50 protein-coding genes (2 of these 50 only partly in view) are annotated in these 57,671 nt (G+C 69.2%); 19 read left to right on the top strand and 31 right to left on the bottom strand.

What is annotated here, in order from left to right; all coding sequences use genetic code 11:
* A protein-coding gene (locus AB8M46_RS26165; RefSeq protein ID WP_394361940.1) for an SLC13 family permease crosses the window boundary here: on the top strand, positions 1 to 806 show its 3' portion. The gene continues 508 nt to the left of window position 1, outside the view; 806 of the gene's 1,314 nt are visible here — the last part of the coding sequence; its start codon lies beyond the left edge, outside the window; the stop codon is at positions 804 to 806.
* 305 nt (positions 807 to 1,111) lie between these two features.
* Here AB8M46_RS26165 and AB8M46_RS26160 read toward each other — a convergent pair whose 3' ends face one another.
* Positions 1,112 to 1,849: a GntR family transcriptional regulator gene (locus AB8M46_RS26160; protein WP_378429499.1), complete on the bottom strand. Its 738-nt coding sequence runs from the start codon at positions 1,847 to 1,849 to the stop codon at positions 1,112 to 1,114.
* Positions 1,850 to 1,961: 112 nt separating this feature from the next.
* Here AB8M46_RS26160 and AB8M46_RS26155 point away from each other — a divergent pair, with 112 nt between their 5' ends.
* From AB8M46_RS26155 to AB8M46_RS26145, 3 genes are read left to right on the top strand one after another with little or no spacing between them, the layout of a single operon-like run.
* On the top strand, positions 1,962 to 2,315 hold the full coding sequence (locus AB8M46_RS26155; protein ID WP_037336671.1) for a RidA family protein: 354 nt from the start codon (positions 1,962 to 1,964) through the stop codon (positions 2,313 to 2,315).
* Complete coding sequence (locus AB8M46_RS26150) at positions 2,308 to 2,952, top strand: transcriptional regulator (protein ID WP_037336669.1); 645 nt, start codon at positions 2,308 to 2,310, stop codon at positions 2,950 to 2,952. Before AB8M46_RS26155 ends, AB8M46_RS26150 begins: the two co-directional genes overlap by 8 nt.
* Positions 2,949 to 3,908, top strand: a complete 960-nt coding sequence (locus tag AB8M46_RS26145) for a pyridoxal-phosphate dependent enzyme (RefSeq protein ID WP_378429498.1) — start codon at positions 2,949 to 2,951, stop codon at positions 3,906 to 3,908. The genes AB8M46_RS26150 and AB8M46_RS26145 overlap by 4 nt, the downstream gene beginning before the upstream one ends.
* 92 nt (positions 3,909 to 4,000) lie before the next feature.
* Here AB8M46_RS26145 and AB8M46_RS26140 read toward each other — a convergent pair whose 3' ends face one another.
* From AB8M46_RS26140 to AB8M46_RS26090, 11 genes are all read right to left on the bottom strand, one after another.
* Positions 4,001 to 4,978, bottom strand: coding sequence for an alpha/beta hydrolase family protein (locus tag AB8M46_RS26140; protein WP_038514788.1), 978 nt, complete (start codon positions 4,976 to 4,978; stop codon positions 4,001 to 4,003).
* 13 nt (positions 4,979 to 4,991) lie between these two features.
* Positions 4,992 to 6,557, bottom strand: coding sequence for an acyl-CoA carboxylase subunit beta (locus AB8M46_RS26135; protein WP_394361939.1), 1,566 nt, complete (start codon positions 6,555 to 6,557; stop codon positions 4,992 to 4,994).
* Positions 6,554 to 12,973, bottom strand: coding sequence for an SDR family NAD(P)-dependent oxidoreductase (locus tag AB8M46_RS26130; protein WP_394361938.1), 6,420 nt, complete (start codon positions 12,971 to 12,973; stop codon positions 6,554 to 6,556). The genes AB8M46_RS26135 and AB8M46_RS26130 overlap by 4 nt, the downstream gene beginning before the upstream one ends.
* Positions 12,970 to 14,727 carry a fatty acyl-AMP ligase gene (locus AB8M46_RS26125; protein ID WP_394361937.1) on the bottom strand — a complete coding sequence of 586 codons (1,758 nt, stop codon included), beginning with the start codon at positions 14,725 to 14,727 and terminating at the stop codon, positions 12,970 to 12,972. The genes AB8M46_RS26130 and AB8M46_RS26125 overlap by 4 nt, the downstream gene beginning before the upstream one ends.
* A gap of 169 nt (positions 14,728 to 14,896) precedes the next feature.
* Positions 14,897 to 16,273: an MFS transporter gene (locus AB8M46_RS26120; protein WP_394361936.1), complete on the bottom strand. Its 1,377-nt coding sequence runs from the start codon at positions 16,271 to 16,273 to the stop codon at positions 14,897 to 14,899.
* A gap of 271 nt (positions 16,274 to 16,544) precedes the next feature.
* Entirely contained in the window at positions 16,545 to 17,462 is a 918-nt protein-coding gene (locus AB8M46_RS26115) for a helix-turn-helix transcriptional regulator (RefSeq protein WP_037336653.1), read from the bottom strand.
* 203 nt (positions 17,463 to 17,665) lie between these two features.
* On the bottom strand, positions 17,666 to 19,438 hold the full coding sequence (locus tag AB8M46_RS26110) for an alpha/beta hydrolase (RefSeq protein ID WP_394361935.1): 1,773 nt from the start codon (positions 19,436 to 19,438) through the stop codon (positions 17,666 to 17,668).
* A 157-nt stretch (positions 19,439 to 19,595) separates the two neighbouring features.
* A complete protein-coding gene (locus AB8M46_RS26105; RefSeq protein WP_394361934.1) occupies positions 19,596 to 20,396 on the bottom strand; it encodes a siderophore-interacting protein in 801 nt (266 codons plus the stop codon).
* A gap of 144 nt (positions 20,397 to 20,540) precedes the next feature.
* Positions 20,541 to 20,996 carry a flavodoxin family protein gene (locus AB8M46_RS26100; RefSeq protein ID WP_394361933.1) on the bottom strand — a complete coding sequence of 152 codons (456 nt, stop codon included), beginning with the start codon at positions 20,994 to 20,996 and terminating at the stop codon, positions 20,541 to 20,543.
* Positions 20,997 to 21,058: 62 nt separating this feature from the next.
* Positions 21,059 to 21,961 carry a serine hydrolase gene (locus AB8M46_RS26095; RefSeq protein WP_394361932.1) on the bottom strand — a complete coding sequence of 301 codons (903 nt, stop codon included), beginning with the start codon at positions 21,959 to 21,961 and terminating at the stop codon, positions 21,059 to 21,061.
* Entirely contained in the window at positions 21,958 to 22,839 is an 882-nt protein-coding gene (locus AB8M46_RS26090) for a LysR family transcriptional regulator (protein ID WP_037336644.1), read from the bottom strand. Before AB8M46_RS26090 ends, AB8M46_RS26095 begins: the two co-directional genes overlap by 4 nt.
* A gap of 75 nt (positions 22,840 to 22,914) precedes the next feature.
* On the opposite strand from AB8M46_RS26090, the gene bla reads away from it, so the two are divergent.
* The gene (gene bla, locus AB8M46_RS26085) at positions 22,915 to 23,808 is read left to right on the top strand and encodes a class A beta-lactamase (protein ID WP_394361931.1); all 894 of its coding nucleotides are present in this window, start codon (positions 22,915 to 22,917) and stop codon (positions 23,806 to 23,808) included.
* 53 nt (positions 23,809 to 23,861) lie between these two features.
* Here the strand turns inward: bla and AB8M46_RS26080 are convergent, their stop codons facing one another.
* The 3 genes from AB8M46_RS26080 to AB8M46_RS26070 all read right to left on the bottom strand — a co-directional run bounded on the left by AB8M46_RS26080 (position 23,862) and on the right by AB8M46_RS26070 (position 27,141).
* Positions 23,862 to 25,736, bottom strand: coding sequence for a Calx-beta domain-containing protein (locus AB8M46_RS26080; RefSeq protein ID WP_394361930.1), 1,875 nt, complete (start codon positions 25,734 to 25,736; stop codon positions 23,862 to 23,864).
* Between the two features lie 349 nt (positions 25,737 to 26,085).
* Positions 26,086 to 26,628 (bottom strand): hypothetical protein, encoded by a 543-nt coding sequence (locus AB8M46_RS26075; RefSeq protein ID WP_378426540.1) that lies wholly within the window; start codon positions 26,626 to 26,628, stop codon positions 26,086 to 26,088.
* A gap of 102 nt (positions 26,629 to 26,730) precedes the next feature.
* Positions 26,731 to 27,141 carry a MarR family winged helix-turn-helix transcriptional regulator gene (locus AB8M46_RS26070; RefSeq protein WP_394362149.1) on the bottom strand — a complete coding sequence of 137 codons (411 nt, stop codon included), beginning with the start codon at positions 27,139 to 27,141 and terminating at the stop codon, positions 26,731 to 26,733.
* 107 nt (positions 27,142 to 27,248) lie between these two features.
* Between AB8M46_RS26070 and AB8M46_RS26065 the strand changes: the two genes are divergently transcribed.
* From AB8M46_RS26065 to AB8M46_RS26055, 3 genes are all read left to right on the top strand, one after another.
* The gene (locus tag AB8M46_RS26065) at positions 27,249 to 27,617 is read left to right on the top strand and encodes a Rid family hydrolase (RefSeq protein WP_394362148.1); all 369 of its coding nucleotides are present in this window, start codon (positions 27,249 to 27,251) and stop codon (positions 27,615 to 27,617) included.
* 75 nt (positions 27,618 to 27,692) lie between these two features.
* The gene (locus AB8M46_RS26060) at positions 27,693 to 28,088 is read left to right on the top strand and encodes an ATP-binding protein (protein WP_037336637.1); all 396 of its coding nucleotides are present in this window, start codon (positions 27,693 to 27,695) and stop codon (positions 28,086 to 28,088) included.
* 12 nt (positions 28,089 to 28,100) lie between these two features.
* Positions 28,101 to 29,009: an LD-carboxypeptidase gene (locus tag AB8M46_RS26055; RefSeq protein WP_394361929.1), complete on the top strand. Its 909-nt coding sequence runs from the start codon at positions 28,101 to 28,103 to the stop codon at positions 29,007 to 29,009.
* 1 nt (position 29,010) lies between these two features.
* Here AB8M46_RS26055 and AB8M46_RS26050 read toward each other — a convergent pair whose 3' ends face one another.
* From AB8M46_RS26050 to AB8M46_RS26040, 3 genes are all read right to left on the bottom strand, one after another.
* Positions 29,011 to 29,934, bottom strand: coding sequence for an alpha/beta hydrolase family protein (locus AB8M46_RS26050; protein WP_394361928.1), 924 nt, complete (start codon positions 29,932 to 29,934; stop codon positions 29,011 to 29,013).
* A 66-nt stretch (positions 29,935 to 30,000) separates the two neighbouring features.
* Complete coding sequence (locus AB8M46_RS26045; RefSeq protein WP_394361927.1) at positions 30,001 to 30,732, bottom strand: aminoglycoside adenylyltransferase domain-containing protein; 732 nt, start codon at positions 30,730 to 30,732, stop codon at positions 30,001 to 30,003.
* A 17-nt stretch (positions 30,733 to 30,749) separates the two neighbouring features.
* On the bottom strand, positions 30,750 to 31,652 hold the full coding sequence (locus AB8M46_RS26040) for an NmrA family NAD(P)-binding protein (protein ID WP_394361926.1): 903 nt from the start codon (positions 31,650 to 31,652) through the stop codon (positions 30,750 to 30,752).
* A 97-nt stretch (positions 31,653 to 31,749) separates the two neighbouring features.
* On the opposite strand from AB8M46_RS26040, the gene AB8M46_RS26035 reads away from it, so the two are divergent.
* Entirely contained in the window at positions 31,750 to 32,304 is a 555-nt protein-coding gene (locus tag AB8M46_RS26035) for a TetR/AcrR family transcriptional regulator (protein WP_378426526.1), read from the top strand.
* 48 nt (positions 32,305 to 32,352) lie between these two features.
* Here the strand turns inward: AB8M46_RS26035 and AB8M46_RS26030 are convergent, their stop codons facing one another.
* A complete protein-coding gene (locus tag AB8M46_RS26030) occupies positions 32,353 to 36,048 on the bottom strand; it encodes a CARDB domain-containing protein (RefSeq protein WP_394361925.1) in 3,696 nt (1,231 codons plus the stop codon).
* Between the two features lie 256 nt (positions 36,049 to 36,304).
* Between AB8M46_RS26030 and AB8M46_RS26025 the strand changes: the two genes are divergently transcribed.
* The 4 genes from AB8M46_RS26025 (at position 36,305) to AB8M46_RS26010 (ending at position 39,167) form a co-directional block, all read left to right on the top strand.
* On the top strand, positions 36,305 to 36,661 hold the full coding sequence (locus AB8M46_RS26025; protein ID WP_038514842.1) for a hypothetical protein: 357 nt from the start codon (positions 36,305 to 36,307) through the stop codon (positions 36,659 to 36,661).
* 537 nt (positions 36,662 to 37,198) lie between these two features.
* Positions 37,199 to 37,852 carry a trypsin-like serine protease gene (locus AB8M46_RS26020; protein WP_037336626.1) on the top strand — a complete coding sequence of 218 codons (654 nt, stop codon included), beginning with the start codon at positions 37,199 to 37,201 and terminating at the stop codon, positions 37,850 to 37,852.
* Positions 37,853 to 37,914: 62 nt separating this feature from the next.
* Positions 37,915 to 38,910, top strand: coding sequence for a LuxR C-terminal-related transcriptional regulator (locus tag AB8M46_RS26015; protein ID WP_378422574.1), 996 nt, complete (start codon positions 37,915 to 37,917; stop codon positions 38,908 to 38,910).
* Between the two features lie 125 nt (positions 38,911 to 39,035).
* Positions 39,036 to 39,167: a hypothetical protein gene (locus AB8M46_RS26010; protein ID WP_255355316.1), complete on the top strand. Its 132-nt coding sequence runs from the start codon at positions 39,036 to 39,038 to the stop codon at positions 39,165 to 39,167.
* Here the strand turns inward: AB8M46_RS26010 and AB8M46_RS26005 are convergent.
* The 3 genes from AB8M46_RS26005 to AB8M46_RS25995 form a co-directional block, all read right to left on the bottom strand.
* Positions 39,157 to 39,372, bottom strand: coding sequence for a hypothetical protein (locus AB8M46_RS26005; protein WP_394361924.1), 216 nt, complete (start codon positions 39,370 to 39,372; stop codon positions 39,157 to 39,159). The genes AB8M46_RS26010 and AB8M46_RS26005 overlap by 11 nt on opposite strands.
* A gap of 56 nt (positions 39,373 to 39,428) precedes the next feature.
* The gene (locus AB8M46_RS26000) at positions 39,429 to 40,181 is read right to left on the bottom strand and encodes a S1 family peptidase (RefSeq protein WP_394361923.1); all 753 of its coding nucleotides are present in this window, start codon (positions 40,179 to 40,181) and stop codon (positions 39,429 to 39,431) included.
* Positions 40,182 to 40,256: 75 nt separating this feature from the next.
* Positions 40,257 to 41,231, bottom strand: coding sequence for a LysR family transcriptional regulator (locus AB8M46_RS25995; RefSeq protein WP_394361922.1), 975 nt, complete (start codon positions 41,229 to 41,231; stop codon positions 40,257 to 40,259).
* Positions 41,232 to 41,327: 96 nt separating this feature from the next.
* Here AB8M46_RS25995 and AB8M46_RS25990 point away from each other — a divergent pair, with 96 nt between their 5' ends.
* Entirely contained in the window at positions 41,328 to 42,290 is a 963-nt protein-coding gene (locus tag AB8M46_RS25990; protein ID WP_038514857.1) for a M64 family metallopeptidase, read from the top strand.
* A gap of 7 nt (positions 42,291 to 42,297) precedes the next feature.
* Here AB8M46_RS25990 and AB8M46_RS25985 read toward each other — a convergent pair whose 3' ends face one another.
* The 4 genes from AB8M46_RS25985 to AB8M46_RS25970 form a co-directional block, all read right to left on the bottom strand.
* Positions 42,298 to 42,756 (bottom strand): SRPBCC family protein, encoded by a 459-nt coding sequence (locus tag AB8M46_RS25985; protein ID WP_037336616.1) that lies wholly within the window; start codon positions 42,754 to 42,756, stop codon positions 42,298 to 42,300.
* Between the two features lie 59 nt (positions 42,757 to 42,815).
* Positions 42,816 to 43,706 carry a helix-turn-helix domain-containing protein gene (locus AB8M46_RS25980; RefSeq protein WP_394361921.1) on the bottom strand — a complete coding sequence of 297 codons (891 nt, stop codon included), beginning with the start codon at positions 43,704 to 43,706 and terminating at the stop codon, positions 42,816 to 42,818.
* A gap of 10 nt (positions 43,707 to 43,716) precedes the next feature.
* The gene (locus tag AB8M46_RS25975) at positions 43,717 to 44,772 is read right to left on the bottom strand and encodes an LLM class flavin-dependent oxidoreductase (protein ID WP_037336611.1); all 1,056 of its coding nucleotides are present in this window, start codon (positions 44,770 to 44,772) and stop codon (positions 43,717 to 43,719) included.
* A 61-nt stretch (positions 44,773 to 44,833) separates the two neighbouring features.
* On the bottom strand, positions 44,834 to 45,445 hold the full coding sequence (locus tag AB8M46_RS25970) for a precorrin-3B C(17)-methyltransferase (RefSeq protein ID WP_378422586.1): 612 nt from the start codon (positions 45,443 to 45,445) through the stop codon (positions 44,834 to 44,836).
* 199 nt (positions 45,446 to 45,644) lie between these two features.
* Here AB8M46_RS25970 and AB8M46_RS25965 point away from each other — a divergent pair, with 199 nt between their 5' ends.
* The gene (locus AB8M46_RS25965) at positions 45,645 to 48,323 is read left to right on the top strand and encodes a beta-N-acetylglucosaminidase domain-containing protein (protein ID WP_394361920.1); all 2,679 of its coding nucleotides are present in this window, start codon (positions 45,645 to 45,647) and stop codon (positions 48,321 to 48,323) included.
* On the opposite strand, the gene AB8M46_RS25960 is transcribed toward AB8M46_RS25965, so the two are convergent.
* From AB8M46_RS25960 to AB8M46_RS25950, 3 genes are all read right to left on the bottom strand, one after another.
* Positions 48,304 to 49,188 (bottom strand): hypothetical protein, encoded by an 885-nt coding sequence (locus tag AB8M46_RS25960; RefSeq protein WP_394361919.1) that lies wholly within the window; start codon positions 49,186 to 49,188, stop codon positions 48,304 to 48,306. The two genes, AB8M46_RS25965 and AB8M46_RS25960, sit on opposite strands and share 20 nt — an antisense overlap.
* A gap of 13 nt (positions 49,189 to 49,201) precedes the next feature.
* Positions 49,202 to 50,497: a choice-of-anchor B family protein gene (locus AB8M46_RS25955; protein ID WP_037336605.1), complete on the bottom strand. Its 1,296-nt coding sequence runs from the start codon at positions 50,495 to 50,497 to the stop codon at positions 49,202 to 49,204.
* Between the two features lie 312 nt (positions 50,498 to 50,809).
* Positions 50,810 to 52,063, bottom strand: coding sequence for a DUF222 domain-containing protein (locus tag AB8M46_RS25950; RefSeq protein WP_394361918.1), 1,254 nt, complete (start codon positions 52,061 to 52,063; stop codon positions 50,810 to 50,812).
* A 378-nt stretch (positions 52,064 to 52,441) separates the two neighbouring features.
* Here AB8M46_RS25950 and AB8M46_RS25945 point away from each other — a divergent pair, with 378 nt between their 5' ends.
* Entirely contained in the window at positions 52,442 to 53,059 is a 618-nt protein-coding gene (locus AB8M46_RS25945) for a hypothetical protein (protein ID WP_394361917.1), read from the top strand.
* A 48-nt stretch (positions 53,060 to 53,107) separates the two neighbouring features.
* Here the strand turns inward: AB8M46_RS25945 and AB8M46_RS25940 are convergent, their stop codons facing one another.
* The gene (locus AB8M46_RS25940) at positions 53,108 to 53,707 is read right to left on the bottom strand and encodes a TetR/AcrR family transcriptional regulator (RefSeq protein ID WP_038514893.1); all 600 of its coding nucleotides are present in this window, start codon (positions 53,705 to 53,707) and stop codon (positions 53,108 to 53,110) included.
* A gap of 119 nt (positions 53,708 to 53,826) precedes the next feature.
* On the opposite strand from AB8M46_RS25940, the gene AB8M46_RS25935 reads away from it, so the two are divergent.
* From AB8M46_RS25935 to AB8M46_RS25925, 3 genes are read left to right on the top strand one after another with little or no spacing between them, the layout of a single operon-like run.
* Positions 53,827 to 54,660, top strand: a complete 834-nt coding sequence (locus AB8M46_RS25935; protein WP_394361916.1) for an SDR family NAD(P)-dependent oxidoreductase — start codon at positions 53,827 to 53,829, stop codon at positions 54,658 to 54,660.
* A gap of 26 nt (positions 54,661 to 54,686) precedes the next feature.
* Positions 54,687 to 55,814, top strand: coding sequence for a DUF5938 domain-containing protein (locus tag AB8M46_RS25930; protein WP_394361915.1), 1,128 nt, complete (start codon positions 54,687 to 54,689; stop codon positions 55,812 to 55,814).
* Positions 55,815 to 55,830: 16 nt separating this feature from the next.
* The gene (locus AB8M46_RS25925; RefSeq protein WP_394361914.1) at positions 55,831 to 57,360 is read left to right on the top strand and encodes an AMP-binding protein; all 1,530 of its coding nucleotides are present in this window, start codon (positions 55,831 to 55,833) and stop codon (positions 57,358 to 57,360) included.
* Here AB8M46_RS25925 and AB8M46_RS25920 read toward each other — a convergent pair.
* A protein-coding gene (locus AB8M46_RS25920) for an Lrp/AsnC family transcriptional regulator (protein ID WP_394361913.1) crosses the window boundary here: on the bottom strand, positions 57,357 to 57,671 show its 3' end. The gene runs 591 nt beyond the window's last position; only the last 315 of its 906 coding nucleotides appear in the window; its start codon lies off the right edge, out of view; its stop codon occupies positions 57,357 to 57,359. The genes AB8M46_RS25925 and AB8M46_RS25920 overlap by 4 nt on opposite strands.

Raw genomic sequence — 57,671 nt, 5'->3', positions numbered from 1 at the left:
CGAGTGATCCGGGGCTGCTGTTCGCGTCGTCGTTCGTCTTCAACCTGGTGCTGAGTGTCGTGGTGTTCTTCCTCTTCGGCGGCCGCGAACTGATCCGCCGGTCGTCGGCCAAGCCCAAGATCGCCGCGCTCGCGCACAGCGGTTCCTCGGGGGTGACGACGTTGACCGGCACACCTTCCAGCGGTGGCACCGAGGAGCCCGAGGAACGCCTTCCGCTCACGCGCGACCATGTGTTCACGCTGATCGGACTGGCGGCGCTGGCAGTGGGCACGCTGGTGTTCAAACTCGACGTCGGCTTCACCGCGCTGACCGTGGCGACCGTGCTGTCACTGGTCTCGCCGGGATCGGCCAAGGCGGCCGTCGGCGAAGTGGCGTGGCCGACGGTGCTGTTGATCTGCGGGATCGTCACCTTCGTCTCACTGATGGAGCGGGTCGGCACGATCGACTGGCTCGGCACCCTGGTGACGCGGATCGGTTCGCCGCTGCTGGCCGCGATCCTGATCTGCGCGATCGGTGCGGTGGTCTCGGCGTTCGCGTCGACGACCGGGATCCTCGGCGCGCTCATCCCGCTCGCGGTTCCGTTCCTGCTGGCGGGCGAGGTCGGCGCGGTCGGCATGATCATCGCGCTGGCGATCTCGTCCTCGGTCGTCGATTCGTCGCCGTTCTCCACCAGCGGCGCGCTGGTCGTGGCCAACGCGCCCAGCGGGCAGAACGACAAAGTGTTCCGGGGCTTGATGATCTGGGGATTCAGCATGTGCGCGATCGCGCCGATCGCGACCTGGCTGTTGTTCATCCTGCCCAGCTGAGGCTCAAACATAGCGTGATCGAACCCCTGCCACGCGGGATTCCGGAATGACTCGCCGGGATCACCCGGCGACATGTGTCCACAATGGACACGTTGCGCGAACTATCCGCCCGATTGATGTCATGATGTCCGGTTCCCGCAGGGGTCGTGAGTGGTAAAGAGGGTTAGAACGACCATTGCCACTCACGACCCGCGGGCAATACTGCGCAAAGTGCCCAAATCAGACGTTGCGATCTCAACAAGTGTCCTTTTTGGACAGTTCGAGGGGTACACCAGGTATCACTCACGACCAACCCGCGCCCTCGGCTACCGGCTCCGGCGCTCCTCCAGCCAGCGTTCCGAGTCGGGGGTGCCGCCGTCGAGCTGATCCACCACCGCGTCGAGGAAGCTGCCGTGACCGTGATCGGCCAGCGCCCGCAACACCGCTTCGGGATCTCCACCCTCGATGATCGTGAGCAGCTCGCGGTGCCGTTCGACGTTCTGCATCAACGATTCGCCGTCACGGCGGGCGCTGCGATTGAGGGCCATGCACAGCTGCATCTGCAGGGAAAGCGCGCGATAGGCCTCGGTGACCCGCTCGTGCCCGGCCAGCGCGACGATCGACTGGTGGAAGTCGTACTTCCGTTGCGTGAAAACACCTTCGTCGCCGTCGCGGCCCGCCTGCTCGAACGCCGCGAGGGCGTCGCGGCACGCTTGCAACCGCTCAGGCGAGCGGACGGGGATCCCGATCCGGACGGCGAAGGCTTCGAGTTCTTCGCGCAGGGTGACGATTTCGTAGACGTCGTGGCGGGTCAGCGGGCGGACGATGACACCACGCCGCGGATGGGGCACGACGAGTCCCTCGAACGCCAAGACCTGTAACGCTTCGCGCAGCGGCGGGCGGGACACCCCGAGCCGCTCGGTGAGTTTGGCCTCGACCAAACGCGTGCCGGGCGGGAGTTCGCCGGAAAGTATCATCGCGCGCAGCGCCCGGGTGGCCAGGTCGGCCATGCTCGGCGGCGCGACGATCCGGCCGTCCTCGTCCTGCACGGAACTCATGGTCATACGGACCCCTCCCTGTCTGTATACGGTATATCAATCACCGTCTTCGCGCGTGAGCGGTAGGTCACTTCATATTCGGTTGGACAATCCGTCCAGCACTTATACAGTCGGTCTCGTGACCAACGAGCATCCGTATCCGCCCGCCTTCCGCAGCGGCGACCTGGTTTCCGTGTCCGGACGGCTCGGCGTGACCGAGACCGGGGCGCTGGTGTCCGGCGGATTCGACACCGAATGCCCGCAGGCCTTCGCCAACCTCGACGCCGCGCTGCGTTCGGTGGGCGCGACCCGCGCGGACGTGGTGAAGGTCGTCGTCTACCTGACCGACATCGCCGACCGCGACGGCCTCAACCGGGTCTACGAGGAGTTCTTCTCCGAGCCCAGGCCGGCCCGTACCTGTGTCGGGGTCGCGTCCCTGCCGTACGGCGGCGTCGTCGAAGTCGAGGCCCTGGCCCGAGTACGCGATGTCTGAGCAGGACGCGATCCTCGACGCGCTCGCCCCGGTCGCCGACGGCATCGCGGCGACGCTCGGCTCGTTCTGCGAGGTCGTGGTGCACGACTTCCGCCGTCCGGAACAGTCGGTGGTCGCGATCGCCGGCTCGGTCACCGACCGCACCGTCGGCGGATCGATGAGCGAGATCGGCATGGGCCTGCTCGCCCGCGGCGACGACGCCGAAGACCAGCTGAACTACGTCACACGGACGGCGTCCGGGAAGCTCGTGAAGTCTTCGACCATGCTGCTGCGCGACAGCGGCGGCTCGGTGTTCGGGGCATTGTGCGTGAACCTCGACGTCACCGCGCTGGGGCAGCTGCGGACCCTCGTCGGCGAACTCGCCGATGTCGGCACCGCCGCCGAAACGCCGACCACCACCTTCGGCGACGACGTCGACGCGGTGGTCGACGCGATCGTCGACGAGCACCAACTCCGGCTGAACAAACCGTGGACCGCGCTCAGCCGCGAAGAACGTCTCGATCTGTTCCGCAGCCTGCACGCGCGTGGCGTCTTCGCCGTGCGGCGGGCCGTTCCCCAGGTCGCGGCGCGGATCGGGATCTCCCGCGCCTCCGCCTACAACTATCTCGCCGAAATCCGTGAACAAGGAGCATCATGACCGCCCCCGTGACCATCGACGACATCCGCGACGCGGCCGCCCGCCTGGCCGGGGTCGCGCACCGGACCCCGGTCGTGCGTTCCCGCACCCTCGACGAGCTCGTCGGCGCCGAGGTCTTCATCAAATGCGAGAACCTTCAGCGCGTCGGAGCCTTCAAGTTTCGCGGCGCGTACAACGCCGCCTCGCGGCTCTCGCCGGAACAGCTGGCCAAGGGTATCGCCGCGTACTCCTCGGGCAACCACGCTCAGGCCGTCGCCCTGGCCGCGCGCGAACTCGGGAGCAGCGCGGTCATCCTGATCCCGGAGGACACCCCGCAGTCCAAAAAGGACGCCACCGCGGGTTACGGCGCCGAGATCGTCACCTACGACCGGTACACCGGCGACCGCGTCGCCATCGGAGAGGCGCTGGCGGCCGACCGCGGTCTCGCGCTCATCCCGCCCTACGAGCACCCGCACGTGATCGCGGGACAGGGCACCGCGGCGCTGGAACTGCTGGAGGACACCGATTCCCTGGACACGCTCGTCGTCCCGGTCGGCGGTGGCGGCCTGATCGCGGGCAGCTCGACCGCCGCGAAGGCCGTGCGGCCCGGTATCCGGGTGGTCGGCGTCGAACCCGCCGCGGGTGACGACACCAAACGCTCGCTGGAGGCGGGGGAACGCGTGTCGATCCCGGTGCCGCGGACCATCGCCGACGGCCAGGCCGCTTCCGTCCCCGGCGAACTGACGTTCTCGATCAACCGGCGGCTCGTGGACGACATCGCGCTGGTCACCGACGAGCAGGTCCGGGACGCGATGCGGTTCGCGTTCGAACGGCTGAAGCTCGTCATCGAACCGAGCGGGGCGACCGGGCTCGCCGCGCTGCTCAGCGGCCGGATTCCCGCCTCGGGCCGGGTCGGGGTGATCATCAGCGGCGGGAACGTCAGCCCGGAACGCTTCGCCGAACTGATCGCCGGCTGACCTCTCCGCATTTAGTCCTCTGAATGCGGCCGTCCGTGGAGGCCTCCTTGAGGGACCCTGGGTCCCTCAAGGAGGCCTTCACGGACTTGCGCTCACAGGCCGAGCCCGCCCGCCAGCACCGGCCAGGAGTTCCGCAGCGCCCGCTGCCAGTAGGGCCAGCTGTGCGTACCGTCGCCGTAGTAGTCGACGGTCGCCGGAATCCCCTTGGCCTTCAACCGATCCGTGAAGGTCACCGACGAAGCCAGCGCCTGGGGTTCGAAGATATCGGACTGGCCCGGCGGGTCGAGCGGGCCGGTCTTGCCGTTCCCGCACGAGATGTAGAGCGCCGTGCCGCGCAAGCCGTCGATGTTGTCGTACGGGTTGTTCGCCGTCCAGATCGGCCGCATCCCCCAGCTGTCGCCCCAGAGCTCCAGGTAGTTGAAGATCCCCGCGCGGGCCAGGATCCCCTGGATGAACAGCGGCGCGCCCTGGTTGAGCGTGTTCGGCACCCCGCTGTAGGACGCCGCCGCGGTGAACATCCCCTTGTGCTTGTACGAATACGCGAGCGCGCCGTACCCGCCGATCGACAGTCCGGCGACCGCACGGCGGGTGCCCGCCCGGTAACCGCGTTCGACGATCTGCCGCACTTCCAGCGTGTGGAAGGTGTCCCAGTCGGGAGTGCTCCTGAGCCCGAAGTTCCACCACTTCGTGTACATACCGGCCGGGCCGCCCGTCGGCATGACGACGAGGGCGTCCTTGTCCGCGGTGAACGCCTTGACGTCGGTGAACTGGTCCCACGAGCGGTAGTCGACCGGTTCGCAGCAGCCGTGCAGCAGGTACAGCGTCGGCCACGTCCGCGTGGGCTGCGCGGCCCAGCCGGTCGGCACCAGCAGGCGGACCATGCCGGTGGTGCCGAGCGCGGGCGAACTGATCTTGAGGTCGACCGTGCGCGCGTCCAGCCAGGTCTCCTCGACGACCTTCGCCCCGTTGTCGGCGGAGACCGGCGCGGGCGCCGCGCTCGCCGGGATCGAGCTTCCGAGCAGGGCCACCATGGCCAGCGCCAGCAGACCCCACCGCCGGGTTCGCTTCATCACTTCTCCTCGCTCACAACGGGATGTTTCCGTGTTTCTTGGCCGGGAGGATCTGCCGTTTGGTCCGCAGCGCGTCCAGGGCCCGCGCCACTTGAAGGCGGGTCTGCGACGGCGCGATGACCTGATCGACATAACCGCGTTCCGCCGCCACATAGGGGTTCGAATGCCGTTCCCGGTACGCCTCGGTGAGCCGCCGTCGTTCCGCGGTCCGCTGTTCCGGTGGCAGCGCGGCGAGTTCGTGCCGGTGCAGCACCCGCACCGCGCCCTCGGCGCCCATCACCGCGATCTCGGCGGTGGGCCACGCCAGGTTGACGTCCGCGCCGAGGTGTTTCGACCCCATCACCGCGTACCCGCCGCCGTAAGCCTTGCGGATCACCACGGTCACCTTCGGCACGGTCGCTTCGGCGTAGGCGTAGATCAGTTTGGCGCCGCGCCGGATGATCCCGTGCCGTTCCTGCGCCTCACCGGGCAGGTAGCCGGGGACGTCGGCGAGGGTGAGGATCGGGATGCCGAAGGCGTCGCAGAACCGGACGAAGCGCGCCGCCTTCTCCGAGGCGTCGATGTCGATCACGCCCGCCTGATGCCGCGGCTGGTTCGCCACGACCCCGACCGTGCGGCCCCGCACCCGGCCGAACGCGCAAATCATGTTCGGCGCGAAGGCACTGTGGATCTCGGTGAACTCGCCGTCGTCGACGAGCCGCGAGATCACCTCCGTCATGTCGTAGGCCTGGTTCAGCGAGTCGGGCACCAGGCGGTCGAGTTCGAGATCGGTGGCGGTGAGTTGCGGATCGGTCTCGTCGGCGTATTCCGGTGCGCCGTCGAGATTGTTGGACGGCAGGTAGCCGAGCAAGGTCTGCACCCAGTCGACGGCGTCGTGCTCGTCGGCGGCCCGGTGATGGGCGTTCCCGGAGACCTCGCTGTTCACCGCGGCGCCGCCGAGCCGCTGGGCGGAGACCCGCTCGCCGCTGACGGCGTGGACGACGTCGGGGCCGGTGACGAACATGTGCGCGGTCTCGTCCACCATCACGGTGAAGTCGGTGATCGCCGGCGAGTACACCGCCCCGCCCGCACACGGCCCCATGATCAGCGAGATCTGCGGGATGACCCCGGACGCGAGCGCGTTGCGCCTGCCGAGTTCGGCGTAATAGGCCAGCGAGACGACGCCTTCCTGGATCCGGGCGCCGCCGGAGTCGTTGATGCCGACCACGGGACAGCCCAGCGTCATCGCCAGGTCCATCACCTTGAGGACCTTCTCGCCGAAGACCTCGCCCATGCTGCCGCCGAACACGGTGAAGTCCTGCGAGAAGACGCAGACCTGCCTGCCGTCGACGGTGCCGTGCCCGGTCACCACGCCGTCGCCGTACGGGCGGTTGGCGTCCATCCCGAACTCGGTGCACCGGTGCCGGGCGAACTGGTCGAGCTCGACGAAGGAATCCTGATCCAGCAACAGTTCGACGCGTTCGCGCGCGGTCAGTTTGCCCTTGGCGTGCTGCCGGTCGACCGCCCGTTTCTCGGCGATCCGGAGATCTTCCCGGCGGGCGGCGAGGTCCGCGATCCGGAACGCCGTCGTGTCGGTCATGGCCGCGCCGCCTTGGGCGCCCCGAGCCGGGCCGCGAGCGCGGCGGCGACCACCTCGACGTGTGGCGGGTCGATCATCGACAGGTGATCGCCCGGCACCCGCACGACCTCCAGATCCGCGCAAAAGGCGTCCCAGCCGAGGGCTTCGTCGGTGCGCAGGTACCGCGGATCGAGGGTGGTGGTCAGCGGATGCGGCTCCTGCGCGCGTATCAGCAGCACCGGCCCGGCATACGGTTCCGGCTGGTACCGTTCGGCCACGCGTGCGTCCACATAGGACTCGTACTGGTGCCGCAGCACACCGTGCCCCATCCCGGGCACCTGTGCGGCGAGGCTGCTGATCACCAGCCGGATCTGTTCGTCGTCGCCGAGCCGGACGAGGTCCTCGCGCGGGATGTCCAGCGGGACGCCGTAGGTCCGCTCGACGTGTTCGGCGAAGCGGTCGAACCGGTCCAGCAGGATCTCGTGCGCCGGCTTCCCCGGCTCGGGCAGCGGCAGGATGCTGTCGATCATGAACACCAGATCGACCCGCTCCCCCGCCGCCGTCAGCCGCCTGGCGGTTTCGTAGGCGAGGCAGCCGCCGAACGACCAGCCACCCAGCCGGTACGGGCCTTGCGGCTGGATTTCCCGGATCAGCTCGAGATAGCACTCGGCCTTGTCCTCGACCGTGTCCTCTTCGTCGATCCGTTCCAGCCCGTAGACGGGCCTGCCCTCCGGCAGCAGACGGACGAGCCCTTCGTAGACGCTCGTCGGACCACCCGCCGGATGGAACAGGAACACCGGATCCGCACCGCCCTCGCGCAGTGGCCGGACAGGGCTGCCTCCGCGTCCCTCGATCGCGTCGCGCAGCAGATCGGCCATCGCGGCGATCGTCGGCGTCGCGAACAGCCCTTCGGGGACCGCTCCGAGCTGCCCGGCGAAAACGACGCGCAGCCTCTCGGCCGCCTCGGCGTCACCACCGACGGCGAAGAAGTCGTCGTGGACGCCGGGTTCCGCGCCGCCGAGTTCCGCCTGCCAGTGCCGGGCGATCCAGCGCTCGGCCGGATCGCGGGGCCCGACGACCGCACTCGGTCCGGCAGGCCGCGAGCCCGCCTCGCCGAACCCGGCCTGTTCCGCGAGATGGTCGGCGAGTTCGCCGAGGCTCGCGCCACGCAGCAGCAGCGGGATCGGCAGCGGCAGACCGAAATCGCGTTCCACGACTCCCCTGGCGCGCATGGCGGTGAGGGAGTCCAAGCCGAGCCGGGTGAGCGGCGCGTTCCGGTCGATCTCGTCCGCAGCGAGGCCGAGCATCCCGGCGACGAGCCCGGCCAGGTAGTCGGCGAGCATCTCGCGGGCCGCTTCGGGCAGGACGGCCCGCAGCGCGTCCAGTCCGTCCCAAGTGGACTGTCCGGTGACCGGTTCGTCGCCAGGTACCAGGATTTCGAAGAAGGGCCGTCCGGCGAGCCGCGGAAACAGGGCCAGGACGGTCCCGGCGTCGACGCGGGCGATCCCGGTCGAGGGGCGGTCGCGTCGCAGCACGGCGTCCAGCGCCGCCAGCGCCTCCTCCGTACCGAGCGGTTCGAGGACGGGGTTGCGGTTGCCGACGGCCGCTCCGGCCTCGCCCCAGGCACCCCAGCCGATGGTCGCCGCCGGCAATCCGGCGGCCCGGCGCCATGCGACGAGCGCGTCCACCCACGCGTTCGCGGTGGCGTAGGCGGTCTGCCCCGGCGATCCGAACAGTGCGGCCGCCGACGAGTACGTCAGCCACCAGTCGAGTTCGTGGCCCGCCGTCGCTTCGTGCAAACGCCACGCCCCCAACGCTTTCGCCCGCCAGACGGCCTCGACGGCGTCGTCGTCGAGGCTGACGGCGGCACCGTCGGACAACACACCGGCCGCGTGCAGGACACCACGCAACGGCAGGCCGCCCTCGGTTGCCGCCGCGACCAGCGCTTCGGCCGTCCCTGGCGCGGCGATGTCAGCCGCCACCACGCGGACGTCGACGCCCTGGTCACGCAAATCCGCCAGCATCGGTTCGACGGCGGGGCTCGCACCACGCCGTCCGGAGAGGACGAGCCTGGTCGCGCCGCGTCCGGCCAGCCAATCCGCCGCGACCAGGCCGAGGCCGCCGAGGCCACCGGTGATCACGTAAGCGCCTTCGCGCACCACGGTTTCACGTCCGGGCTCGCCGAGTTCCGGCCGGGCCAGCACCCGGGTGTAGCGCACGCCCTCGCGCCAGGCGATCTCGTCGTCCGGCGCGTCCGCGCGGAGCTCCGCCGCCAGCTTGGCGACCCAGAGCAGGGCGGGATCCGGCTCGGCGTCGAAGTCGACCTGGCTCGCCCGCAGTTCGGGATGCTCGAAGGCGAGAACACGGACGAGTCCGCGCAGCCATGCCTGACCGGGGTCTCCGCGCTCGCCGGGTTCGACGGCCGACGCGCCCGCGCTGACGAACCACAACCGCGGCTCGCCCTCGGCCAGCTCGGCGACGACCCCAGAGAGCGTCGCGACCATCCGCGTGTCCCGCATCGGATCGGGCTCACCGGACTCGACGCAAACCAGGACTCCCGTGACCTCACGGGCTCGCAGGGCTTCCGCCAGCGCCGCCCGATCCCCGAGCGGAACGGTCACCAGTTCGTCCCCGGCGAGCCGGACACGCAACGCCGTCAGCCACGGCGCGTCCTCGTGCAGGACGACCCAACGGCGCGGGCCCGCCGCGGCCGGCGGCAGGTCGGCCTGCCGCCAGACCGTCTCGAACAGCAGGTCCGCCATCGGCACCGGCAGCGCCGAACGCTGGAACCGGCGGCAGTAGACCTCGCGGAACTCGACCAGGACGACACCGTCGGCGTCGACCAGCTGGACCCCGCCGACCAGGCCGTCCCCCGCCGGATCGAGCGAGTCGAGTACGGCGTCGACCCGGACACCGCGGCGTGGGTCGCCGGTGAGCACGACCTCGCCCAAGGTCAGCGGCAGAAACACGCCATCGGCTTCGCGCAGCACGTCCCCGGCGGCCGCGGCCAGCGCGTGCAGGCAGGCGTCGGCGATCACCGGATGCAGCACGTACGCCGGATCGTCGGCGGGCAGGGTGATCGACGCCGAGGCCCGGCCGGGCGCCGCCAGGACGTCGCGCAACCCGCAGAAAGCGGGACCGTAACTCTGCCCCATCCCGGCCAGCACCTGATACAGGTCGATCGGCCGGGCGTCGTCGCCGACCGCGCCGAACGGCACCACCGCGGTGTTCCCGTCGCGGACGCGGGCCGTGGCGTGCCGCACCCAGCCGCCGTCCGCGGACCGCGCGTAGACGTCCACTTCGGACGGTCCGGTGCGCAGGCTGGTCGTCACCTCGGTGTGCGCGGCCAGCGGGAGGACCCGGTGCAGTTCGAGCCCGCCGACGCGGAGCTGTCCGCCTGGCCGCAGGACCGACTTCGCCGCCGCGAGCGCGAGTTCCAGGAATCCGGCGGCGGGGAACAGCGGGACCCCCATCGCCGCGTGGTCGGCCAGCCAGGGCAGCGTCTCGGTCCCGACGTCCGCGCGCCACAGGTGCCCGCCGCCGGTCGGTTGTTCGATGTGGACACCCAGCAACGGATGCGTGCCACCGGATCGGTTCGCCGGGCGCCGCGGCCAGAACCGCCGGTGCCGCCAGCGCGGACCGGGCAGCTCGACCGGAAGCGGGCGGGGGTCGCCGTCGTCGAGTACGACGGGCAGCCCGAGGGTGTGGAGCCGGGCGAGCGTGGTCAGGAATGCCTGTCGCTCGTCGGCCTTGCGGCTCGCGGACGGCACCGCGAGCGCGCCGGTGCTCTGCTCGATCGCGGCCAGCGCCACCGGATGCGGCGAGATCTCGACGAACACGCCGTATCCGTCGGCGGTCGCCGCGGCCAGCGCCTGGCTGAACCGCACCGGACGCCGCAGATTCGCCGCCCAGTAGTCGACGTCGAACACCGGCATCCACTGTGGATCATCGAGAACGCTGCTGTAACAGGGGATCTCGACCGGTCTCGGGGACAGCCCGGCGAGCTCGGCGCGGAACCGGCCGAGCACGGCGTCGACGGCTTCCGAATGGCCCGCGCCGCCGACCGGAAGCCGCTTCGCCAGCCTGCCGAGGCTCTCGACGTGCGACACCAGCGCCTCGACCTGTTCGGCTCCACCGCTGACGGTGCACTGGACCGGCGAGGCGTAGACCGCGACCGTGATCCCGGGGAAGTCCGCTTCCAGATCGGCGAGTTCGGCCGGGGACAGCTCGACCACCGCCATCGCGCCGTCGCCGGAGGCGTCGACCTCGGCCAGCAGCCGGGCGCGGGTGGCCATCACGCGCAGACCGTCGGCGACGTCCAGCGCGCCCGCGACGACGGCGGCCGCGACCTCGCCCATCGAATGCCCGAGCACCGCGGCCGGGACGACACCGTGCGCACGCCAGAGCCCGGCGAGGGCGAGTTGCATGCCGAACAACGCGAGTTGCGTCGCGCCGAGGTCCGGCGGGTCGTAGTCGCCGGAAAACACCGCACGCAGGGAGAATCCGGCTTCGGCCCGGAACACCGGATCGAGTGCCTCCACCTCGGCGCGGAACGCGGGCTCGGTGTGCAGCAGGACACGGCCCATCCCGGGCCACTGGGAGCCGTAACCGGAGAAGACGAACACGACGTCGGACACGGGTGCGGCCTCGCCGAGGACGACGTCGGTGCTCTCGCGTCCGGCGGCCATCGCCCGCAAGGCGTCGGCCACCCGGTCGCGGCCCTCCGCGACGACCGCGCCACGGACGGGCAGGTGGTCCCGGCTCCTGGCCAGCGTCGCGGCGACCGTGTCCAGCGGGACGGACCGGTGGTCGGGGTCTTCGAGCCAGTCGGCCAGATCGGCGGCCCGCGCCCGGAGCACCTCGGCCGAACGAGCGGACAGCGCGAACACGTGCGCCCTCTCGGTTTCCTTCCCCTGGGCGGCGAACGACGCGGCAGGCCACTCTTCGAGGACGACGTGGGCGTTGGTGCCGCCGAAACCGAATGCCGAGACCCCGGCGCGTACGACGTCGGTGTAGCGCGGCCAGTTCGTCCCGGTGTCCACCACGCGGAGGCGGAGACCGGCGAAATCGATATGCGGGCTGGGTTCGTGATGATGCGGGGTCGGCGGCAGCCGCCGGTGGACCATCGCGAGGACGACCTTGATCAGCCCGGCCATCCCCGCCGCGCCTTCCAGATGCCCCAGGTTCCCCTTCACCGAGCCGATCAGGAGCGGACGGCCGGGTTCGCGGCCGGCGCCGAGCACCTCGCCGAGGGCGCCGGCCTCGATCGGGTCGCCCACCTCGGTCCCGGTCCCGTGCGCCTCCACGTAGTCCACAGAGGACGGTTCGACGCCGGCCGCCGCGTACGCGTCGCGCAACAGGTCCGCCTGCGCGCCGGGGCTGGGTGCCACGAGACCGTTCGACCGGCCGTCGGAATTGACCGCGCTGCCGCGGATCACCGCGAGCACCCGGTCGCCCGCGCGGCGAGCGGCCTTCAGTGGTCTCAGCACGATCACCCCGCAGCCCTCGCCGCGGGCGATACCGTCGGCGGCGGCGTCGAACGGTTTGCAGTGCCCGTCCGGGGCCAGCACCCCGGCCCGTTCGAAGGACGCGGTGACCGCGGGCGAGAGCAGCAGGTTCACCCCGGCGACGAGCGCCGTCCCGCATTCGCCGCGGCGGAGGCTCTGCACCGCCTGGTGCACGGCGACCAGCGACGACGAGCAGGCGGTGTCGAGGGTGAGGCTGGGGCCGCGCAGGTCGAACAGATACGACAGCCGGTTCGCGGCGATACTCGTCGCGGCTCCGGTGGCGGACCAGACGTCGACGGCGGCGGGATCGGCCATCGTCAGGTGGCCGTACTCGCCCGCCGACAGCCCGACGAACACCCCGGTCCGGCTCCCGCGCAGCGTGGACGGCGGGATCCCGGCGTGTTCCAGCGCCGCCCACGCGACTTCGAGCAGCATCCGTTGCTGGGGATCCATCGTCTCGGCCTCGCCCGGCGTGATACCGAAGAATTCGGCGTCGAAACCGGCGATGTCGTCGAGGAACCCGCCGCGGGCGGGGGTCTCCCAGCGGTCTTCCGGGACCTCGCGGATGCCGTCGCGTTCGGCGTCCAGGAGCCGCCAGTACCGCTCCGGGGAGTCCGCGCCGCCCGGCAGACGGCAGCCGACACCGACGATCGCGATCGGTTCCTCTTCACGGCCTTCACCGCCGACGGCCGTGGATTCCTCCACTGTGGACAGGCGGGCGGCGAGCGCGGTGATCGTCGGGTACTGCCACACCAGTGTCGGCGGCAACGGACGGCCGAGGTGCCTGCCCAGCTCCGCCGCCAGTTCCATCGACTCGCGTGAGGAAAGCCCGCTCTCGTGCAATGGCCGATCGGGATCGACCTGGTCGGCGGGCGAGCCGGTCCGTTCGGCCACCCGCGCGATGAGCCAGGCGCGGATCTCCGCGGTCACCCGAGCCGCCGCGCGGTCAGCGAACCGTCCAGATAGGACTTGCGGCAGAGCGCCCGGCTGATCTTGCCGCTGGAGGTGCGCGGGATCTCGCCCGGGGCGAGGAAGACGACGTCGTACGCCCGCAGGCCGTGCGCGGCCGAGACCGCCCGCCGGATCTCGCCGGTCGCCACGACGAGGTCGGCCTCGCTCCCCTTGGCACGCTCCGCCAGCACGACCGCCGCCTCGCCGTCTTCTCGCTCGATCGCGAACGCCGCGGCGGAATGCGGCCGGACCGCGGGATGGGTCTCCACGGTCTGCTCGATGTCCTGCGGATAGTGGTTGCGGCCGTCGACGATGACGAGATCCTTGAGCCTGCCGGTCATGAACAGTTCGCCCTCGTAGCGCACGCCGAGGTCCCCGGTCGCGAGCCAGCCCGCGCCGGACTCCGGATCGATCGGCGGCAGGCCGAAGACACCGTCCGCGGCCGGCCGTCCCCAATACCCCACTCCGACGTTCGGGCCGTTGACCTGGATCTCCCCCACCCTGCCGGGTTCGACCAGCGCGCCGGTGACCGGATCGGCGATCCGGACCCGTTGCCCCACCGGGAATCCGCACGAGACGAGCGTGGTGGACGCCGCGCCGGGAAGCGCGGGCGTCGCCAGGCCGGCGGCGAGCTGATCGCGGTCGAAGGCGACCTCTCGCGGCGCCTTGCCCGCCTCGGTGACGGACACGAGCACGGTGGCCTCGGCCAGCCCGTAGGACGACCGGTGCACCTCGGGGCGCAGCCCGCATTCCTCGAAAGCGCCGTGGAACTTCGCGATCGTCGACGGGAGGACCGGCTCGCTGCCGTTGATCAGCGAGACGACCCGGCTCAGTTCGAGGTAGCTCTTCTCGGCCTCGGTCACACGGGAAGCGCTGTAGGCGTAGGCGAAATTGGGTGCCGCGCTGATCGCGCCGGGGCTCGCCGAGAGCGCGCGCAGCCAGCGTGACGGGCGTTCGAGGAAGGCGAGCGGATCCATCAGGACCGACGACACGCCCGCCGCCATGGGCGCGCCGATCCCGAGGATCAGGCCCATGTCGTGGAAAAGCGGCAGCCAGCTGACCGTGGACGTCGTCCCGGTTTCGATCGCGTAGGCGTCGCACGCCTGGCGGGCGTTGGTGAGCGCGTTGCGATGGGTCAGCATCACGCCCGCCGGCGTCCTCGTGGAACCGGACGTGTACTGCAGGTACGCCAGTCCGTCCGGTTCCGGTCGCGGCCAGGAGCGGTCACCGGCCGCGACCGGAGCAGTGGTGTCGACGGCGAGCACGGCGGGGCGCTCGATCGCCGTCGAGGCGAGGAACCCGGCGGCGGCGTCGAGTCCGTCGGTGGTCGTGAGTACGACCCTCGGCGCGCAGTCGGCGAGCACGGCGGCCAGCCTGCCCGCGTGCCCGGGGAGGTCCGGGGCGAACAGCGGGACCGCGACCAGGCCGGCACGGATCGCGCCGAGGAAGGCGACGACGTAGTCGACGGACTGCCGCGCCAGGATCGCGGCCCGGTCACCGGCGCCGGTGAACGAGGTCAGCCGGGTGGCGAGGACGTCGACACGTTCGTCGAGTTCCCGCCAGGACAGGGTGATCGCCCGGCCGTCCGCTCCGGCGCGATGGTCGAGGTAGGTCACGGCGACCTCGTCGCCGAGCCGCCACGCCCAATACCTCAGCAGGGTCGCGAACGATTCCCCACCGGGTGCGTCGTCCGTGCCGCGGGCGGCGACGACCGTTTCCGAAATGGTTTCCATGGCCCCTCGTTTGACGACGTGAGCAGGAGCGGGTGAATTCGGAACGGCGCCGTTGCCGAAAGCGGATTCCATTCCGGAGACCGTTCTTTATCTGCCCGGAACTGTATGGACGTCCCGGGAAGGGTGTCAATGAAAGGATGATGGAACGCCGGTACGCGTGCGGACGTGCTCACCGGGAAGTGAGAAAGGGGGCACCCCGCTTGTCACTTCGGGACGAACTTCGGGGATTCAGGAGCCGGAGCGCGAGCAGCGCTCCGGCGAGTTGCAGTGCCGCCGCGGTCAGCAGGCCCGCCGTGTAGCCGTCGGCCAGCGCGGCCGCGGCACCTTCGTCGAGCCGGGCCGCCCGGACCACCGACAGCACGGCCCCGATCAACGCGACGCCCAGCGCGCTCGACAGTTCACGGGACGCGGTGAGCAGTCCGGAGGCGGTGCCCGCGTGCCGTTCGGCGACGATTTCCAGCGCGTACGAGGTCAGCGGGGTGGTCAGGGCCGATCCGGCGCCGATCAGCACCAGTCCGGGAATCCTGGGCGGTATTTCCGGCAGGTGGTTGACCGCGGCGAGCGCCAGCAGTCCGGCGGCCACCGTGGTCAGCCCGGCCGCGACCGTCCGATGTGGACCCCAGCGCGGTACCGCCCAGGGCACCAGCGGAGTGGCGGCGACGACCGCGACCGCCACCACGACCAGCGGCAATCCGGCGAGCATCGGCCCGAGGCCGAGGGATTCCTGATGCAGCAACGGCGTGAAGAAGAAGACTCCCGAAACCCCCAGTCCCCACAGCAACTGCACGGTGAGCGCGCCGGTGAAGACCCGCGTTCCGGTCAGCGCGTTCGGCACCAGCCGCATACGCGCGCGTCTTTCCCTGAGCACGAACCAGATCGCGAAGGCCGTTCCCGCCGCACCGAGCACGACGCTCAGTTCCACCACGGCGGCGGTGGTCAGGACCATCGCGGTGGTCACGACCAGCATGGACAGTACGGCGGGCCTCCCCGCCGCCGGATCACGATCGGCGAGGGCGACCTGGCGCACCAGTAGCAGCATCGCCGCCACGAACGGGAGATTGACGAAGAAGACCCAGCCCCAGCCCAGATATTCGCTCAGCAGCCCGCCGAGCGTCGGGCCGAGTGCGAGGGCGGCCGCGAGGCAGGCGGTCCAGACCGTCGCTCCCACAGCGCGACTTCGGGCGTCGAGGTTGGTGCGGAGCAGGCTGAGCAGGGCCGGGACCAGGAACGCCGCCGCCGTGCCTTGCAGCACCCGCGCGGCGATGACGAGCCACGCGGTCGTGGCGAATCCTCCGACGGCCGCGCCGGCACCGAACGCGAGCAGCCCCGCCCGCAGGGTCGCCGCCTGGCCCCAGCGGTCCACCAGCGTCCCCGCCACCGGCAGCAAGCCGGCGAACGGGAGCATGTAGCCGATGCTCACCCATTGCAGCGTGGGCAGATCGAGCCCGAGTTCCCTGGCGAGCGAAGGCGCGCCCGCCGCGACGATCGTGTTGTCGAGGGTGGTGACGAAGGCTCCGAGCCCGATCATGAGGAGCGTCGCTCTCATTTCGGCTCCTCGTGAGCGAAGAGGGTTCGCGGCCGGGGCGAAGTCGTAACACGCGTGATCAGACGCCGAACTCACGTGATTGGACACGGAACTCACGTGATCGGGGGCCGCACTCGGGTGTGCGGCCTCTAGTCACGCGAGATACGCCTCCGATCACACGAGATCCGTCTCCGATCACGCGAGTTCGGGACCCCGCGCACCGTCTTTACCACTCACGAAACTGGACCCCACTCTCCCGTGACAATTCCTCGGACTCGGGTTCACACTCGCGCTATAACCATCCCTGCCGCGAAGCCTGAGCTCCCAGCTGGAACCGGGTCTGCGCGCCCAGCAGTTGTTGCAGGCGGCTGATCCGCCGCAGGACCGTGCGTTCACTGATCCCGAGCTCGCGGGCGATCGCCTCGTCGGTCAGGCCTCCGCTCAGCAACGCGAGGAGGCGGCGCGTGGCGACGGTCGGCTCCTGCGTCGCTTCCGCGTCGTCCGGACCACCCGCCCGTACCGGCACGCCCATCCGCCAGAACGATTCGAACAACTCGATCAGCGCGCTCAGCAGCATCGACGGATGGATCAGCAGGGCCAGCACGTCCCCGGCGTCGGAGTTCGGGACGGCGATCAGCGCCCGGTTGCTGTCGGCGATCACCAGCTTCAGCGGCAGCCGGGGGAACACCCTGGCCTGCTCGCCGAGCGCGATACTCGACTGCACCTGGGCGAATCCGTCGTCGGTCCGCAGCACGGACGAGTCGTAGACGACGCGGTACGCGATGCCGCGCGCCATCGATCCCGGCTGCACCGTGCTCACTTCGGCCTTCGGGCTCATGTACGACCCCGGGTCCAGCGCGACGATGTCCACGCCCGCCTGCGTCTGCATGGCCTCGAAGGTGGCGATCACCTCGTCCCGGCTCCGCAGCACCTCGACGAAGTCCGCGTCGCGGCCCGTCCGCAAGGAGTAGGCGGCGCCGAGCACCTCGGCCGCTTCCCGCGCGCGGACGGCCGCGGCCTCGTGCTGCGCCGCGAACGCCGACAGCGCCGCACGCGGCGGGCATACCTCGACGCCGGACGCGCCGGCGCGGATCAGGCCGAACCGCTCCAACTCCGCCAGTTCGGCACCGGGCGGGCCAGGACGCCCTTCCAGCAGGGCCCGGTACAGCTGCTCGGCCTCCACCGACAGTCCTCGCGACTCGGCGAGCATGACGCTTCTCCTCCCCCACCCCAGGATCGATCGGCGTGACATCGATGTCACGCCTCAGGGAACGCTGATTCCGTTCACAGGTCTTGAGGGGGAAAGCGGACGGATCGTGCGGCCGGACCGATAACGAAACCGTCACGGATCACGCCGAAGAGGCTCCCGCGAACCGGATCGGTCCGCGGGAGCCTGTGTTCGACGCTGCCGGATCAAGCGTTGGCGGGCATGCCCTTCTCGTCCGCTTCCGGCGTGGCGGTGCCTTCGAGCAGCTCACGGACGATCTCGTTCGCCTTGCGCACCTGGGGCGTGATCATCTTGATCTTGATCTTCCCGTCGTGCCCGAGGTTGCCACCGACCTCGACCGTCTTGTCCTCACCGGGCAGGGGCAGGCCCTGGCAGCCGGTGAACTTCTTCTTCGGCGTGAGACCGGTCTGGAAGTAGGCGACGATCGGGTCGTCGACGCAGTCGGTGTTGTACGGGAAGATCCCGTGGCTGCCTTCGTTGTCGACGCTGATCATCTTGGCGCCCGGCAGGCCGTTCGCGGTGGCGAGCGCGCCCTCGTACGGCGTGGCCGCGTCGAGTTCGGTCTGCGCGATCAGCAGCTTCGGGAACGTCTTGGCGTCCGGCGCCGGCTTGGCGTTGGTGGTCGGCCAGAACGCGCACAGCGGCGCGCCCGACAGGGCCATGATCGGCGCGATGAACGGCGCGTTCACGGTCAGGTCGGCCTGCCAGTAAGTCCAGTAGTGCAGGTTCTGGTTCCACTGGCCGTCCTGGCAGCGGATCGCCTCGAACGCCGCGTCCCAGGTCTCGACCTCGGCGCCGCCCTGGTAGGAGGCCTTGCGCTCGACAGAGTCCTTCTTCGCGATGGCCTCGAGCGCGTTGCCCTTGGCCTTGTTCAGGAACGCCTTGTTCGCGTCGGTCAGGCCCGGGGTGGCGAGGGCCTTCGCGACGACCTGCTCCAGCTTCTCCGCGTCGGTCCCGGTGGGCGCCGGTCCCTTCGCCAGCGCGGCCACCATCGAGGCCGCCGACGGATACTGGGTGGTGTCGTACATCGCCGGGATGATGAACCACGCGGCGTAGAGCATGCCCGCGAATTCCCGCGTGCCGCCCGCCTTCTCCCAGTTGCGGCGGATCTCCAGCGGATCGGTGCCCGCCTTGTACTTGGCGTCGTTGCGCGCGACGTAGGGCAGCAGCGCCTCCTGGAACTGACGGTCACGGCTGCGCGGCTGCAGGTCCCAGGTCTTCTCCAGGGTCGGGCGGCTCGCGTCGGTCGAGGAGTCGAGCAGGAACCGGTGCGCCTTGCTCGGGAACGTGGTGGCGTACCAGGTGCCGAGCCACGTGCCGTACGAGTAGCCGATGTAGCTGGTCTTCTTCTCCCCGAGCAGCACCCGGATGAAGTCCATGTCGTACGCGGTCTGCTCGGTGGTGATGAATTTCGTCAGCGGGTTCTTCAGGCAGCCCTCGACCTTCGCCCGGCTGATCACGTTCTGGTCCGTGCTGTCGGGGACGGTGTAGCTACAGGTCAGCGGAGTGCTCTGGCCGACACCGCGCGGGTCGAAACCCACGAAGTCGTACTGCGAGGCCAGGACTGGGCTGCGCATCGCCATCGCGGCGCCCCACGGGAGGCCTTCGCCGCCGGGTCCGCCGGGGTTGACCAGCGCGATGCCCTGCCTGCCGGTGCCGGGGTAGGCGGTCGCGGTCTTGGAGACGCGGACGCCGATCGTGTTGCCGTCCTGCGGGTTGTGCCAGTCCCGCGGCACCTGGACGGTGGCACAGGCCAGGCCCTTGACCTTCTTCAGTTCCGCTTCCGTCGCCGGCGCGACGGACGGGAACGAGCACTCGCCCCAGGCCACGGCTTGCTTGGTCAGCGCACCGGCGAGCGCGGCGGTGTCCGGCTCGGCCGCCTTGGCCGCAGGAGCCGCACCCGCGGCGGGGGCCAGCACCAGGCCCGAGGCCAGGAACGCACCGGCGACCACGACCACCGTGCGTCTCCGCGTCTTTCTCGTCCTACTGATCACCATGATCCCTTTCGACAGGAGCCCCCCGACGTCCGTACGTGAAGTAAAGACGGGTGATCAGGTTTCCCACACGGCTGCGAGCTGGCGGATACCCGACATGGCGGGATCTCGACACGAACGGTCAACCCGGGGAGCTCCAGCCGTGCCGCCAATATCCGGCGAACGAGATGTCCGCCTTCGCCGCACCTCGCTCGGACACCAGATGGCGGCGCAACGACGTCGCCAGCCGGGACTCGCCCGCGACCCAGGTGTAGAACCGCCCTTGCGGCAACGATGCCCGCTGAACCGCCTCCAGGGCCAGCGTTCCCGGACGAAGTCCCGGGTCGTCCCTGCTGAGCCAGTGGACGCGGACACCGTCGGCCGTGTCGTACCGCCGGATGTCCTCGGCGGTGGGGACTTCCAGGAACACTTGCACGGTAAGGGATTCCGGGGCGTCGTCGAGGATCGCCAACGCGGCGGGCAGCGCGCTCTCGTCGGCGACGATGAGCTGAGCGCCGACGTCGTCCGGTGGCCGGTAGGTGGTGCCCATGTCGAAGATCCCGGCCGGATCGCCCGGTCGCACGCGGCGGACCCATTCGCTCATCGGCGAATTCCCGTGGAGGGCGAACTCGATGTCGACCTCGTCGTCGGCCGGCCTCGCCCGGCGGATGGTGAGCGTGCGCACCCAGGGCCGCACCGATTTGGGCAACAGCATCAGCTCCGGCATCCACGTCTCGTTCGAAAAGGTGGGCATCCGCAGCCCGCGCTGTCCCTCGCGGGGAAAGAACAGCCGTACCGTCTGGTCCGCGCCCGTGACGACGAGATCTTTCAGCTCCGGCCCGCCGAGCGTGACCGACGCGAAGTTCGGACTGAGGCTCACACGCTCCCGGACCTCCAGCGTGATCATCTTGCGCGAGACCGGGGCCTTGAGGCGCGGGATCATCGCGCGCCCTCGGTATTTTTGCAGGTCATGGCACTATTATGAGCTTTTCCTCAGTTCTGGGGTACTCGCTTTTGCCTGCCCGCCGGGAGACCTCGGGACCTGCTGCGGGACGCGATCACGGACCGAGCCTGCTCACGTTCCGGCTCAGGCCGCGAGGCCTTCGGCGAACCGCCGCGCCGCGTCGAGATCCGCCGTACCAGGCCAGTTCTTGCCGATGCCACCGACGAGCCGGAACGGCAGCCACGTGTCGAAACCGCGGCACGAGAACGTGCCCACCACGTCGAATCCCTTGTGGCCGAGCAGCCGTGCGAGGCGGCGGAGGTAGCGCCGGAACGGCGGTTCGGGCAGCCCGCTCGTGGTGAACACGAACGCCTTCCGCCGCTGCTCCCCCGGCAACGCCTCGACGAACCGGAGCAGGCGCGGATGGAAGTCCATGCCGAAGATCCCCGAGCCGAATCCCACCAGGTCACAGGAAACGAGGTCGGCAGGCTCGATTTCCTCAGGGCTGACGACGCGGGCGCCGAGCACCCTCGCCATGACTTCGGCGCCCCTCGCCGTGTTGCCGTGCGACACCGAAACGCACACGATGACGACCTTCATGCCGATCCTCCACTTCGCCGGTCCTTTCCCTCAAGAACCAGGCAGCGGCGGAGAACGTGACATCACCCCTCGCGCAGGTGATCCCGCAGCTCCCGCGCCACGCGGGCCATCAGCACCTCGGCCTCCGGCTGGATCGCCGCGGGCACCTGGGATTCGGTCAGCGCGGCGATCGCGAACATCCCGCCGTCGGCGTGCTCGACCACCCCGACCTCGTGCCGCAGGTTCAGCACGGTACCCGTCTTCGACGACCATTTCGTGGCGTCGGAGACGAAATCCGGGCTCAGCCGTTGACGCAACAGGTTGAGCCCCATGAGCTCGCGCACCCGTGCCGCCACCTGTTCGTCCACTTTGGACGGTTTCCACAGCGCTTCGAGCAGGTTCACGAACGCGCGGGCCGAACCGGAGCTCGCGCGCGTGACGTCGAGCTGCGGGACGGGATGGCCTCGCCCCGACGTACCCGCGTTGATCGCGAGCGCGTGCGCGAGGTGGACGTCGGCGGGGTCGAAGCGTTCGGCCGGGGTGTCGCTGAGATCCGCGGCCGGATGCCGAGCGGTGATCCCGGTGATCCCCCAGTCTCGCGTCATCCTGGTGACCTCGGCGGGCGGCGTCAGCGCGAACAGCGCGTCCGCGGCGGTCTCGTCGCTGATGGCCATGGTCAGGTAGAGCAGGTCGTCGATCGCCACCCTGGCCGGGTGCCGGAACCGCGTCAGCCCGGTCGGCCCCGGCGCGGTGGCCCGCCCCGGTTCGACGTCGAGCGCCGCCGAACCGTCCAGCTCGCCGCGCCGGATCCGTTCCAGGGTCGCCGCGGCGAGCGGGATCTTCACCAGTGAGGCGCTCGGGAATTCGAGGTCGGGGTCGATGCCGGCCTCGAAACCGGTCCGCAGATCACGCACGAGGAACGAACCGCGCAGGCCTCCGTCGGCCAGTTCGGCGCGCAGCCGCAGGAGCAGCGTTTCCGTGTTCACGTCGTCTCCTCCGCGCCGAGACATCGGGCGATGTCCGGCCCCAATCGTGCCCGGAGCCGCTGCGCGTCCTCGCCGGGCCCCGTCGTGATCTCGAACCCGCGCACGAGCCGGATCTCGCCGATGGTCCGCCAGTTCAGGCCGAGCTCGCCGGCCTGCGCCGCCGAGCACAGCAGCAGATCGTCCGAACCGAACACGGCCGCCGCGGCCGCGGTGAGCGAATCGGCGACGGACACCTGCGCGGGCCGCAGCCCCACCGCGTCGCGGATCCGGAAGAGACGGTCGCGCAGATGCGGCACGTCGTCCTCCGGCTGGATCCAGACCCGCCGAGGCGAACCGCCCGACCGGCCGACCCGCAGCGTTTCCAGATGGAGGACGTCCGCGCGCGGCCTGCCGCCACCCGCCAGCCCGAGCGGCACCTTCCAGCTGCCCTCCTCGCCGGGGACGGCGGTGAGGGCAGCGCGGACCTCCTGCGTGCGCACGAGTTCCGCCCGTTCCCTCGGCGGCGCCTGCCGGAACTCCAGGAAGACGTCCAGCTCCCGCGCCGCCGCGTCGAGTTCGGCGAGCTCGCGGACGGTGCAGGTTTCCGGCATCGCCAGCCGCATCGGCCGCAGCCTGGCGCGCCGCGCGTCGTGCTCCAGGGTGTCGGCCAAGGCCACCAGCCGTTTCGCCGACGGCAGCATGTCCCGTCCGAACGGGGTGAGCACGGCGCGCCGGGTGGAGCGGTCGAACAGTCGCTCGCCGAAATGCCGTTCCAGCGCGGCGATCCGGCGGCTCGCCACCGGCTGCGGGATACGCGCGAGCGCGGCTCCGGCGGTGAACGTCCCGGCCTCGCTCACGCTCACGAACGCCCGGCAACTCCCGATCAGGTCCACGACCACATACTATGCGCGTTTCGCATGAAAGACGTCATTCGTGTCTTGGACAGCATGATCAGAGCTGGACAGACTGCGAGCATGTCAGTCACTTCTCGCCGTTGGGCCGCACTACTGGCGCTCTCGGCCGTATCACTCGCCGCGTGTTCCACACCTGCCCCCGCGCCACCTCCCGCCGCCGCTTCGCCGGTCGCGGCGTCCGCGAGCGCCGACTTCGAACAGCTCGAACGAGCCTTCGGTGCCCGGGTCGGGGTGTACGCGGTGGACACCGCAACCGGCCGCGAGGTCGCCTTTCGCGCCGACGAACGCTTCGCCTACGCCTCGACGCACAAGGTGTTCAGCGCCGGCGGTGTCCTGCAGCGGACGCCGGTCTCCGAACTGGACCGCACGGTGACCTACGGGCAGCAGGATCTGGTCACCAATTCGCCGGTCACGGAGAAGCACGTGGCGACGGGCCTGCCGCTGCGCGCCGTCATGGACGCGACCCTTCGCTACAGCGACAACACCGGCGGGAACCTGCTCTTCCGCGAACTCGGCGGCCCCGAAGGACTCAACGCGGTGTTCCGCGGGATCGGCGACACCACGAGCCACGCCGACCGGATCGAACCCGAACTCAACGACACGGCGCCCGGCGACAACCGGGACACCAGCACGCCCCGTGCCCTCGCCGTGAGCCTGCGCGCCTTCGCGCTCGGCGACGCCCTCCCCGAGGACAAGCGCAAGATCCTCGTCGACATGATGCGCGCCAACACCACCGGCGACCAGAACATCCGCGCCGGCGTGCCCGGCTGGGCGGTCGCCGACAAGACCGGGACGGCGGCTTACGGCACGCGCAACGACATCGGGGTCGTGTGGCCGCCGAACCGGGCGCCGATCGTCATCTCGGTGCTCACCGACCGGCCGGAGAAAGACGCCAAGATCGACAACAAGCTCCTCGCCGACGCCACCGCGGCCGCGATCAAGGCCCTCCCCTGACCGGTCCCGCCGGGACGGACGAGGATCCGTCCGTCCCGGCGGGGTTCAGCGGCTCAGCGACGGCAGGGGTTGCCCGCCGGATGCGCCGAGGTTCCGTGCACGTCGGCCTGGGACTCCGCGAGCACGATCTTCGCGAGCGCGGTGTCCAGCGCGACGGCCTGCTGCTTCACGACGCCGTTCGCCACGGTCTGGCCGTTGAGCTTCAGCGAACCGATGACCAGCGGAATGGTCAGCGGCGCCGAGCCCACCGTGATCGACTCACCGTTGATCTTCAGCGAAGCGACGTTCGAACTGCCCGCCAGCACCGGCGCGAGCCCGCCCGCCGACGGCTGGCAGGTCGCGGTCGCCTGCGACTGGATCACGCCGAGCTCGATGGTCAGCCCGAGCGTGCTGATCACCGTCTTGTCGATCTTGGCCGACGCCAGCGCGCGATCGCCCGCGGCCGGAGCCGCCGACTGGTCGTCCGGCGTCAGATCGGTCGACGCGGTCAGCACCTTGGTGTCCACCTTGATCAGACCGGCGTTGAGCGTCGCGGCGGCGACGGTGCTGCTGTCGTCGGCACACGGCAGGTTCGCCGGGTTGGCGCGCGCCGCGGTCACACCGAGGACGTTCGCCGCGGTACCCGTGCAGGAGAAGACGCCGTCACGGTCGTCGTCGACGATCGTGCCGACTCCGGTCGCGTCGAGGAGACCGGCGCCCGACGGGGCCGAGAGGTTCACCGTGAAGGTCTCGTTCGGCTCGTCGACCGTGTCCGGGTTGACCAGGACGGTCACCGGTTTGGCCGTCTGCCCGGGGGCGAACGTGACCGTCCCGCTCGCCGCCGCGTAGTCGGCGGGCGCGGTGGCGGTCCCGTTGGCGGTCGCGTACTGGACCGTCACCGGGTTCGGGCTGGGGCCGCCGAGCAGCGACACCGTGAACGTCGCCGGGACCTGCGCGCCCCCGGAGCCCTCGTCGACCGTCACGTCGTTGATGCTCAAGCCGAGCACGCGCACCGTGGTGGTCTCGATGTACCCGCGGGAGACGCCGTCGACCTGGTAGTCGACGACGCACTGGTACGTGCCGGGAGCGGCGCCGGCCGCGGCCTTGATCGTCTCGGTGAACGTGGCGACCTCGCCGCTGGTCACCTTGATGCTGCCGGGATCGTTGGTGACGGTGAGCTGCGGGTCGCAGCTGGTCACCTTCGGCGTCACCGTGACCTCGATGGATTTGATCCCGTCCAAAATGGCCTGCGAGACCTGCCCGGCCGGGACGTTGTTCAGCAGGACGCCGCCCGTCGCCGAAGTGATGGCGGAGGCCTGCCCCGTGGCGTCGAGACCGCCGACGTTGACCGCGACCACGCGGATCTTCGCCGCCTGCAACGCCGCGATGGTCTGGGCCAGTGTGTGCCCGCCGCTCGGGTCGTGCGACGGCGCGTCGCCGAACCACGCGATGATGCGGGTGCCGTCCGGCCGGAACGCGACCGCGCCGGTGGCCAGCTGGTAAAGCGCGTTCAGGTTGGCCTCAGGCGTGTCCCCGCCGCCGGCGGCCACCCACTGGTCGATCCCCGCCTGGACGGCGGTCGTGTCCCCCGTGATGCCCTGGTTGACCTTGAACGGCACCGAATCGGTGAAGTCCTTGTACTCGGCGACGCCGAACTGCGCGGTCGGCTGCGCGGCGAGCACGTCACCGGTGATGGCGCTGGCGTTCGACCGCACGTTGCCGATCGGCCCGCCCATGCTGCCCGTGGTGTCGGCGAGCAGGACGAGGTCGGGGTTCGGCGGCACGGCCGAGGTCGTCACGTTCTTGGTCACGGTCGTGCTCTGCCCCGCGTCGAGGGTGAGATCGACCGTGGCCGGATCGACTCCCGGCGGGGCCGCTGCGGCGACCGCGGTGGGGGCGAACATCGCCGTGACCGCGGCCAAGACGACGAGCAGTGGTCTTCGTGACATGGACTTCCCTTTCGAGACTCGGCCGGAGCCGGAATTCCTGTGGGCTTCCTCGGAAAGACGGAATATTTCGATTTTCGTTAGCGTGAGAGCCGGGCTTCACCCGGAGCGCCCTGTGTCAAGCCGCCCAACGGGCTGTTACCGCGAATCCGGGCTACTCGAACCAGGTGCGCATTGCACCGTCCAGCCGAAGGGCCTTCGACATCTCTCACTCTTCAGCGTGAGAGATGTCGAAGTTTCCTGCTTTTCCGTGATCACCTCGGCCGGGCGGAATCCGTATTCACGCGGCGAACAGTCACCGAATGTCGCAACGTGACGCGCCGATCGATACCGCGGCGAGACATCGGGTCCGTCAGTAGACGCACTGGATGATCGCGTCGTCCAAGCGGATGTACTTCGCCGGCCCGCCGTTGTTGCCGTAGATCGGCTGCAGATAGACGGTACCCACGCCGTTGAGATTCAGATTGGGGAGCGTGATGAGCTGATAGCCCGCCCAGTCGTCGATCCATTTCACCGTGTGGGAGATTTTCCGCCAGCCGTTGGGGTCCCAGATTTCGAGGCCGATGTTCGCTCCGCCACCGACCGGGTCGGCATAGATCGCAGCGGCGCAATTCGACCGATTCGACGGGAAACTGCTCAGCGACTTCGCGGTCCTCATCGCCGACCAGCCGTTGTCCGCGAAGAGCCAGCCGTTGTTGTTGCCGGTCCGGGCCACTCCCATGCCGATATCGAACCAGGAATGCCCGTCACCGCCCTGGATTCCCCGTTCCCATACACCGAACGGGTTCGATTCGTAACCGTCGGACCATTGCACGATCCCGGCCTGGGCCGTTCCCGCGAGCCCCAGGAGTGCCGCCGAAAACACCGACAAGACGGCCAATATCTTCTTGACCACGAGAGTTCCCCCTCTTCGTGCGGAATGAACTCCGCCAGGGGACCAGAGTCCGCGACGCGCGCACAACGTACCTTCGCGCGCACATTCGACCGCCTCGAAGTGCTAGGCGAGATCCACGGGCCGCGTCCGCAGCTTGGCGGCGATCCGGGCCAGCGCCTGCTGATCCTCCGAGGTCAACGGGTCGAGGACGAGCTCCCGTACCGAACGGACGTGCGTCGGCGCGGCCGCGACGACCACGTCGTAGCCGTCGTCGGTGAGCACGGCGAGGGTGTACCGGCCGTCGCCGGGGTCCGGCGTCCGCTCCACCCAGCCGCGTTGCTCGAAGCGTTTGACCACATTGGACAGACGGGAGAGCGAGCCGTTGGCGAGGTACGCCAGTTCACTCATCCGCAGCCGCCGCTCCGGGGCCTCCGAAATATGACTGAGGGTCAAGTACTCGAACAGCGTCAACCCGGCGTAGTGCTGCAACGGCGACTCGAGCCGCCCCGGCAGCAGGAGGACCAAGGAGACCAGCCCGGTCCAGGCCTCCTTTTCGGCAGGGGTCAGCCACAGTGCTTCCTCCGGGTCCAGGGTGGGAGTTCTTCGCCACGCCCGGCTACGGCGACCGGCAACTGGCCGAAATGCGCTACAGCCAGGCGGTGCGCGTCGGCGATCGCGTCGAGATCTCGGGGCAGGGAGGCTGGGACGACGACTTGACCTTCCCGGAGTCGCTGGAAGAGGAGATCGTCAATGCCTTCGAGAACGTCGCCCGCACCCTCGCCACCGCGGGCGCCACTTGGCGCGACGTCGTCTCGGTCGACTCCTACCACGTCCCGGAGGTCCCCGGCTTCATCGGCGAGACCCACAACCGCGTTATGGTGGCGCAGTTCCGCGAGCACATGGGCGACCGGGCGCCGATCTGGACCGAGATCGGCGTCGCCGCCCTCGGCGCGCCGAAGATGCGGGTCGAGATCAGGGTCACCGCGATCGCCGGGAACGCCCGCGTGTGAACCCGGCGCTCCTTGGGTATTTGATGGCTGCGCCCATGCTCTTGGCCCAGCTGGGAAACCCGCTAAGGAGAACGCGTGGGTATCACGAGAACACGACAGACGTACGAATTCCCCACCGGCATCGCCCCGCCGCTGGGAGAGGTCCGGGCCTGGCTGCGCGAACGGCTGAGCGAGGTCGGGCGCACCACGATCGCGGACACCGAACTGCTGACCACGGAACTGGTCACCAACGCGCACGAACACGCGGACGGTGTCGCCGAGCTCAGGGTCTCCGTCCCCTCGGGACGGGACGTCGTCCGCGTCGAGGTCGACGACCGCCGCCCGCGGCTGTGGCCGCACCGGGTGATCAAAAGCGACCCCACGAGTCCGCACGGACGGGGGCTGGCGCTGGTGGAATCGATCAGCACCGAATGGGGCGTGGACACCGGCGCGGGATTCAAGACGGTGTGGGCGGAGATCCCGGTGCTCTGACACGATCATCGCGTGACGGCCCCGCCCAGCACCCTGATCGCGCCGAAGCCACGACCCGGCGACCACGTTCGCCTCGTCTCCCCTGCCAGCTTTCCGAGCCGCGAACTGGTCGCCGAGACCAAGGCGGTCCTGGAAAGCTGGGGACTGGTGGTCGAAATCGGAAAACACGCGCTCGACCAGCGAGGATTCCTCGCCGGCCGGGACGAAGACCGTCTCGACGACGCGTTCCGCGATCCCGCCGTCCGCGCGGTGATCGCCACCCGTGGCGGAGCCGGCGCGTACCGCATCGCCGACGACCTGGACTTCGCCGCGGTGCTGGCCGATCCGAAGCCGGTGATCGGTTTCAGCGACATCACCGCCCTGCACCTCGCACTCCGGCGGCATTGTGGCCTGGCGGGGATCCACGGTTTCCTGGCGGGCTCCCGTTCCGCGACCGCGACCCGCAGGCTGCTGATGGACGGTGAACCTGCCGTCCTGCACCGCGATTCACGGGCCATGACCGTCGCGGCCGAAGTGCCCGGCACGGCCGCCGGGGATCTCATCGGCGGCAATCTCGGTACCATCGCCCACGCGGTCGGCGTCGGCCTGCCTTCACTGTCGGGCGCCCTCCTGTTCCTCGAGGCCGAGCGGACGATGGGCCTCGGTCAGATCGATCGCCAGCTGACCCAACTGATCCGATCAGGCGCGCTCGACGGCGTACACGGGATCGCGCTCGGCCGGTTCCCCGGTTTCGAGGGCTTCACCGATCGCGGCTGGACCCTCGTCGACGTCTTCAAAGACCGTCTGGGTTCCTTGAACGTGCCGGTACTCGGCGGAATCGACGTCGGACACGGCCCGGATCCCCTTTCGCTGCCGCTGGGGACGGCCGCCGTCCTGGACACGGAGACGGGAACCCTCACCGTCGAACCTGCGGTTCGCTGAACTACTTCGACTCGACCCGGCCCAGCGGATCCGGCGCCGCCGCCAGCTCCTCGCAAGCCGCCTGCCACGCGGTGTCACCCGGGTAAAGCTCGGAGCGGAGATAAGCCCAGGTGAGGTGCCCCACCGCGGCCACCCGATCCGGGTTCTCGTCCGTCGTCTCGGCGACGTCGTAGCCGGACACCCCACCGAGCCCGTGCTCGGCGCCGAACAAGGTCAGCAGCGTTTTCCGGCCTGGCGAAAGGAAGTACGGGTCGGTGTGCCATTCCGGGCCCCGGACCGTCAGATGACCGGAGTCGTCCTTGTCCCCGGCGACGACGAGCGCGGGGGTCGTCATCGCGGAGAAGTCGGTGCCGAGAAAGAAGGGATAGTTCTCGGCCACGAATCCGGTGACCGCGTCGCCGCCGCGGCCGGGCGCGGCGAGCAGGACACCGGCCGAGATCCGCGGCTCGGCGAGGCGTACTTCCTCACCGCTGCGGGGATCGGTGTATCGCGCGCCCAGCAGAAGGCTCGCGGTGTGCCCGCCCATCGAATGCCCGGCCACCGCGACCCTCCCCCGGTCCAGCCTGCCCCGCAGCAGCGGGAAGGCGTCCTCGATCTCGTCGAGCCGGTCGAGGATCCGGATCATGTCCTCGGCCCTGGACCGTTGGTACAGCGGCGCTTCGGGATCGCCGGGCGGCAGGTTCAGCGACCGTGAGCTCAGATGGGTCGGCTGGACGACGGCGAACCCGTGCGCCGCCCAGTGATTCACGAGCGGGGCGTAGCCGTGCAACGACGAGAGATGGTTCGAAGGCCCCTGGCCGTGCGACAGCAGGATGATCGGCAGCTCGTTCCCGGTCGCCGGTACGGAGATCCGCAGCCGCAGGTCCACGGCCCGGTCCGGCGTGGACAGCTCCACCGGGGCGATCGAGATCACTGGCGTGCTCATGTGAACTTCCTTCGCGAGTTAAGCGGAACACTGTTCCACAAACATATGGAGCAGTGTTCCGCTTTGTCAAACGCCTCTCGCGCGGTCCGCGAGAGCGCGCGCGAGCGAGGCCACCTCGGCCGAAAGCCCGGTCCAGTCATCGGGAGCCGTGCCGAGGTATCCCGCCCGCGCGCGTTCCAGCAGCACACCGCCGTCGACCATCGCCGCCGCGGTGTCCTTCGAGACGATCCGTCCCGTTTCGACGGTCACGACGATCCGCGCGAGCGTGAGCAGGACGTTGCGTTCATCGCCCTCGATCTCGGACAGAAGGTCGGGAATGACGCCGAGGGCCGCATCGCGGAGCTGATCCGGCGGCACCGGATCGACGACCTCCGCGAGCGCGGCACCGCGAAGAACTCGGTGCGCCGCATGGGCCGTGGCCGCGAGGATCACGACATCGGGATCCTCGGCAGGCATGGGAAGACGGCCCTCGACGAACTCTTCCCGAAGCCATTCCCCGTATTGGAAATCCCGGCGAGCCGGTTCGCCCCCGGCCACGATCACGGTCAGTTCGATCGGACGCCGGTCCGCCGCGTCGGGAAAGCGGTCGGCGTGGCCACGCCAGCCGGAAAGCCGCAACAGCAGCGACACCAGAGCGGCGCGTTCCTCTTCATCGAGCGACCTTCGGGTCACCAGCAGCAGATCGACGTCACTGTCCGGTTTGAGCCCGCCCGCCGCGGCGGAACCGTAGAGGTACAACCCGAGGACGCCGCCGGGATCCTCGCGGTCGAGATGATCCAGCAGGGGTTCGATGCGCATGCCTCGACGATCACACCTCACGCAAGGTATTTCCGCGCCCAGTCGTCGAAGCCGGTGAGCGGGATGCCGAGGTCCCGCGCGAATTCCGGACGCCCCGGCTGACCGATCACGTTCAGCCACTCGTGCGAAGCGCCCATCGGCGGCATCCCGGCGGCGACCGCCTGCTCGACGGTCATATCCGGTGCGGTCAGCTTCGTTCCCAGCGCACCGGACAGGACTTCGGCGATCTCGGTCATGGTCAGGAAGTCGCTCGCGAGCTCGAGTTCAACCCCGGTGAACCGGTCCGGTTCGGCGATGGCCGCCGCGGCGGCGGTGCCGATGTCGTCGACGGCGGCCAGCGAAAGGGACGTCGAGGGCTTGATGACGCTCACCAGGCCGCCGTCCACCCCGCGCGGGAACAGGAACTTCATGTCGGGCAGGAAGTTCTCCATGAAGAAACCCGGCTTGAGCAGTGTCCACCGCGGAAAGCCCGCCTCGCGGAGGCGATCCTGGATCGCCGCCTTGGCGCCCAGCGTCGGCTCCATCGATGCCCAGCGGCCTTCGGCCCATCCGTCCGCCTCGACGTGCTGACCGGCTCCCGAAACGGAGGTGTGCACGAACTGCGGCACGCCCGCCGCCTTCGCACCTTCGATGAGGTTGACGCCTTGCGTGACCTCCCCCGCGAAGTCGAATCCGTCTTCGTTCATTCCGGGCATCTGCACCGAGAAAACGGCGCGGGCCCCCTGGGCCGCGCGGATCACGGACTCGATGTCGTGGAGATCGCCGACGACGAGTTCGGCGCCGAGCGCTTCGACGGCTTTCGCCCTGGCCGGATCGCGGACGAGGGCGCGGACGGGAACGCCGGCCGCGAGCAGGGCACGGGCGGTCGCACCGCCCTGCCTGCCGGTGGCGCCGGTGACCAGAACGGGTGCTGCGGACATGGTGGCTCCTTCGCTCGACTAAGTGGCGGGGCCCGCCACTTATCGTCCGCTACAATATGGCGGGCCCCGCCACTTACGCAAACACCGAGGTGAAGGCATGTCCGACGGTCAGCGCGCCGACGCGCGGCGGAACTACGCGCGCATCCTCGCGGTGGCCGAGGAAGAGGTCGCGGCCCACGGCTCCGGCGCCTCGCTGGAGCAGATCGCCCGCACCGCCAACGTCGGCTCGGCGACCGTGCGCCGCCACTTCCCCACCCGCCGGGCGCTGCTGGAGGCGGTCTCCGCGAGCCGGATCGCCGCGCTGTGCGCCCGCGCCGCCGCCTTGACCGGCGAAGAAGACAGCCGGAAAGCACTCCTGACCTGGCTGGACGAGGTCGTCGTCTACTGCGTCTCCGCTCGCGGGCTGGCAGCCGCGCTCTCGTACGACGGGCCAGTACAGGAGAACTCCTGTTCCGCCGCCATCGAGGACGCCGGGGAACCGCTCCTGCGGCGGGCCGCGCGGGACGGCGCGGTGTCGCCGGACGTCACCGTCGCGGATCTGATCACGCTGATCGTCGGCATCGTCCTGGCCACCGAGCACCACCCGGATCCGGCCGCCCGGGCGGACCGGCTGTTCCGGCTGGCCGTGGCGGGGCTGAGCCCCGCGACGTGACAAGGGGCCGGAGTGGTCGCCCACTCCGGCCCCCGGCACGGATTCCGCTTACCGGGTGCCGCGGCGGCCCGACGAGACCACCGCCGGCACCGGAGCGCCGTTGATCACGAACTGCGACCCCGGCTCACGGACGACATCACCGTTCGCGGAGCCGCTGATCGTCACGTTCGTCAAGGTCGCGCTGCCACGGGCGCCGCTCATCGCGAGGATGCCCGCACCGTTGTTCGACTTGTCGATCTTGACGTTGGTGAGGGCCGCGGTCACGACGCCGCCGCCCGTCTTGAACTGGACACCGTCGTAGGTCGAGTCGTGGATCTCGGTGTCCCGCAGCACGACCCCGAGAATGTCCTTGCCCTGCGCGAAGAACGTGATCGCGCCGAACTCCTGCTGCTCGCCCCAGAACACGCCGCCACAACGGTACAGGGCGTTGTTCGCGATGAGCGTCTCCCCGGAGAACGGCAGCGGATCGTGGTCCGTCGCCAGCATGATGCCCGGGTAGTTCATCGTGTCGTGCACGATGTTGTTCTCGATCTTGTTGCCGTAGCCGCCGTAGACCGCGATCCCGTTGGCACGCCAAGGAAGCTGGATCGTGTTGTTGGCGAACACGTTGTCGTGCGCGATGTCCTGCGAAGGGTCCTTCACGTACTGGTTCGCCCAAACGGCGAGCGAGTCGTCACCGGTGGTGCGGAACGACGAGTCGAACACCTTCGAGTTCCGCGTGCCGTTGGTGAAGTTGATGCCGTCGGCGTAGGTGTTCCGGATCCGCATACCGCTGAACTCGAGGCCGTCGCCCGGTCCCCAGAGCGCCGGGACGTTGCTGTAGTCCCGGCCGACCCACGCGCCGACGTTGGCGTGCTCGATCCAGACGTTCGTGATCTTCGTGCCGGTACCGAACCGGCCGTTGAGACCGACGCCGCCTTCCGCGCCACCGTCACCACCCCGGATCCGGCCGGAACCGAAGATGGCGATGTCGGAGATCTGCGTGTTCTTGTCGATGTCGAATCCGAAGTTGCCCTCGTGCGGATGGTTGATGCCGCCCGCGTTCTGCGGCTCGATCAGCGAGTACAGCTGCGAATGCCACATCCCGGCGCCCCGGATCGTCACGTTGGAGATGCCGACCTGGTTGTACTGGCCGCCGCCGTTGGGCACGTTCGGGTCGTCGGTCAGGATCTTCTTCTCCTGCCGCCACTGCCCCGCCGGGATCCAGACACAGGCGATCACGCCGTTCTGGTCGTCGGTCACCGCGCGCTGGATCGCCGCCGAATCGTCGTTCCCGTCGTTCGGCACGGCGCCGTATTCCGTGATCGACGTGCAGTTCGCGGGCTTCTCCGACGCCGGGGCGACCTGCTCCAAGTCGATGAGATCGACGATGTAGAACGCCGCGTTGTCACCGCTGTCCCGCTGCAGCTTGAACTTCGTGCCCGGCGGATACGAGCGGGACAGCAGCGCGTGCGACTCGTCGAACAGGCGCCGCGCGTTGGCCTGCGGGGTGTTGGTCAGGCCTTCGGGGTCGTCGGTGCTGCCGTAGAGCCAGCTGTGCTTCGACGACAGCGTCAGCTTCTGCGCGAACGTCCCGTTGACGTACAGGCTGATGGTCGCTTCCTGTCCGCCACCGCCGGGGGCGTCCGGGATGGAGTTGCGCACGACGATCGAGTTCGCCTCGTTCGCCGACGTGAACTCCACGTACTGCCCCTGATTCGCCAGCCGAACGGACTTGCGGCCGGAGGACTCGGTCGCGAAGTTCGTGTGGCCGAAGGTGCGCAACGGGTCGGCTTCCAGCAGTTGTCCTTGGTACTGCGCGGCTTCCGCCTCGTACTCGACGTACGGGACAGCCGCGCCACGGCCCACGACGATCGCCCGCGAGAGACTGTTGTTGGCCTCGTTGGTCTCCGTGACCGTGCCGGTCGCGTCGGCCGTCGCGGTCAGGGTCGCGCCACCGTCGGCGGCGGTCCACGTGCCCGCGATCGCGACGTTCGCGGTGGTCCCCGCCTCGATCGCACCGGTGGCGCCGGTCAGCGTGGTGCCGCCGACGGCCAGCCGCGTCACCGAAGCGTCCGCGCGGCTCGTGCCTCGGTTGTGCACGGCGACGGTGAAGGACACGGCCGAACCCGCCGCCGGGTTGGGCGGATTCGACGTGATACCGGTGACCTCGAGATCCGGCCCCGGCGCCTGCGCGACGACCAGCGCGGTCGGCGGGGTGTAGGTGTTGTTGGTTTCGTTCTGCTCGGCCACCGTTCCCGCCGGATCCGCGGTCGCGGCCACGGTGTACGTCCCTTGTGGACGCGCTCCCGCGTCGACGGTCACCGTCGTGGACGCGCCGGCGGCGAGCGCCCCGACCGCCGCTTCGCCGACGACGGTGCCACCGAGGCTGACGTTCACGGTCGTGGCGGCCGCGTTCGCGGTGCCGGTGTTCTTCACCGTCGCCGAGACGGCGAGTCGGCTGGTCTCCGTCGGATTCGCCGGCGTCCACGACGTGCCGGTGACGACGAGGTCCGGATTCGGCGCGGGCGTGCCGATCACCTGGAATTCCGCCACCTGACCGCCGGGGGCGCCGGAGTTGGCGAAGAACTGCAGGCGCACGTCCGATGCCCGTCCGCTGACCGGTACGACCACCGAGTTCTGGTTGGTGGCCGGGTCGAAGCGGTGGTCGGCACGTGCCGAAAGGGAAGTGAAAGCGGTGGCGCCCTGCGTGCGGCCGAGTATCTCGAAGTTCTGCGTCCGCGCGCCCCAGATCGCGTCCGGGTTGAGCTTCACCACGACCGAGTCGACGTCCGCGTCGACGCCGAGTTTCACCGTCAGCGAGTTCGGATAGCCCGCGGCGGACTCCCAGTACGTGGCGGTGTCGTTGTCGTTGGCGTTGGCGGGGACGAACGAATGGACCACCGAGGTGGCCTCGATCGGTTTACCTGCCGCCAGGTTCGCGCCCGCGCTCGTTCCGGAGCGCACGACGTGGTTGCTGTCGCCGGATTCGTTGCCCGCCGCGTCCTTTGCGCGCACGAAGTACTCGACCCGGGTCCCGGCGGGCCTGGATTCGGTGAACGTGGTGCCGGTGATCGTCGTGACCGGCGTGCCGTCGCGGTAGACGGTGTACCCGGTGACCCCGACGTTGTCCGCCGAAGCCGTCCAGGTCAGCCGGATCTGACCGGCGCCGGGCTCGGTCAGCGCGAGATTCGCGGGCGCGCTCGGCGCCTGGGTGTCGCCGGTGTCCGGTCCGTACAGCTCGAATTCCGCAAGCTGCGCCGCGGGCCAGCGCGTGTTCGCGGTGACCTGCAGCCGGACGTAGCGGGCCGACGCGGTCATCGGGATCGTGACGGTGTTGGTCCCGGGGGTGAACGCGTAACCGGTCGGCGCGGCGAGGTCGGTGAACGCCGAGCCGTCGGTACTTCCGCGCACGGCCAGCGTCTGGGTGCGGGATTCCCAGCCGGACGGCAGTTTCAGCACGATCCGCGACAGGGTTTTGGCCGTTCCGAGGTCCGCCTGGATCCATTGCGGGAATGCGTTGTTGGCTGATTCCCAGTAGCTGTCCTGGTTGCCGTCCACGGCGTTCGCGACGGGATAACCGGGCAACGCGCTGCTCGCCGACACTGTGCGGGTCAACGGCACTTCGGCGAGCGCAGCCGGAGCGGGTGGGGCGGCGGGATCCGGTGGCGGCCCGCTCGCGGCGGAGGCGAAGGAGAGTCCGGCGACGGAAAGCCCCGTGACCAGGAGACCGGCGACGATCCGGGAGAGGCGCATACGTGTCATGGCGTCTTCTCTTCTTTGAGACGGCGGGGAGGGAGCCAGAGCCGTACGAGCATGCAACAACTCGGAGACAAAATGCAAGAAGTTGACTTGTTTCCGAAATTTTGCGACATGCCTTCGCCTGTCGACATTGGCTCACCTGGCAACACACTTGTTCTCCGAATACGAGGGAACACGAGAAAGCGCGGTCGCGTATTCCGCAGAAACGGTGCACAGTTGTACACTCAACGTAGGCGAGCCGCGTGGAGGTCGAACCCTGATGGACGTGACGAAAACCTTGAGGTCGGCACTCACCGGCACGACGACCGAGTCGAGGTCCGCGGTCCGTGAGCTGCGACGGGAGACCGAAGATCTCGTGGCGCGCCGCGCGGGCAGGACGGCGAACCGGCTGACCGAACTGGGTGAGCGCCTCGCCGATCTGGTCCTGGTCTCCGGAAGCAGGCTCGCGGGCCTCGCCGATCGGCACAGCAAGCCCGTGGGTGAGGGCGTGCGCCGGGAAGCGGGCCGGATCGGCGAGTCGGTGGAGCGGCTGTCCGTCACGCTTTCGGACCGGGCCATCCTGCTCGCCGAGGAACTGCTCGATCCGCGGCCGTCCGAGCGCCGCCGACGTCGCTAGTCGACCGGTATTCGTTGATCTACGTCTGACCTGTACGTGAGGGGGATTCGCTCCCTACCAGACCGGGTCGAGCCCTGTCCATGAAGGATTTGGGACGTTCACTGTCCCAAATCCTTCATCAACGAATCCAAACACGGCGGGTTGCGCGTGAAGGCCCCCCTTCCCCCGGCTCAGCCGAGGAAACTCGACCTTCACATCTTCCCAAGTACATGAAGGCCCCCATGCTTGCGCCTAGGTACAGGAAGGGGTCCTTCACGTACCTCAGCCGCTCAACCGCCGCGTGAGTGGTGACCTAGGTGCCCAAAGAACCCGTCCTTGGCACATCGGTGCCACCGGCACTCGAGTGCCGGAAGCCCGGGTCCCGTGCCGCCCACCGCGGCCTTCTCCCGTCTTTAGTCGCTATCAACCGCCGTATCCGCTTGCCTAGCATGGGAAAACCGGTATCGGATCCGGCCGGGCGATCCCTGGCGAATCCGCCGTGGCCGTAAACGGGTGACCCGTCGATTTCCCTGAATTCCCCTGCATTGGAAGGCACCCATGCGCATCCGAGGTCTCCTCACCGCACTGCTGTGCGCGGCCGGGCTCACGACGGTCGCACCCGCCGCCGTCGCGGCCCCCATCATCGACGGCGAATACGCCCAGTCCGGCCCGTGGGCGGCCATGATCGAGCAGAACGGCGAGCAGTGGTGCTCCGGTTCGATCATCAGCGCCCGCTGGGTGCTCACCGCCCAGCACTGCATCGACGAACCCGGCGCCGAATACTCCGTCCGGGTGGGCGACGTCGATCACCAGGCCGGCACGTACGCGGTGGTGGCCGACATCTACACGCCGTCCAGCGGCGCCGACATCGCACTGTTGAAACTGGACCGTTCCGTGACCACGACGTACGCGTCCCTCGGCACCTCCGTCGCGGTCGGCGACACCGAATACGTTTATGGCTGGGGTTACAACGAAGACGGCGATCTGCAGCGTTACCTCAAGGTCGCCCGGATGACGGTGACCAGTGTCGGGAATGGACTGATCAAGGCCCGCCGGGGCAACGGCCTGACCAACGGCGGCGACTCGGGCGGCCCGGTCTTCGTCGGCGGCAAGCAGGTCGGCGTGCACATCGCGGGCAACAAGGTGGACAGCTCGACGCACACCAGCATCTCGGCGAACCGCACCTGGATCCGGAACACCTCGGGGGTCTAGGTCCGAACGGGTCCGGGAGCGGTGGCGCCACCGCTCCCGGACCGCTGAGAGGCAGGTGGGAAGTGGCATCGACGACTCCGGACGGGCTCGGCCCCCAACTGGGCAGGCTGGGCCTCGGCGAAACCGCCGCCAGGATCTACCGGCGGATGCTCGAAAACGCGCCCGTCACCGCCGCGGAACTGGCCTGGCGGGAGGACGACGCGGAGAACGTCGAGCTGGCACTGAAGGAACTCGCCGACGCCGGTCTCGCGGTTTCGTCCGGAGTGGACGGAGACGAGTACGTCCCGGCGAACCCCAGCGAAGCGCTCACCGCGCTCACCACCCGACGACAGGCCGAACTACACGACGCGCGGCTCGCGGTCCAGACCGCGTACCGCGCCTTCAGGCGGGCGCACGCGGGGATGCCGAACGCGCAGGACCTGCTCGAAGTGGTCACCGGCGACGCCATCATCCCCCGGCTGCAGCATCTCGCGACCACGGTGCGGCACCAGGTACGCCGTCTCGATTCCCCGCCCTACTTCACCGGCGGCCGCCGGAATCTCCTGGAAGAGGAGCAATTGCGGCGCGGGATCGGCTATCGCTGTGTCTACAGTGGAGCGTCGTTCGGCGATCCCGGCTATCTGGCCGCGAACATCCTGCCGTGCCTGCGCGCCGGTGAGCGGGCCCGGCTGCTGCCCGAACTCCCGGTGAAGCTGACGCTGTTCGACGACCGTGCGGCCACCATCGCGCTGACCATCCGCGAGGCCGATCGCAACCAGTCCATCGTCATCGTGCGTCCCTGCAGCCTCTTCTCCGCGCTGGAGGGGCTGTTCGAGACGTCCTGGGCGGCCGCGCTCCCGATCGACCGGCGTGGCCGGACGTCCGGGCAGCCGATCCGGCCGGTCGAACGGGAGCTGCTGATCCTGCTCGCCGCCGGGCGCAAGGACGACGAGATCGCCGCCGAACTCGGCGTCAGCAGACGCACCCTGTTCCGCTATCTCGAAACCCTGATGGACCGCGCCGGCGTCTCCAGCCGGTTCCAGCTGGGGGTCTTCGCCACGCACAACAACTGGCTCTGAAAACCCCCGCATTTCGTCCTCTGAATGCGGGTGGCCCTCACCCGGATGGGGTCACCCGGGTCGATCATCCCCGCTGCGGCGAAGGCGCCGGGAGCGGATGGTGATCTTGGAAGGAGGGCGGAATCATGGGGAATCACCGGCACCACACCGGCACGGCGTCGCTCCGGATCGCCACCGCCGGCCTGCGGGTCTTCGCGGTCGTCGTCGCGATCGCGGCCTGCGCGTGGCTCGCGCTCTGGCTCGCGTTCACCCTCTGAGACCCGCCGGTCCCGGCTGGGATTCCGGCGGGCTCTCGGGTTCCGGCAGCGGGCGGTCCGGTCCCGGAGCGGGAACCCGTTCGGGTGCCCCGGGGTCCGGAACCGGTTCCGGCCCGCCCGGATCGGGCACCGGTTCGGGCATACCGGGGTCCGGCGGCATCGGGTCCGGCGGCGCCGGAGGCGCGGTCGTTCGAGGATTCGTCATCGCACATACCTCCTGATCACGCCACTACCCGATGCGCCACCGGCCGAAACGGTCCGTTAGCCCGTATGGGTGGCGATCCAGTCCGCGATGACGTCCGCACGCGAGGTCGTCTCGATCCCGGCGTGCGGGCAGTTCGGCCCGGTGGCCTCGAGCGACACCAACGCGCCACCCGTGCCCTCGGCGACGAAGTACGGCGCCCCCGAGTCGTACGTGCAGGCGCTGGTCGTGATCGACGGCGCGGCGCCGCGGACGCCGATCGTCGTCGGTGCCACCGTCGCCACCTGCACGGTTCCTTGCTGCATCCGGGTGGCCGGAGCGGGACTCGTGGCGGTCAGGCTCCCCCAGCCCGCCAAGGTCAGCTGCTGGCCGACCTTCGGGAGCACCCGGCTCACCTTCAGCGGGGACACCGTCGTCACGGGCGTGTCCAGCTTGATGAGGGCGACGTCGTTTTCCTTCGCCTGCAGCACTTCGGTCGCCTTGCGGGCCACACCCGATTCGACCGCCTCGTCGACCAGGCCCAACGTCACCATCGTCGGATACGGCATCTTGCCCGCGACCCGCTTGCGGTGCGCGTCGTGGAAGCAGTGTCCCGTGGTGACGACCCAGCTCGGCGCGATCAGCGCGCCCGTGCAGTAGCTGCCGTAGGTCGAACCGTCGGGACGTGGGATCTTCGTCATCGCGATCTTCGCGACGAACCCGAACCGCCCCGGTGGGACATCGGTGCCGTGGGCGACGTCCGGCGCGGCGAGCGCGGCCGGAGCGGTGGTGATGGTCAGGACAGCAGCGGCCAGCAGGGCGCGCAGACGCAATTTCTTACCCTTCGTCGATGAGGTGATCCGAGGCTAGGACCCCCTGCCCGACAAGGGGAATTCCCCGACCAGGTGTCACCCGATGGCACGTCTGCCGTTGACCGGCCCCGCACGGCGGGCGAGCCAGTGGCGATAGGGGAGGCTGGTTTCGGTGTCGGAGCGATAAGCAGCCTCGGCCGCGGCGATCAAGGCATCGGTGTCCCCGCCGAAGGCGCCGTCCGCGCTCCAAGCGATCAGATACCGCATCCACAGCGGATCCCCCGCGAGAGGCCGGATCGCGATCCCGGGTGACGAGGGAAAGGTGACCTGGCACGGGGAAATCGCCCGGCCCGCCGCGATCAGGCGTTGCAGCGGACGCAATTCCGTGCTCCGATGCGCGACCTGCGGCCGGAATCCCGCTCGGGCACAGGCTTCTTCGAAGCACTCCGGCCATCCGGCGCCGTCGGACGGCCCGAGCACCCACCGTTCCCCGGAGAGCTCGGCGAGGTCGATCTCGGCTCGACGGGCCGCGGGATGGTCCGCGGCGATCGCCACGAACACCGGTTGCGTGGCCAGCGGCCGCGACGCCACACCCGGCGCCGACGGCAGCGGGTGGCCGGGATAGTCGGCGACGACCGCGGCGTCGAGTTGCCCGCCGGCCACGAGATCCAGCAGCCGCAACGGCGAGAACTCGGTGGTCACCGAAACCGCTTGCCCCCGGCCGGAATCCCCGAGCCGGTCCGCCAGCTCGACGACCATGGACCCGCCGATCCCACCCAGCGCGACAGGACGTTTCTCGCCTTCCGCCAGGAAACGCGCCGCGTCCCGGTGCATCGTGTCCGCCGCGGCGAGGACCGCACGGGCACGGACGAGGACGCATTCGCCGAACGCCGTCGGGAAGACGCCGTCGCGCCCACGGACGAACAAGGTTCCCCCGAACGCGCGCTCGATCCGTTGCACGGCGGCGGTCAGCGCGGGCTGGGTGCTCCCGATCCCGATCGCCGCGCGCGTGATGCTGCCCGCGTCGGCGACGGCGCACACCACTCGCAGATGACGTAACTCGACGTCCATCACGCGGACCTTATGGCCACTTGGGATGTGCCGGAAGCCGTCGAAAGTCGGGATCGTTTTTCGTACTCCCCTCTCCCCTCCCCGCAAGGAGTACGCATGCGACGCGCCTGTCTCATGGTCGCGCTGACCGCCGTCCTCGTCGCCGGGCTCGTTCCCGCGACGGCGTCGGCGGCTCCCCGGTTCACGACGTCGATGGAGGCCTTCGAGCCCGGAGGAACCATCACCAGAGTGGACGTCACCCGGCCCGCTTCGGACCGGGCGGCCGCGCCGCAGCAGATCGCGGCCGCCGCCGCGGTGACCCCGATCGAGACCAACGGCCCCAGCGAGACCACCTTCGACCTGGTCTTCGTCGGAGACGGCTACACCTCCACGCAGCTGGGCACGTACTCGCAGCACGTCCGCTCCAGTATCGCGGCGTTGTTCGCCATCGAGCCGTACAAGAGCTACCGCAAGCAGTTCAACCTCTGGCAGGTCGACGTCGTCTCGCCCCAGTCGGGCATCACGAACGACCCGACGCAGGGCATCCGGCGCAACACCGCGCTGGGCTCGTACTTCTGGTGCGGCGGCATCGAACGGCTGTTGTGCGTCAACGAAACCAAGGCGAACCAGTACGCCGCGGCGGCACCCGACGTCGACCAGGTCATCATGCTGGCGAACACCACGAAGTACGGCGGCGCGGGCGGCGGGGTGGCGACGTCTTCCGGCGGCAACATCCAGGCCAGCCAGATCGTCGCCCACGAACTCGGGCACTCCATCGGCGGGCTGGCAGACGAGTACGACTACGGCACTTGCGACACCCGGGAACCCCGCGAGCCCAACGCTTCCGCGCTCACGGCCCAGCAGATGAAGGACCGCCAAGCCAAGTGGTACAAGTGGCTCGGCAAGCCCTCCCCCGACGGCGGCACGGTCGGTGTCTTCGAGGGTTCCCGCTACTGCAAGACCGGGATGTACCGGCCCAGCGTGAACTCGCTCATGCGCACTCTCGGCCAGCCGTTCAACCCGCCGAGCACCGAGGCGATGATCGCGGGCTTCCACCGCGAAGCCGCCCATCGGCACTGATCCCCCGTCATGGCCTCCGGACCGGGCCGCCGGCGTGACCGGCGAGCCCGGTCGCCATGTCGCGCATGAAGCGGCGGAGGTACCACCGGAAGATCCACGCGCTCCCCTTGCCCACGCGATACGTTCCGTGCCAACGGATCCGCGTTCCCCCGCCGGGCGTTTCGCAGAGATCGACCGAGGCCTGATAGTCCAGCATCACCGGGACGTCCACACCCTCGTAGGCGAACCGGCGTTCCGGTTCGAGGGCGGTGATCCGCTCCTTGGTGACCGTCTTTCCGGTACGGAAGGCGCGAACCGCGCCGACCTCGTCCCGGCCGTCGGCCGAAAGTCCTTGTGACGCGGCCACTTCCAGGGACCCGATCCGTGACCAGACCGGCCAGCTGCGGGCGTCCAGTAACAGTGCCCACACCGCGGCGGGCGGTGCGGACGATTCGGCGGTGACGTCGTACGACTGCGTTCCACTCACAAGGCTCACCCTAGGAACGGCCGGGCGGGTCCACCATGCGCCAAATTGCGCCGTGGCGCTCAGGAATTGCGGTACTCCGAGGGCCGCGATCCGGTGTGCTTCAGGAAAGCGGCCGACAGGGCGCCGGGAGTGGCGAACCCGCACCTTCCCGCGATGGCGGCGATCGGGAGATCGGTCCCCCGCAACAGCCTTCGCGCCTCCTCGATCCGGAGCCCGCCGAGGAACCGGTGCGGCGTCTCGCCGGTCTTCTCCTTGAAGACCCGGATGAAGTGATAGACGCTCAGATGGACCTCGCCGGCGATTTCGGCGACGCTGAGCGGATCGGCCAGGCGGTCACGCATCATCGCGACGGCCGCGCGGACCCGGTCGTCCTCCCGGCCCGCGCTCGGTGGGCCGGGTTTCCGCGCGTGCCGGGTGAGCAGGTGCACGGCGAGGAAGGCGGCCGCGGATTCGGCGTAGAGGTCGTCGTCCTCCCGCGCGTTCCCGACCGCCCGGACCAGCTCGTCGAGCAGCGGATCGCCCTCGGCCACGGACGCCGCCATCGCCTCGTGGTCCACCGCGCGGCCGCCCAGCCGCGCGGCGACCGATTCCACCGTGGTGCCCGGGATGTGCACCTGCAGGCTGCGCATCGTTTCGTCCCCGCGGTAGCGGCGCCGCAAGGGCTTGCCGGGAACGGCGAGTTCGAGCCGTCCCGGCCCCCATTCGTGCCGGTTCCACCGGCCTTCACCGCGGGTCTCCATCACCGCCCGCCCCGAAAGCGGCAGGATCAGATGCAGATCCGCGACGGCGGGCAGCCGCAGGTCCTCCGCGACGGGAACGTGGTCGAACCGCTGGACGAGCAGCGACTCCCAGCCGGAATCCTCCCAGCTGCAATAGGTCCGCCGGACATAGCGGGCCATGTCGAAACCGACGTAGGGCCGAAGGTCGAATCGCGCGGAATCGAACACCACGGTTTCGAGGCTAGCCGAGCAGCTCCTTCACACGCGGGACGACCTGCTCGCCGTAAAGCCGGATGGAGTTCAGGCGCTGCTCGTGCGGAAGCGCGCCGACGCTGTACTTGAGCTGGAACCGCGAGAGGCCCAGTGTCCGCACCGCCCAGGCGATCTTCTGCGCGACGGTCTCGGGAGAGCCGACGAACAGGGCGCCACGCGGGCCCGCCATGACGTCGTAGTCGGCCCGGGACATCGGACCCCAACCGCGCTCGGCGCCGATCTTGGCGAAAGCGGCCTGGTGGTGCGGGAAATGCTGGGAGACGGCCAGCTCGTCGGTCTCGGCGATGTGGCCGGGGCTGTGCATCGAGATCGGGAGCTCCTGGTGGCCCGCCTCCTTCAGCGCGCGCCGGTACAGGTCGGCGAGCGGGGTGAACCGCTCCGGCGACCCGCCGATCACCGCCATCACCAGCGGCAGGCCGTACGCCGCCGCGCGGACGACCGACTGCGGGGTGCCGCCGACGCCGACCCACGCGGGCAGGCTGCCCGACTCGGTGACCGGGAAGGCCTGCGCGCCTTCGAGGGCCGGTCGGACGGTCCCGGACCAGTCGACCGGCTTCTCCTCCTGCAGATGCGTGAACAGGTCGAGCTTCTCGGCGAACAGCGCTTCGTAGTCCTCGAGCGAGTAGCCGAACAGCGGGAACGACTCGGTGAACGAACCACGGCCGAGCGTGACCTCCGCGCGTCCCCGGGAAACCGCGTCCAGCGTGGCGAACCGCTCGTACACGCGCACCGGGTCGTCCGAGCTGAGCACCGTGACCGCCGTGCCCAGCCGGATCCGTTCGGTGCGGCCCGCGATCGCGGCCAGCACGACATCCGGCGAGGACACCGCCATCTCCGCGCGGTGGTGTTCGCCGACGCCGAAGTAGTCCACGCCCACCTGGTCGGCGAGGACACCCTCGGCCACGACCTCGCGGATGGCTTCGGCCTGGCTCACCGGCTGGCCGTTCGCGTCGTTCCCGACGTCGCCGAACGTGTCCAGGCCGAAGGTCGGCGCCTGCGGGGTGCCCAGGATCTCGTAACCCATGTCCAACTCCTCAAGTAGTTGAACGCTCAAACGTCGGGCACGGTGATCGTATTCCGCGGGCTCAGCCGCCGGCGATGTCGCGCGCCAGCCGGCGCGCGTCGTCCATGGTGAACTTGCCGGTGATCTGGGTTTCCCCGCCGGTGATGGCCGACTGGATCGACGGCGCGGTCAGCACCCGGCTCTTCAGCACCATCGCGACCTGCTTGCCGACGTTCGCCGCGGTCCAGTCGGCCCACGTCCGCGCGCCCGCGTCGGTGAAGCTGAGCCCGATGAGCGGACCTCCCGACTGCGTATCGAGGCGAGCGTTCGCTCGAGTGAGGTCCGCTCCGGTGAGGAACGCCGGGCCGAGCAGGTATTTCGTGCCCTGCACACGGTCGCAGCTGACCAGCGGGAGCGCCGGATCGTCGCGGCCGTCCAGCGGATCCGGCCCCGCCGAACAGTCCAGCGCCGCCGCGGCGGCCTGCTGTGCGGCGGGATCCGTGCTCTGGCGGTCGGTCGCCGCGCCTGTCGCCGGACCGGGCGGAAGCTCAGCCAGGACCGGACGGAACCGCAGCCGCGACCCGTCCTTGATCGCGAAACTGTCGCCTTCGGGTTCGGCTTGGCCGGAGACCCCGCCCTGGCAACCGGTGACACCGAGCAGGACGAGAGCGATCGCTACGAGGATGTTCCGCACCGGGACATTCTGTCGTGCCCAGCGTCCGCGCGGGGGCGACTCGCCGCCTTGACCGAGCAGCCGTCGATCCGGTCGGAAAATCACCCGGACCGACCTAGCCCAGGTCATCGCATCGGGTGTTTGCTTGCTCACAGAACGTCGTTGATCGACGATTTGGGGGCCGCCGATGTCCTTCCGATGGGTACTCCGACTCATTCCGGTGACGCTGCTCGTGACCGCGGTGGCGGTAGCCGTCCCCGCACCGGCGAGCGCGGCTCCCGCCCCTCCCCTGGCACAGGTATGGCCGACACCCCAGCAGGTGACGCCACGAGCGGGACAGGTGACCATCCCGCGCACCGTCGTCGAAGTCGTCGGAGCGGCCACCGATCCCTCCGCGCTCGCCGTCGTGGACCAGGTCCTCCGGGCGGCGGGCGCGAGCACGATCGTCAAGGTCACCGACAACGATCAGACGGCAATCGACCGCGAACGCGGCAACGGCGGCCTCGTCGTCTTCGTCGGCGGTCCCACCGAAAGCAGGGCGACCGCACTGGCCCTGACAGCACTCCGTCTCAAAGGTCCGGAAGGCCTGTCCCCCGGCGGATACGTCCTCGCGGCCGACCGCGGTGTCGTCGCACTGTCCGGTGTGGACACTTCGGGGACGTTCTACGCGGCGCAGTCGTTCCGGCAGCTGTTCGCGTCCGGCAAGAGCGGCGCGTTCGGCATCCGGGACTGGCCCGCTGCTCCGCTGCGCGGCGTGATCGAGGGCTTCTACGGCGCGCCGTGGTCCCACGCCGACCGGCTGGCACAGCTGGACTTCTACGGCCGCACCAAGCAGAACATGTACGTCTACTCCCCCAAGGACGATCCGTTCCTGCGCGCCCGATGGCGCGACCAGTACCCGCCGGAACAGCTCGCGCTGCTCTCGCAGTTGGTGAGCCGTGCCGCCGCGAACCACGTTGAGTTCACCTACGCCCTCTCTCCCGGCCTTTCCGTGTGCTACTCGTCCGACGCCGACAAGACCGCACTGGTCACGAAGTTCCAGTCGCTGTGGGACATCGGGGTGCGGTCGTTCGCCATCCCGCTCGACGACATCTCCTACACCCGCTGGAACTGCGACGCCGACGCCGCGAAGTTCGGCACCGGTGGCGCGGCCGCGGGCACGGCACAGTCGTTCCTGCTCAACCGCGTTCAGCAGGACTTCATCGCGACGCATCCCGGTGTCGAGCGGCTGCAGACCGTCCCGACCGAGTATTACGACCTCGCCGACTCGCCTTACAAGACCGCGCTGCGCACCCAGCTCGACAAGGCCGTGATCGTCGAGTGGACGGGCGTCGGCGTGATAGCTGGGCAGATCACCGAAAAGCAGGCCCGGCAGGCGAAGGAGGTCTTCGGGCACGACATCCTGATCTGGGACAACTATCCGGTCAACGACTACATCACCGAACGGCTGCTGCTCGGCCCGTACATCGGCCGTGAGCCCGGCGTCGCGAAGTACCTCTCCGGGATCACCGCGAACCCGATGGTGCAGGCCGAGGCGTCCAAGATCGCCGAGTTCACCTCCGGCGACTTCCTGTGGAACCCGGACCGGTACGACCCCGACAAGTCCTGGCTCGCCGCCATCGCGGACCTCGGCGGACCGGCCGCATCCGCGCTGAAGGTGTTCGCGGAGAACAACTATTCGAGTCTGCTCGTACGCCTCGAAACCGGGAAACCCGATCTGGATTCACCGGTGCTGCGGCCACTGCTGGCCGCCTTCTGGGCCGCGCTGGAGAAGAAGGATCCGTGGGACGCGGCCGCGAAACTGGATCGTTACCTGACCTCGATGGCCTCCGATCCCGAAGATCTGCGGCGCGGCATGGCCTCGAATCCGAAGTTCCTCGCCGAGGTCGGACCGTGGCTCGACCAGGTCGGGCTCTACGGTCAGGCCGGCAGGCACGCGGTGCGGATGCTGCTGGCCCAGGTCGACGGCGACGGGGCGAAGGCATGGGCGGAACGCGGCGAGCTCGTCGCCGCGCTCAAACAGGCGCAGGCGATCCGCGTCCCGACCTCGCGGGGCCCGCGCAACCCCAGCACCTGCACGGGGGTCTGCGTGCCGTTCCTCGACAGCGCGCTGGCCACGGCCGACCGCTGGTTCGGCCTGCCCGGGATCCGGCCGCGGGCGACGACGTCGCTCGGCACCTACACCGACAACGTTCCCGCCCGGATGGTCGACGGCGACCCCGAGACCTACTACTGGAGCGACTGGGCACCCGCGATCGGCGCCACCATCGGGGTCGACCTGGGTTCCGCGCAGCGGGTGTCCCACGTGGACATCCTTATGGGGAAGCCGACCAGCCCGGACGACTACGTCCGCGCCGGTGTCCTCGAATACTCCGCCGACGGCACCCGCTGGACGACGGTGAAGACGGTCACCGAGCCGGTGATCTCGGCCGATCTCCCCGAAGGCGCCGAGGCGCGGTTCGTCCGCGTGCGCACGACCGGCGCCCAGGCATTCTGGGTCGTGGTCCGCGAATTCACCGTGTCCACACCGGACAGTCCGAAGTACACCGTCACCGGCACCCCGGCGGGGCCGAACCTGGCCGCGGCGGCGGACAACAACGCCGATTCGCTGTACGCGGCGACCTCGACGCCGATCGCGGGCGACGCGCTCGTCGTCACCGCCGTCGCGCCGAAACCGCTGAGCAAGGTCGTCGTCCTGGCGACTGAGCCCGGTGCGGGCGCCGACGTCCAGGTCGCGGATCCGGCAGGCGGCTGGCAGACGATCGGCCGGATGTCGGGCGGCTACACGGAACTGCCGGCCGACGGCGTCACCACCGACAAGGTCCGGCTCCTGTGGTCACCGGGAGGCGCGGCACCGAAGATCGCGGAGGTCGTCCCGGTCAGTCCACCGCGACCGTGATCGCGGCCGTGTGCACCCGCCCGCCGTGGGAGAATTCGAGGAACAGCCGGTACTCCCCGCGTTCCGAGAACAGGGAGTGGAAAGTCAGCTCGCCGCCGGCCAGCGCCACGCCGAGCGGCTGGACCGGATGCAGATGCGTGGCCGACAGCAGCATGCTGTGGAACCCGGTCATATGGCCGTTGGCACCCAGATGCGGGTCGACCGCGGTGAGGAGCGCGCCGTCCGGGCCGCGGAGGGCGAACCGGAGGACCTGCGCCCGCATCGACGGGATCCGGGCCGCCCCGTCCACCCGTGTCACCCGGTAGCCCGTGGCCGTCACGGTCTCGCCCGCCGGGGCGGGCACCGGGACGAAGGTGGTGTCACCGGGCACGGTGAACGGGACGCCGAGCACCACCGGATGCTTCGGATCCTTCGTGTCGAGCGGCACGAACTCGGCGAACATCCGGTAGGCGCCGCCGTCGGTCAGCGCGAGGTTCGTGTGCCAGGTGTCCCCGTCCAGCATCGGATGCACGTGCTGGAAGACGTTCATGTCGTCGCGCACGGCGAAGAAGTGCATCTGTTTGGTCTGGTTGTCCAAGAACCGGGTCACCGGCCGCCCGTCCGGCCCGAGGATCCGGAACGCGACCGGTACCTCGGGACCCCGGACGGCGGGTGTGGTGACCCGCTCGAACCGATAGCCGCTTTCCGCCTCCGACAGCCCGTCGCTGTGGGCGGCCGGAAGCAGATCCGCGGTCACCACGGGTTGTTGCTGGTGAGCCGAATGCGCGGAGCCCGGTGTCGGCCGGAGGGCCACGAAGACCGCGACCGTGCCGATCACCAAGGCCAGCGCTAGGAACAACCAATCCGTGAGCCGGGGTTTGCGCACGCTCTACCCCCGGTCACTTGCCGCCGAGGTTCGGCTTCACCACGACCAGGCCCTGCTCGATACCGTTGACGATGACGATGCCACTGGAGAAGTACGGGTAATTGCTCCACGCCCCGTTGAAGTTCGCCGAGTCGCCCGCCGGGTAGATGTCGAAGTAGCCGACCTCCGACAACCTCGCCGAAGCGACCCCGCTGACGTCCAGGATGCGCAGACCGGCCTGGTAGTTCGCCTGGTAGGAGTACTGGCCCTTGATGTACTGGTTGTGGTCGATCGCGGTGGCGGGCGAACTGTAGACGCCGGTGTGCACGGGAGCGGACAGCTTGGCGAGGTCCCAGACGTAGGTCTTGGTGCGCTTGTCGGTGCCGCGCGACTCGTCCAGTTCGTCGTCGAGCAGGAAGTAGCGCTGGTCGCCGGTCAGCCAGCCCTGGTGCGAGTACTGCGCGCCCGAGTAGCCCTTGCGCGAGATCTGGACCGGCCTGGCCTTGTCGGTGACGTCGACGATGGTCAGCGTGTCCTCGTTGGCGTTGAAGCAGATTTCCTTGCCGCTGTACGCCGTGTCCGGCCCGCGGTAGACGACGCACTGCGTGTCGTGGGTGTACCCGTCCTGCGAAACGCAGCCCGCCTTGGCCGGGGCCTTCGGGTTCTGGATGTTGACGATATGCGGCCCGCCGCTGCACGTGTTGGAGCCGATCGCGTAGGCGAAACCGGTCTCCTCGTTGATCGCGATGTTGTGCGCGGGACCGAATTCCTTGTACAACGCGTCGGCGGTGAAGGTCTGCGGTGTGGTGACGGTGCGCAGCCTGGTCAGGTCGAACACCTGCATCCCGTGCCCGGTGATGAAGTCGGCCACGATGAACGCGTGGTTCTTGTACACCTTCATGTCCCGCCACGAACTGCTGCCGCCGTTGGAGGGCAGGTTGCCGAGGAACTTCGGCGACGTCGGGACGCTCAGGTCGACGAACGCGGTTCCGTTGGTCCGCCCGACGATGGCGTATTCCTTGCCGGACGACGGATCGGTCCAGCCCCAGATGTCATTGCCGTTTCCGCCGCCGAGGCCGGAGAGGGGCAGCACGCTGAGCAGGTCGACGTTCTTGCACGGGTATTTGTCGGCCTTGCCGTTGACGCACGGGACTCCCGCCGCGGTGCCGGTGACGGCGTGCCGCTCGGCCGGGACGTGGTCGGCCATGAAAGTGCGGGCCGCCGCCTGTCCCTCCGCCGTCTCCGGATCGTGCGCGGACGCCGCGGTCATCGACAACACCAACGCGGAGGCCGTCAGCACGGCCAACCCCATCATCCGCACGAGTTTCATCCGAGGTGCTCCTCACCGGGTCGCGGTCGGCCTCCGACGATATGGGCACCCACTCCCGGTGTATCCCGTCGAACGTATGGGGCTTTTAACCGTTTATGAGCGGACTGGGGTGCTTGGCCGGCAGGTCTCGACCATGACTGGTCCGTTGGTGAGGGACTGTGTGGATTTTGGGACGTCAGATGTCCCGAAATCCACACAGTCGTGCGTGATCGGTCCGGTCAGGGGGTGGCTGGTGAACGGCCGGATATCGGTGGAACCCGGCGGGCATGACGAAGAGCCCGTCGCCGGCGTGGCCGACGGGCTCTTCGGGGTTCAGACGTGGTGCAGGGTGTTGCGCCGGGGTTGTCGGAGCGGGTCCCGGTATTGGGGTGGGATGAACTCCGGTAACCCGTCGGTCGCCATGCGGACTTCCCAGTCACCGTGGTGAATCAACCGATGATGGAAACCACACAATAGGACCAGGTTCCGGAGATCGGTCGGACCGCCGTCTGCCCAGTGCTCAATATGATGAGCGTGGCAATTCTTGGGTTTCCGATGACATCCCGGGAACGCGCAACCACCGTCCCGGATGTTCAACGCACGCCGCTGCCCGGGGGTGACGAACCGTCTCAAGCGCCCCATATCCAGCGGCTCACCCGAGGCACCCATCACGACCGGCACCATCAGGCAATCGCAAGCGGCAAGCCGGGCTTCCCGCGCAGTCATCGTCCCCACGAAGTCCAGGCACGCGGTGCCGAGACCGGATTTGAGTTCCTCAAGTCCGATGGTGACGTGCACCAAAGTCCGGTAGCCACTCGTGCCGGGCTGATCAGGGCAGGCGATCGCCAGATCGAGAAGTTCGGCCCAGGCGTCTCCCAGGCGCTCGCACTTCATCCGCAGATCCGCCTGACCGAACTCATCCACCGGCCGCGGCTGCGCATACGCCTCCAGCGCTGCAGCGGTGCGGGCCCCGGTCTCGTCGTCGAGGAGGCCGGTGAGTTTCCAGAAGCCGTCTTTGCGGCGCTCTAGGGTGATTTCGCGGCGTGGTTCTTTCGGTTCGGGATCCTTGGGTTCCTTGCCGTCAGGGTTGAGCAAGCCCTGCAGGTTCGCCTCAGCCTCAGCGAGCTGCCGGGGCCCGGCACTCGGGGCAAGGTTCGCCAAAATCTGCTCCGCACCCGCCCGCTCCTCAGCCGAAATCTCGACCGGAAGGTTCTTCAAGATCTCCAGGATCTGATCGATCCGCTCGTCCCCGATCAATCCCTGAGCCGCGACCTCAGCGGTCGCGGGAGCAACCGGCGGAACTTCGGTGCCATCCAGGGCCCGGGTGGGGTTCAGCGCGATGGCGCGCTTCACGATCGGACCCGCCTCACCCCGCGACAGCCCCGCGATCTCGGCGAGCCAACTCGCCGTACTGCCATGCCCATACAAGTCTTTGACGCCACGAGACTCGATCTCAGCCAGGAACCGCCCCAGGCAGGCGGTCGCGATCCGGATCACCTGCAACGACTGTTGCACGCCATGGGCAAGCTCTAGCTTGCCAGCGCGCCACAGTTCCTGCGGCAACTCGGGGAGGAAGGTCTCGGACACCCCATAAGAATACCACGAATCGAACACACGTACGAATGTGAAGGAGTTTCGAAAGCGGATTCGAGGGTTGTGCCCGCCACCAGATTTCATCGGGTCCTTGCCGAACAATTCGGCAGTTTCAAGGCGGCCAAGGGATCGCGTTGGCGTTCGTTGAGTTCGTCGGCGATGGCGTCGAACTCGCCCTGCCTCAAAATCAATCACCCTCAACAGCACACGACGCGCCAGCCAACCTCCCCCGCCATCCGACAACCGAACCGCGCCCTCCAGTAAGCGCTTTCTGCTAACATCGACCCGCTCACCGGAACTCAGGGAATCTCCCCGATGCGCCGACCACGAACCGAAGCGAGAGTGAACCGAAACGAAGGAGAACAGCACGCAGTGACGTCACCCGCAGCACAGCTCGCATCAGCCCTCACCACGACCATCGAAGAGAAAACCGCACGAGGCTCGACCGACCGACTGCCACCCACCCAAGGCTGGCATCCCGGCGCCAGAATCGGCGCCACGGCCGAGCTCGGCGCACTCCTCGCCTACAACGACGACGGATCCGCCGGGATCTGCAACCTCGAGAACGGCCGCGGCACGTGGCTGAACCTGCAACCCCAAGACCAAGACCAACCCCAAGACCAAAAACAAGACCACCGCCCGTACTCGGTCTGGCGCTGGACGGCCGCCTACAACGGCCGGCCCGCCTGCCTGATGGGACGCCTTGCCCCCGGAGCAGCCAGACTGGAGCTCCACGCGAGCGACGGCACAGTCGCCGAAGCCGAAGTCGTGGACGGCACCTTCGCCGCCGAAATAGCCGTGGACATGGTCAGCCTGCGTCACGCGCGGGAAAGACTGGAAGCCCATGAAGCCGCTTCCACGGAAGGCCGCGCGGAGTTCGAGCGGCTGATGGCCGACTCGCGAACGGAAATGACGAAGCTCAAGGTCCGGGTCTACGACAGCGCCGGAACCCTTCTCTACGACGGTGCGGCGATCAACGCCACCGATTAGCAGCAAGCCGTTCGCTGGGCTCCGCCTCCAGGAGCCCATCGAACGAACCTAAGAGACCAGCCGCCTGAGCAACGACCCGGCGTCCTCGGCGAGACCATCGGCGAGATGGTGCAGCAGCGCTTGCTGGAACAGGCCGTCGAAAGCCGCGTAAGCGACCTGCTGAGTCACGACCGGCGAAGCGTCGGCGAGTTCGGCGTAGCGCTCCACGACCCGCCAGATCATCGCCTGCCGCTGAGTGTCGATCTCGAGCACGTCGGCGCGGAACGCGGCCTCGAACAGGCTTTGATTCCGCAGGTCATACCACAGCCGGTGCATCACGGCGTCGGCCCGAAGCGTGCCCGCCATCGCCTCGCCGAATCCCCGCTCCAGTTCCTCGGCCGAACGCGCCATGGCCACGACCTCGTCGTAGCGGGTCACGCACACTTCTTCGAACTTGCGGACCGCGTAGGTCAGCAGTTCCACCTTGTCGGTGAAGTAGTAGTGCAGCACCCCGTGCGAGAAGTTCGACTTCTGCGCGATCTCCCGCAGGCTCGTCCTCGCGTACCCCAGCTCGGACAGCGCCTGCAGCGCGGACTCCGCCAGTTCCGCCCGCCGCTGGGCGAACTTGTCCACGCTCCGGCGTGCGATCCGCTCGCTCGTCTCGGTCACCACGAGTTCCTGTCCGGTCCGGGAGCCCGCGCCTGCCGCGGGTCCCACAGTCTAGCGTCGCGGATTTCTTGACGACTGTCCAAGAAAATCTTGACGACTGTCCAAAACAGGCTCAGGATGTGAGCCACACCGCAACCGCGGACCGTCTCAAGGAGGAGAAGTCCATGGGTTCGTACGACCTTTCGGGCCGAAAAGCCCTGGTCACGGGTGGCGCGCAGGGCCTGGGCGCCGGAATGGCCGAAGCGTTGGCACAGGCGGGCGCCTCGGTGGTCATCGGCGACGTCCAGGAGGATCTCGGGCGCGCCACCGCCGACAAGCTCGACGCGGGCTTCGTCCGGCTCGACGTCACCGACGAAGAGAGCTGGGTGCAGGCGGTCGACGCGGTCATCGGCGAACTCGGCGGGCTGGACATCGTGGTGAACAACGCCGGCGTCGAGATCACCGGGCTCGTCGCCGACCTCGACCCCGCCGACGTGCGCAAGATGCTCGACGTGAACGTGCTGGGCACCGCCCTCGGCGTGAAGCACGCCTTCCGCGCAATGCGGCCCGGCGGTCCCGCGGGTGCCGGTGGCGCCGTCGTGAACATCGCCTCGGTCGCCGCGACCATCGCCTTCCCCGGCATCGCCGGCTATTCGGCGACGAAATCGGCGGTCGACCGGCTCACCAGGGTCGCCGCGATGGAGGCCGGGAAACTCGGCTACGGCGTACGCGTCAACTGCGTCTACCCCGGCCTCGTCCCCACCCAGATGGGCAACCAGCTCGCGCAGGACGTCGTCGAGGTCGGCCTGTTCCCCAGTGTCGAGGACGCCATCGGCGCGGTCGTCGCGCAAACCCCCGCCGGGCGGCTCGGCGAAGTCGCGGACATGGCCGACGCCGTCGTCTTCCTCGCCTCCGACGCCGCCCGCTTCATCACCGGCGCCGGGCTCCCGGTCGACGGCGGAATGGGCATGTGACCAGCACGAACCCGAAAGGAACCACCATGAGCAGCCTCAAACCCGTCGTGGTCTACGGCGCCTCCGGCTACACCGGACGGTTGATCTGCGAGTACCTGCGCGAGTACAACGTCCCGTTCATCGCCGCCGGCCGGGACAAGGCCCGCATCCAGGAGGCGATCGACCACGTGCCCGGCCTCGACACCATCGATCACGAGGTCGTCGAGGTCTCGCACGACGTCGAAGCGCTCACCGAACTGTTCCGCGACGCCAAGGTCGTGTGCAATACCGTCGGCCCGTTCAGCGAGTACGGCCACGAAGTCGTCGAAGCCTGCCTGCGCACCGGAACGCATTACCTCGACACCACCGGCGAACAGGACTGGCTGATCGCCTCCGAAGAGCGCTACGGCGCGCAGATGGCCGAGAAGGGCCTGCTGCTCTCCCCCGGCATCGCGCAGATGTACACCACCGGCGAGATCGCGGCGAACCTCTGCCTGGAGACACCGGGACTGGACACTTTGGACATCCTGGTGTTCTGGAAGGGTTATCCCACGGTCGCTTCGACGAAGACCATCCTGGTCAACGCCGCGCTGTCCGCCGCGTACTACCTCGAACAGAACGAGTACCGGCCCTGGCCCGCCGACGGCGGGCTGCAGGACGTCACCGTGCCCGGCCATCACGAGACCGGGCTCGCCCTGCCCTGGGGCGGCACCTCGCATCCGGTCTGGTTCAAGAACGACGCCCGCGTGGCCAACGTCAAGGCCGTCGGCGGCGTCTTCGACCGCGCGCTCATGCAGGGGGTGCCGCAGATCGTCGCGGCCGTCCTGGAACAGGTGAAAGACCTGCCGCTGGACGAGAAGATGCGCGTGCTGGCCGAGCAGGCCGCCGCCGTGCGCGACGAGATGCCGCCGCGGGAGAACCAGCGGCTCAACACCTCGCTGGATTCGGTGCACGCCTCGGGTCCGTTGGGCCGCGCGCACTGCGTCATCCACGGCACCTGCAACTACAAGCAGACCGGGTTGATGCAGGCTTACGGCGCCTACTCGCTGCTTCAGCAGCCGCCGAAACGCGTGGGGTTCGCCTCCGGGTGCCAGGCTTTCGGCCACCGCGAACTGCTCGGCGTGCTACGAAGCTTCGGGCTGGTTTCGAATCCGGTCTTGACCGTCCACGACTGACCGGAAGGACGAGCGCGTGCGACTGACCGACTACCTCGACAAGGGCGCTTCACTCGATCCGGCGGTGCCCTGCCTCACCATGGGCGACACCTCCCTCAGCTACGGCGAAGTCCGAAAGTTGTCGTGGCAGGTGGGGCGGGCGCTGGCCCGGTCCGGTGTCGAACCGGGCGACAAGGTGGCGATCCTGTCCGGGAACGATCCCTTGTCGTTCGGCTGCGTCTTCGGGATCAGCCGGGCCGGTGCCGTGTGGTGCCCGGTCAACCCGCGCAACGAGGCCGCCGAGAACAGGGAACTGCTCGACCTGTTCGACTGCACCTGTCTCCTGGTGCAGGAGTCGTTCGCGCCGCTCGTCTCCCGGATGCTCCCCGATCTGCCGAAACTGTCCACAGTGGTCTGTCTCGACGGCGCGATGCCCGGCGCCGTCCCGTTTTCCGACTGGATCGGCGACGCCGAGCCCTGGGAGGAAACCCCGCCGGACGACATGGTCCTGCTGGTCGGCACCGGCGGCACCACCGGCCATCCCAAAGCGGTGATGCTCAGCGGCACCAACGTGGAGACGATGTCGGCGCTCACGCTGATGAGCTACCCGTTCACCGGCCGCCCGCGGTACCTGGCGCTGGCGCCGCTGACACACGCGGCGGGCGTGCTCTGTTTCCCGGTCCTGACCCTCGGCGGCGAGATCGTCGTCATGCCCTCGCCGGACCTCGGCGAGTTCCTCGCGCTGGTGGAACGCCGCCGGATCACGCACACCTTCCTGCCACCGACGCTGATCTACCTGCTGCTCGACAATCCGGCGCTCGACACCGCCGATCTGTCGTCGCTGCAATGCCTTTGGTACGGCGCCGCGCCGATGTCGGCCACCAAACTCGCCGAAGCGATCACCCGGATCGGCCCGGTCTTCGGGCAGTTGTTCGGGCAGAGCGAAGCCCCCATGATGGTCTCCACCCTCGCGCCCGCCGAGCATGTCCATCCCGATGGATCCCTTGCCCTGGAACGGTTCACTTCGGCGGGCAGGCCCACTCCCCTCACCCAGGTCGCGATCATGTCCGACACGGGCGAGCTACTCCCGACCGGCGAACGCGGCGAGATCGTCGTCCGCGGTTCGCTGGTGATGCTCGGCTACTACAAGAATCCGGACGCGACGGCGGAGGCGAGCGCGCACGGCTGGCATCACACGGGCGACATCGGTTACCTCGACGAAGACCATTACCTCTACATCGTCGACCGTGCCAAGGACATGATCATCACCGGCGGTTTCAACGTCTATTCGGCCGAGGTCGAGCAGGCGCTCATGGCGCACGAAGCGGTGCAGGACTGTGCCGTGATCGGGTTGCCGCACGAGAAATGGGGCGAGCAGATCACCGCCGTGGTCCAGCTCCACTCCGGGCGAACGGCGGCGGCGCAAGAGCTCCGCGCCGCGGTCAAGGAGCGGCTGGGCAGCATCAAGACCCCGAAAGAGATCCTGGTCTGGCCGGATCTCCCCCGGTCCAAGATCGGCAAGGTGCTCAAGACCGAGATCCGGAAAGCCTTGCTGGACAACGCCTAGCGGCGCGCGAGTTCCTCCGCGGTCGGCAGCGGCCACTCGTAGCGTTCCTTGGCGATGCGGAGGTGGACCCACGTCTCCGCGGTCACGACGTCGGGCCTGCCGCTGATCTCTTCGAGCGCCCGGTCGAGCGCGCGGGCGGACTGCGCGGCGATGGTGGCGACGACGTCGAACCGGCCGATGGTCCTGGCGAGGAACTCGGTGTCCTCCCGTGCGGCGAGCGCGGCGGTCACGGAATCCCCGGCTCCCCGCACGTTCAGGCCGATCCCGCAGACGAGACCGGCGTCCGGCCGGGCACGGCTGAGCACCGGCGC

The organism is Amycolatopsis sp. SB7-3 (genome assembly GCF_041021335.1).
GTDB lineage: Bacteria > Actinomycetota > Actinomycetes > Mycobacteriales > Pseudonocardiaceae > Amycolatopsis > Amycolatopsis japonica.
Note: the sequence above shows the minus strand (reverse complement) of the source record. Positions and strands in the feature narration are given on the sequence as shown.

Bases quoted from the DNA above. Each gene is read 5' to 3' on its own strand.
- AB8M46_RS26160 (WP_378429499.1), bottom strand. From the start codon at position 1,849: ATGACCATGAGTTCCGTGCAGGACGAGGACGGCCGGATCGTCGCGCCG.
- AB8M46_RS26150 (WP_037336669.1), top strand. From the start codon at position 2,308: ATGTCTGAGCAGGACGCGATCCTCGACGCGCTCGCCCCGGTCGCCGAC.
- AB8M46_RS26145 (WP_378429498.1), top strand. From the start codon at position 2,949: ATGACCGCCCCCGTGACCATCGACGACATCCGCGACGCGGCCGCCCGC.
- AB8M46_RS26140 (WP_038514788.1), bottom strand. From the start codon at position 4,978: ATGAAGCGAACCCGGCGGTGGGGTCTGCTGGCGCTGGCCATGGTGGCC.
- AB8M46_RS26135 (WP_394361939.1), bottom strand. From the start codon at position 6,557: ATGACCGACACGACGGCGTTCCGGATCGCGGACCTCGCCGCCCGCCGG.
- AB8M46_RS26125 (WP_394361937.1), bottom strand. From the start codon at position 14,727: ATGGAAACCATTTCGGAAACGGTCGTCGCCGCCCGCGGCACGGACGAC.
- AB8M46_RS26120 (WP_394361936.1), bottom strand. From the start codon at position 16,273: ATGAGAGCGACGCTCCTCATGATCGGGCTCGGAGCCTTCGTCACCACC.
- AB8M46_RS26115 (WP_037336653.1), bottom strand. From the start codon at position 17,462: ATGCTCGCCGAGTCGCGAGGACTGTCGGTGGAGGCCGAGCAGCTGTAC.
- AB8M46_RS26105 (WP_394361934.1), bottom strand. From the start codon at position 20,396: ATGATCCCGCGCCTCAAGGCCCCGGTCTCGCGCAAGATGATCACGCTG.
- AB8M46_RS26100 (WP_394361933.1), bottom strand. From the start codon at position 20,996: ATGAAGGTCGTCATCGTGTGCGTTTCGGTGTCGCACGGCAACACGGCG.
- bla (WP_394361931.1), top strand. From the start codon at position 22,915: ATGTCAGTCACTTCTCGCCGTTGGGCCGCACTACTGGCGCTCTCGGCC.
- AB8M46_RS26080 (WP_394361930.1), bottom strand. From the start codon at position 25,736: ATGTCACGAAGACCACTGCTCGTCGTCTTGGCCGCGGTCACGGCGATG.
- AB8M46_RS26065 (WP_394362148.1), top strand. From the start codon at position 27,249: ATGCGCTACAGCCAGGCGGTGCGCGTCGGCGATCGCGTCGAGATCTCG.
- AB8M46_RS26050 (WP_394361928.1), bottom strand. From the start codon at position 29,934: ATGAGCACGCCAGTGATCTCGATCGCCCCGGTGGAGCTGTCCACGCCG.
- AB8M46_RS26045 (WP_394361927.1), bottom strand. From the start codon at position 30,732: ATGCGCATCGAACCCCTGCTGGATCATCTCGACCGCGAGGATCCCGGC.
- AB8M46_RS26040 (WP_394361926.1), bottom strand. From the start codon at position 31,652: ATGTCCGCAGCACCCGTTCTGGTCACCGGCGCCACCGGCAGGCAGGGC.
- AB8M46_RS26035 (WP_378426526.1), top strand. From the start codon at position 31,750: ATGTCCGACGGTCAGCGCGCCGACGCGCGGCGGAACTACGCGCGCATC.
- AB8M46_RS26030 (WP_394361925.1), bottom strand. From the start codon at position 36,048: ATGACACGTATGCGCCTCTCCCGGATCGTCGCCGGTCTCCTGGTCACG.
- AB8M46_RS26025 (WP_038514842.1), top strand. From the start codon at position 36,305: ATGGACGTGACGAAAACCTTGAGGTCGGCACTCACCGGCACGACGACC.
- AB8M46_RS26020 (WP_037336626.1), top strand. From the start codon at position 37,199: ATGCGCATCCGAGGTCTCCTCACCGCACTGCTGTGCGCGGCCGGGCTC.
- AB8M46_RS26010 (WP_255355316.1), top strand. From the start codon at position 39,036: ATGGGGAATCACCGGCACCACACCGGCACGGCGTCGCTCCGGATCGCC.
- AB8M46_RS26005 (WP_394361924.1), bottom strand. From the start codon at position 39,372: ATGACGAATCCTCGAACGACCGCGCCTCCGGCGCCGCCGGACCCGATG.
- AB8M46_RS25995 (WP_394361922.1), bottom strand. From the start codon at position 41,231: ATGGACGTCGAGTTACGTCATCTGCGAGTGGTGTGCGCCGTCGCCGAC.
- AB8M46_RS25990 (WP_038514857.1), top strand. From the start codon at position 41,328: ATGCGACGCGCCTGTCTCATGGTCGCGCTGACCGCCGTCCTCGTCGCC.
- AB8M46_RS25975 (WP_037336611.1), bottom strand. From the start codon at position 44,772: ATGGGTTACGAGATCCTGGGCACCCCGCAGGCGCCGACCTTCGGCCTG.
- AB8M46_RS25955 (WP_037336605.1), bottom strand. From the start codon at position 50,497: ATGAAACTCGTGCGGATGATGGGGTTGGCCGTGCTGACGGCCTCCGCG.
- AB8M46_RS25930 (WP_394361915.1), top strand. From the start codon at position 54,687: ATGAGCAGCCTCAAACCCGTCGTGGTCTACGGCGCCTCCGGCTACACC.